Source organism: uncultured Bacteroides sp., from assembly GCF_958445495.1.
In the GTDB taxonomy this organism is placed as follows: Bacteria; Bacteroidota; Bacteroidia; order Bacteroidales; family Bacteroidaceae; genus Bacteroides.
Window position 1 is genome coordinate 57,672 of sequence record NZ_CAUCSQ010000015.1, and the last position, 41,963, is coordinate 99,634.

Sequence of the window (41,963 nt, forward strand, 5' to 3'; positions counted from 1 at the left end):
CCACGTTCAGCCAAGAGCTGGAGAAACGAATCGGAGTATATTTCTGTTCTCCCGTACGCTCGTCGGCAGACTTAATGCCGAATCCGCCTAAACCGGACGCTTGCGTGAGGTTGGACCCCAATACGCTTTTAGCCCCCACAAACCAGTTTTTACAAGTATATTTTACGTGCGCTTCGTAAGAGAGCGTGGTGATGCGTTCGTCCACCTTGTATTTGTTGCCGTTGCTTCCGACGGCTTCCGTCCGTGGCTTTAACGACAATAATTCGATTCCCGCCCCGGCAAGCAGACCTCCGTTTTTATAGTCGGCTCCGATGTAAATCTCCGGCAAGCAGCTTTTCTTTATGTATTCCTGGCTCTTTTTGCTCTTGGCGGGATTGTCCGGGTCAATGCCTTGGGACAGATATTGGGATTGCCATACGGCAGCACCTGTCAACTGGAAATTCTTGTTTGCGTAACGGTAACGAATCTGCGGCGCGCGGCTGAACGGCTGGAAGGGAGCGCCTACGGACAGGTTGAGAATCTGTGGCGAGACATCCCCGAATAACGGATGCCAGGTCTGGCCGAGCAGGAGGGCGGACTTCCCCCAATCCAGATTCATGTAAGCATGGCGGAGACGGATAACCGAATAGGAAGTCCCCGTACCGCGGAAATCGACTTCTACCTTGGCGGATGTTTTGGCCGTTCCCAACTTGGGACCGGCGACGTCTACCCCCAGGCGTGAATAAAGCGTGTAGAAATTACTGTTGGGAGTAGCATTCAGGTCATTCCCGTTTTCGTCGCGGACCTTGTCTTTCGGATACATATAGAACAGCCCGTCTACCGTTTCTTCATTCGCCCGGCTGTTGTAATAGAGGTCCGTGCGAATCTGGCCGTAAAACTTGAATTTGAAGTCCTTGTCTTGTGAGAAACCGCCTGCCGCCATTGTCAGGCAGAGAGAAAGTAAAATGTATTTTTTCATAATGTGCTTGTTTATAAACGGGCGCAAAATTACATAAAATAACTGGCAATCAGTTTATAATTCATCAAAAAAGGCATGGATTGCCCGGTTATATTTATCAAGGCTCGTACTTTTATGAATCGCTTTCAATGGTTTTTTGCCTGCATCCGGCATCAGGTATTCCCAGAAAACCTTCATCTTGTTGAGAAGTTGGGCGTCGCCTCCTTCCAGTTGAGCGGCATACCGCTCATAGACCGATGCGTGCATGGCGTACAGCTTTTCTTTTATCTCGTCGGGCGTCAGGCTGCGGTTCTCCTTGTATTCCGTGGCTAAAGCCGGATTTGCGAGCAACCCTCTGCCTATCATGACTCCCGCTACTGCCGGAAACAGCTTTTGAATCCGGCGGATGTCTTCCGGGCTGTCGATGTCGCCGTTGTAGATAAGCGGATGCCTGCAAAGGTGCAGGAAAGCGGCAAATCCTTCGAGGTCCGCCTTTCCTTTATATTGCTGTTTTCCCAGACGGGGATGCATGGTTATATGCCGCAAGGGAAAATCATTGATGACGGGCGCCAGTGCGAGGCATTCGTCCGGACGTTCCCAACCCAGTCTCATCTTTACCGAGAAGCTTATCCGGGGATATTTCAGGGTCAGCTCCAGCAGCGCTTTCACTTCTTCCGGGTAAGGAAGGAGGCCGGAGCCGTTATGGCGTTTGGCCAGCATAGGGAAGGGACACCCCAGATTGATGTCTGCTTCCGTGTATCCTTTCTCGATGAAAAGGGACAAAACCGCTTCCGCTTTCTCTGGTGTCGGGGCTATTAACTGGGGGATTAGGCGGGGAACGCGGTTTTCGGCAGGTTCGAGGCCGCGGATGTCTTTGCGGCGGAAGCCTTCCTTTTCCAGTCGGACGAAAGGCGTGTAATAAACATCTGCGCCACCGAAGCAAGCGGCGTGCGCATTCCGGTAAACTACTTCGGTATAGCCTTGTAACGGGGCGAAGTGGATAGGGAGGATTTCTTGCATTGCGTCATTTTTGTGCAAACTTACATATAATCGGTGATTTATGTACCGGTTGGATGCGGAAATCTGTTTCTTCCGGCAGGGAAAAGCCCGGAAAAATAAAAGAGAGGAACCTCCCGGTCCCTCCCTTTCAGGGGGTTAAATTGATTAAAGTCCAATTCTTATATACGTTTTTATTCCAGGTTAGAAAAACTGTGTAAAGTTCATTTGAGTGCATTCAGCCAGCCCGGTACATATCCCAGGCGGTTGCGTAACTGTGCTTCATAAAGGGAATACGGCTCTACGGGCGTCCCGTTGCTTTCGAGGCGTTTCATTTCCGATGAGTTGAATGCAAGGGACTCTCCGTGGAAACCTACCACGATGGGTGGCATGAATTTCCACCAATAGCCGTTGGCGTCCCACCAAGAGAAGCCGTTGCTGTCGATGTCGGGGTCGGTTTGTACACGGGTCGCGTGGAAATTCCAGATAGTCAGGTTCTCCATGTGATTGGGCATCTGTGCGGAATCTCCTCCTTGCCTCCAGTGCATGAATCCTCCGGTGCAGCGGTCAATCAGGGTAGCGCGGGGTTGTGTGGCATGCGACTCGAAACAGGAATCGTCTCCCCATCGTACATTCCATATCACGGCTCCCATGCTCTGTTTGGATACACCGCAAGCGTGGTACTGTCCTACGTTGGACTGGTATGTGCCCAGCGTCGCTTCTCCTTCTCCTTTTTTCAGCGTGTATCCGTCGCTGTTCTCCGTTACTTTTCCGATGAAAATGCGGGAAGACGCCTGCGAACGGATGGAGGCATGTCCGCGGTTGCCGCCGATTTGTATGTCGTATGCCGAGCAGTTCGCCGAGTTTGTGATGGACAAAGCTTCGCTGACGCTCTCGAAATTGACGCGCCGTATCCAGGAATTGGTAAGGCGTATGAAGTCTATCAGCTTGAAACCGCCGTCGTCTATATCAGACCCGTGGTGGATGAATTTCTCTTTCGCGTGTCCTTTGAAGGTGAGGTCTTCCACGCCGACATTTTCATAATGGGGGTATTTCGCTATTTTCCAGCCCCAGTCTTTGTTGACGGCGTGCATGATAGGTTCTTTGAAAGTAATCTTGTTGCCGCTTATTCTTTCAATCTGGTGGTACTCGTAAATCTGGATGCCTTTGGTTTTGATGTTGGGAGTTCCTCCTCCCTGTATGTTGATGTCTTGCCATTGATGCGGCGCCAGTTCTTCGTTAATGACATCATCGTTCGTATTCTCTAATATCAGGCATACCCAGTCGCCGTTTTTCAGGCCGCTGGCGGTAGCGGTGACGGTCTTGCTTCCTATCGGGGCGTCTTCGGTGACAGGACTGGCACCTTTTTCGGACCAACTGCTGTTATGTTTGAATTCCAGCATCACGGGAGATTTCCACATCTCCGTTTCCGGGTTCGGGGAGTTGTTGGCGACGGTCATTTCGAGTGTCGTCTTGTCCCTGCCGGCTCCTTTAATCACGATGTTGCCCATAGACATCCGGATTGTCTTGTCTTTGGATTCTTTGTCTTGCAGGATATAGTTGCCTTCGGGAAAGTAGATGATGGCTCTGGCATTCTCGTTGGTGTACCGGTCTGTCGCTCCTCCATCTTCCTGTGATATATTAATATCAGTGCCGGCAATTTCTGCCAGCACTTTCATAAACGCTTCCCGGTCAGACTGCCCGTCGTCGGGAATAGCTCCGTAATCCGTAACGTTGTAGACTTTGTATCCTTGCGCTTGCAAGGTTGCCGTTTCGGGCGGGGAGGCTTCCCCGCGCATGTATCCTGCATACGAAAAGTCGAGCAGGACATTTTTCTCATTGCCGCTGACGAACTCTTGCCAGGCCAGTGTGGCGTTTGCATCAATGGCGGTAGTCAGCAGCTTGACCGGAAGCTTGACTATCCGGCAGTAGCCTTCCTTCGAGAATATCTTGATGCAGAGCTGGTCTTCATACTCTTCTCCTCTCGCGTTGTTCTTGGGAGCGGTTACGGTGAGTTTCGTTTCTTCCAGCTTGATGCCCCATGTCTGATTTTCGATGATTGCAGTTTCCACGTTGGCTTGTTCCACAATGAATTCCTGTGTCTGTCCGAGTCCGAATGTTACTGTTCCGGTGTGCTGGATGTTCAGGTAGAAGTCCTGGCCGTAGATGGCGACTGTCACTTGGCTGCCGTCGGCGCGGATGGTAAACGTGATTTGTCCTGTCGCTTCGTCTATGGTTACGTTGCTGAACACGGAACTGGCACTGGCTACCGCTTGTGTGCCGTCGGCAATCTGGTTATTGCCCAGCTTTTCCCATGTGGCGCCGTTGTCTGTGGAAACCAGCCAGAATCCGTTTGCATCGACTTTCATTTTCGGGCTTACGCCTTCTGCCCCGGTTTCGGGTATGGCGCTTACAGGTTCGTCATTGACGAGCAGCTCCGTGGTTACTCCGTTGATTGTATAGGCCCAGTTGCCCGCTGCGTTGACGCTGAATAACGGCATGTTGTCCATATTGACCTCGCCGCTGTATATGTTCACGGTTTCCCCGTTGCTCAATTCTATCGTGTAGTTCCCTAATTCGTCTTGGGTATAGCCTACCACCAGAATCTTTCCGCTTACCATCTGCTGGTAATTGCTGATGTCCGTGTTCATCTGTTCTATGCTTGCCTCCAGGTTGGCAACCCGTTCTTTCAGGTTGTCGATGTCGGAACGCAAGTCATCCCGTTCGTCGCACGAATAGAGTGCGACGAGGAGGACTGTACATATTAATGATATTACTTTTTTCATATTTCAATCCGTGGTATTAGTTGATGGATGCTCCGTATTCGGCATATTCCGCATTGGGAATGAAGATGCCGTTTTCAAGGTCAAAGGTTCCGCCGTCGAAGGGGTCGGTTTCTGTCAGTTCTATCTGGGTATTCTTGTATCCCTCTGGAACCGTACCGTTGAAGTGGCTGTATGTTACTTCTTGGGAGTTATCTGTTACATAATTAATCAGCATGTCAAAAGTAAGCATACCGGGAGCTGCTCCTTGAGTATTTATCAGAGTACCTGTACGCTTTGTCTCACTATTGTGCCAGAACAACAGATTTGTGAATGAAACTTCTCCCGTTACCTTGCTGCGAACCAGAGATTGGGAGTTGGCTACAAAATTGATGAATGTATTGTGGCTGATTTCCGCTTTTCCTGAGTAGATACCGCATTCTTCAGTAGAACCCATGAAGAGGATAGTACCGTTTATGAGGTAATTCTTGTTAGTCGTGTAAAATACATTGTTGTTGATTACAATGGATGCGGATAAATCTTTGTTTTGAAGATTGAAAATACGGGTTGCTTTCCAATCAGCGGTTACGGGGAATGCAAAAGTATTATTAGTTAATGAAATGTTGTTTATTGCATTGTCATCTCCATTGTGGGCGTTCAGGAAATTACTGCCTTCTGTAATATTTATCTTACAGTTTTCCAGTATCAGGTTTTGCATATTGATGCCGGTGCTTGCTATTTGCATGAATGGCTTAGCAGTTGTTGTAAACTCAATGTTTTTAGCGATGAAATTCGCATTTGTTTCTGTTATATTAAAGAACGCTTGATTATTTTTTACGGAAATCTTTGCAGAAGGAGAGTCTGCGATTAGAATGAGTTTATTGAACCCTTTCTTTGCTATTGTTATTTTTGCATCGGATTGAATGAAGTATATGCCATCGGTCGAGATTTCAGAATCCTGACTTATCAATACTGATTCGCCAAATGTAGATTTGTCAATGGAAATGTTTCCGATTTCTATATTTTCTCCGGCTTCATAAAGTGCGTAATAGCTTTCAATGATTTGTATCGCTTTTACCTGAATCTTATCCACTGCCCAATTCGCTCCTTTATTTACCTGTACGGTCACATCACTGCTGTTGTCTGCTGTGGCGCGTGTGTTTGCAGCCACTGCGCTTGCCGGAGCCGTGATGGTCAGTGTGGCTTCATTCTGTCCGTTGGCTTCGCTTATGGTAGCTACCCATCCTGCCGGAGCGGTCACCATTACGTTGTCGCCTTTAACTTTGACGGTTGTAGAAACGGTTTGGCCGTAACCTATTTCCCAATATCCGTTATTCATGCCTTCTGCAGGTTCGATGATTTCACACAACAGGTCTTTTACGATAGGGATGGATATTGCTTCGTCCTGCCCTTTGAGCTTAACGACGAAAAATTCCCCGCTTTCATCGATTCCTGCGGACTCGAAGAACGAGTCTGAACTGCTTTCTCCGGAGCCGTCGCTTATGGCAGATACTTTATTGCCGTCTTCATCGAGGACAAATTCCCAGGTGTTTTCGTTGTCATAGCTCACTTGCCAGTAACCGCCTTCGTCTGCAATCCGGAACTTGGGAGTTGTACCGTCGTTTCCGGGAGTTCCTACCGCCTGGACAGGCATGCCGTTTTGCATGAGTACCTCACCGTTTACTACCCATTGTCCTTCATCATTCACCGTAATCTCCGGATATTTCACCTTTCCTTCAGAGCCTTGGGTCAGCGTTATGGTCTCTCCGTCACTCAGTTTCAGGGTGTATCCGTTGGTTGTCGTAGTCACTTCCGTAATGGTCTGTCCTCCTTCAAGCAGTCGCTTGATGGCTGTCATATTGTCGTTCAGCAGGCTAACCTGCGCTTCCAAAGATTCTACACGGCCTTTCAGGTCGTCAACGTCATTTCTCAGGTCGTCTGTATCACATGCTGCCAGTGTGAACAGTACAGATACGGTTAACAGGAATGATTTAAAGTAATTCATAGATATATGTATATTAATTGTTTACTATTGTTTTTTATTCTCTTATTCTACCACATTCACTACGAAATGATAGGTCGTGGTGGATGAATGGTCGATGTTGGCGTTCCGTGCCAGGAATGTCGCATTGTAAATGCCCACCTTTTCGTAGGTGTACGTATATGAATCCAGACTCTGGGTGATGTCTTTTATCTTCGTTCCCTGGTCCGGTTCGCAAGAGTTTATCTTGAACGGGTTGGATACCAGCCAACTGTATTTCAGCGGATTGCCCTCCGGAGATGAATGCAGGTAGAACGATTCGGTATTGATGGTTTCCAGGTTCCAGATTCCGGAGATGCTGCCGCTGGCGGTTCCGTATTCGCGGTCTGATGTCATTTCTGTCTGGTCGGACAGGTTACACCTGTTTTTCATGTTCACCGGAGTAAAGCCGAAGGAACTTGCACCGAATGTCAGGGATGTGCCGCTGTGCAACTCATTGGTGAAATGCATCTGCGTGAAGTACAGACGCGGCTGGACGGCTGTATTGGCAATGCTTTTGTAACGTATGGCGACCGTTATCTCTTTGCCGATGTATTGGGTCATGTCAAAAGTATAAGTTTGCGTAGTGCTTGTCTTGGTCGGGAATTTATAACCCAGCTCGTCATTGGGAACCAATGCTTGCCAGGCTCCGTCATTCTCATATTGTTCGACAAGCAGGGAGTCTGCCACGAAGTCGTTTTTCTGTAGTCCGGGGAAGTCGTCGGACATGTAGATTCGGCTCTCTACCATTGAGGCCGAACCGTATTCGTAATACAGCGAGATGTCGAGCTTTGACGATTTAATCTGTGACGGGTCAATCAACTGGCGTTCCCTGTATTGGTATTTGCAGCCTTCTTCGCCGCTGAAGAAGGTCAGGAAGTCGGGGTCGCCGGTAAGGTTGAACGTGACGGGAGTTCCTTTCTTTACGGTAATGATATGTCCGTCGAAACTGACATTTTCATTGGTATCTATATTCACGCCCAATGTGACGTCTTCGTCCAGTTCGTTGCTGCAAGCCCCCAGGAAGAGGCTTGCCGCACAGGCGATGATGATTTTATATGTTTTCATGATTCGTTGAGTTTTTGTAGTGAATACTTGGTTACCAGCCCGGATTGTTTTGCGTGATGGCTTTGTTGGTGCTCATCTCTTCGTCCGGGATAGGGAAGTAGTTGTAAGTAGACGACACTTGGAAGTAAGTGTAAACGTTGCTCGGGCCTTGCGTCCAGTTTTCGCCGGATTGGGCAAGGGGAACCAGTTCCTGCATGTTCTTCACGAATTCCCCCCAGCGGATAAGGTCGAAACGACGGGTGTACTCGAAACAGAGTTCCATGGCGCGCTCGTCTTTTACCGCCTGGCGGAAGACTTCCTGCGACTGGCCTTCGGGAAGGTCGTCCAGTCCGGCACGTTTCCTCACTTCGTTGATGCAGTCGTATGCCAGGGTGGTAGGCCCGTTGTTCGCTTCGTTTTCCGCTTCTGCAATCATTAGCAGTACGTCGGCATAACGGAGTATGGGGAAGTTGATGGAAGTGAAGTTCTTGTCTTTCTTGTCGGCTTCGTATTCACGGCGGTATTTGCCGCATTCACGTGCCACGTTTTTCGTGGTTCTTACCTGGTTGTCTCCTTCACCGTACTGGTAGGACTTTTCACCGTATTGCGTCATTATCTCGGCGAGTTTGCCCTCTTCGTAGAACTCACGGCCGGTCACGCCGGTGTTCTTTCCGCCTTCTTCCGTATATTTGAAGGGGGCGATGCTCCAGTTGAAACGGTTGATGTCGTTGTTGTTGACGTAAAGGTTATACAGCTTGGGAGTGCAGTAGATGAAGGCATAGGCATAGCCGGGGTCGCTCTTTCCTATTACGTTGCTTTGTGAGGACAGGTCCGGACCGGACAGGCCGATGATGTTGCCGATACGTCCTTCCGCTTGTGTGTCGGAAGTATTGTTGCCTGCAAACTCGACTTCCCAGATGCTTTCGTTGGCGGTCGTGTTATATTGGTTGGAACATAAGTCGATGAAGAAGTCCCAGTAGTTGGGGGCTAACGTATGGTTGGCGGCTTTTACTTTCTGTGCGTAGAAGCTTGCTTTCTCGAAGTAATCTTTCGTTTCAGCCTGTGTGGCTGTGCGTTCTTCCCGGTAATGTTCGCCGGCACGGAACAGGTAGACGCGCGCCAGTATTCCCCAGGCGGTGGATTGTGAGATACGTCCCGGTTTGTAGGACAGCTCGGCCGCCGATTTCAATCCGGTCTCCGCCGCGTCTGCCATTTCGGAGATGATGAAATCATAGATTTGCTGTTTGTCCGTGCGGGGAAGGTTCTGGTTGGATACGGATTGCGTGGAAGTGGTCTTGAAAGGTACGTCTCCCCAGCATTCTACAAGGTTGAAATAGTAGAACGCACGCAGGAAGCGCGCTTCTGCAATGTATTGCTCTTTCTCGCCGGCGGAGAAATCGCTTTCGTTCACCTTGTCTATGTTTTCCAAAAACATGTTGGCACGGTTGATGCCGGAATAGAGGAGATACCAGAAAGCGGACACTGCGGCGTCACTGCTTGTCGCATTGTTGCAAATCAGTCCGGTAGAAGCGGGGCCGCGGCCGCTGCCTCCGTAGTGGGACAAGTCGTCGCCGGCTACGAGGTACATGTAGTCGCCTCCGTAGAAGGTAGGCTGTGCGAGGATGGCGTAGATACCGGTCAGGAAAGAAGAAGCTTCTTCGGGAGTGTTGAAGTAGTTCTCCGGAGTTAACTTGGTCGGTTCCTTGTCCAGGAAATCGCAGGATGCGGTGAGAAGGCATGCCAGCAATGTTATGACGGATATTCTTATTGTTTTCATGAGTTCATTTTACAATTTAAATTTAACTGTCCACTAATCAAAATCCCAGGTTGATACCGAAACTGACGGCATAGGCTCTCGGATAGGAAGAATAGTCCAGTCCCGGAGTCATGGCGCTGTTGCGTATGGATACTTCCGGGTCATAACCGGAATAGCCTGTCCATGTATAGATGTTCTGGGCGGCCACGTAAACGCGGGCTTTGTCTATTTTCCACTTCTTTGTCAGCTTGTTCGGGAAGGTGTAGCCCAGAGTTATGTTCTTCAGGCGGAGATAGGAGCCGTCCTCGATGATGCGTGATGAAATGACGCGGTTGGATGAGGAGTTGGTGGCGGCGGGAATGTCGCTTGTCGGATTGTCCGCTGTCCACCGGTTTGCATAACTGGCGAACTGGTTCAACTCGCGTGAACGGTTGTTGGAGCTTTCAAAGAACAGGCGGTTGGCATTCATGATGTCGTTGCCGTATGACCACTGGAAGAAGATGCTCAGGTCTATTCCTTTGTATGAGAAGTCATTGGTGAATCCTCCCGTGTGAATCGGAAGGCCGCGTCCGATGATGGTGCGGTCGTTCGAGTCTATGACTCCGTCGCCGTTCAGGTCGGCGTATTTGGGCATACCCGGCTGTGTGTTGTTCTCGGTGGAGAAGTGCGGGACATTGGATTTCAAGGTGTACGAGTTGCCGGACTGGTTGAAATCGTCGTATTTGTAAGTCCCTTCGTAGACGTAACCGTACATCATACCCATCGGGAGCCCCACTTTGGCGATGTAGCTCGGCTGGCTGTTATAGTTCTGGTCGAACTGTACGGCCACGGTGCGCGCCGTCTGGTTTTCGGACAATGCCAATACTTTGTTCTTGTTGAACGCGATGTTGAAGTTGGTCGACCAACTGAAATTCCGGGTTTTGATATTGACTGTGTTGATGCTTAATTCCAAACCGTCGTTTCTTACTTTACCGATGTTCTCGGTTCCGTATTTGTAGCCGGAAGAGGGAACCAGTGAGGCGTTCAGCAACAGGTCGCGCGTTGTTTTCCGGTAGATATCCATCGTTACTCCTATGCGGTCGTTGAAGAAGCTGAGGTCGAGCCCGACATTCCATTGTTCGGTGGTTTCCCATTTCAAATCTTTGTTGGCAGTGGAGGTCGGAACCGTACCGGTAGTGATGATGTTGTCGAACGGGTACACTCCGCTTGGAATCGAGTTGGAAGAGGTGTATGAGCCGACTCTGGATTTCAACACCTCAAGCAGGGCGTAGTAGTCGTATTCGCCTACGCGGTTGTTACCGGTGAGTCCCCAACTGGCACGCAGTTTTCCGTTGGAAAGGATGTCTTTGAGAGGGCTCATGAAGTCTTCTTCCGTGAATGTCCATGCCAGAGAAGCCGACGGGAAGTATCCGTAACGGTGCTCTTTGCTGAATTTTGAGGAACCGTCGGCACGGAAAGAAGCCGTTGCGTAGTATTTGGATTTATAGTTGTAGTTGAATCTTCCCAGGTAGGAAAGCATCGCCCACGATGATTTCTCGGATGATGTGGCTCCGGCTTCTCCTTCGCTCATTCCCGCCATGCCGAGTGATTCGTTGGGGATGTGGGTGGTACGGAAAGAGTAGTATTCGTAGTCGGAATTCTGGAAAGTAATACCTGCCAGCGCATTGATGAAATGTTTCTTTTTGAAGTTGGTCTGGTATGTGACGGTATTTTCGTTCAGCCAGGTCAGACGGTCGTAGCGAATCACCTGCGCGTTTACTTTGTCCGTTGATGTCGGGCCTCCGTAACGGGTGTTGGAGTTATTGAACTGGTCTTGCTTGCGGGAGTCGTAAGTGTATCCGGCGGAAACTTTCACTTTTAACCCTTTCAGTATCTCGTATTCGGCGAAACCGTTCATCTGGAGGTTGTTGGTATAGTTTTTCCGGTATTCGTTGAGCTGTGACTTGTACGGGTTGAAACGGTAGTCGTTGCTGGAATCTACCGCGTTGTCCGTGGAGCTGTCTTTCAGGTAAGAGAGCGGCGTGTCGGGCGAGGTTACGGGACGGTATCCCCAAATGCTGTAGAAGAGGTTGTTCATACCGCTATAGGAATTCTCCGAGGGAGTGCTTCCGGTCTGGATAGCCCGTGAGTAGTTGGTTGTCAGGCTCATGTTCAGCTTGCCGCGGCGAACGACGGTGTTCATACGTCCTTGCATACGTTTGTATCCTGTTTCTATCAGGGTTCCGTTCTGGTCGAAATAGGAGAGTGAGGCGTTGTAACGCACTCCTTCGGTTCCTCCTGTCAGGCGTACGGTGTGGTTTTGTTGCCAGGCGGTGCGGAAAATCATGTCTTGCCAGTTGTATTGTTCGATGTCGCGGTAATCGTCCAGTGTCCATTGTTTGCCTTCGTAGTTCATCAGGTATGACCTGGCGGCTACGTCGGGATACATTTCATTCTGCAGTTTGACGAACTCATAGGCGTCCATCATCGGAATCGTGCGCGTAACGTGCTGCACTCCGAAGCTTCCGTCATAGGAGAGCTGCGCGCGTCCCACTTTTCCTTTCTTCGTGGTTACGATTACTACTCCGTTGGCACCGCGGGCGCCGTATATCGCCGTGGCGGACGCATCTTTCAGGACGTCGATGGATTCGATGTCCGAAGGGTTCAGCGTGTTGGACACGGAAGCGTCTTCTACCGGGAATCCGTCAATGACGTAGAGCGGGGAGTTTTCCTGGGTCAGTGAGTTGTTACCGCGAATCACGATATTCATCGTACCGCCCGGCATGCCTTCTCCGGACGTCACGTTCACACCTGCGATGCGGCCTCCCAAGGCTTGGTCGAATGAAGCGACCGGTGCGGTCAGGATGTCGTTCATGTTCGCTTTGGCGACGGCTCCGGTCAAATCCCGTTTCTTCACTTCCTGGTAACCCACCACAACGACTTCGTCCAGTGTCTTTGTATCTTCTTTCAGTGTGATTACCATCGGTTTCTGGGTGTTTACTTTTTGTTCGACGGTGGTATAGCCGATGAAGGAGATTACCAATATCGCATTCTTGTCGGATACGTTTAACGTGAATTTCCCGTCAAGATCGGTGATGGTTCCTTGAGAGGTACCCTTTACCTGAACGCTGGCTCCGGGAACACCTTCTCCTAAATTATCTTTCACCGTACCTTTTACAACTACTTGCGCAAGTACGAATGAAATAGAAAACAGAATCATTCCGAGTGAGGAGAGAATTCTTTTTCTAGTCTGATTGGATAGATGTTTTTTCATATATTAAAAATTAAGTGATTTTATTGAATCTACGTTTGCAAAGATATGCGGATTGATTTTTTCAATATGGATATTATTATTCATGATAGGTGTAAAATCATACAATTTATACTTCTCGACGGTTTATCTCTTTTTTACGGATTCCAGCAATTCGGACAATGCTTTGACGATTTCCGGATGTTGCTTCGCTACATTTGTTTTCTCGGAGGGGTCGGACGACAGGTCGTAGAGCTGGGGTTCTTTGTCGTTGCCAAGTTCTATTTTCGTCCAGACTTCGAGAGCGGGACCGTCGCTGGGCTCTATGTATTTCCATTTGCCTTGTATGATGGCGAGCGTGTTGTTCAGGTTTTGCTGGACAACGTATTCCCGGTCTGCATTGCTCTTGCCCGTCAGGACGTTCAGGCGTTCCTGGCTGTCGGGGGCGGCTCCTTGGCGAAGGGGCTGGTTCAGCAATGAAGCGAGCGACGCATATACGTCGATTTGCGAGAAGAGTGCCTGTTGTTTGCTGGGTTTCACCTGTGCAGGCCAGCGGACAATGAACGGGATGCGTGTGCCGGCTTCGTATGCGCTGTATTTTCCTCCCCGGTAGATGCCCATCGGGGTATGTCCGTTGAGAAGTTCGTAGGCGCGGTCTTGGTAACCGTCGTCAATGACGGGGCCGTTGTCGCTGGTGAAGATGAGGATTGTATTGTCGGCTATGTTGAGGCTGTCCAGGGTATGCATGATTTCGCCGATTGTCCAGTCCAGTTGAAGGATGACGTCACCGCGCGTGCCGAGGCCGCTTTTTCCTTCAAAGCGGGGGTGGGGGATACGTGGCACGTGTACGTCCTGGGTTCCCATATACAGGAAGAAGGGTTCTTCTTTGTGGGAAGCGATGAAGTTTTTCGCCTTGTCGGTGATGATGTCGGCAATGTCTTCGTCTTTCCAAAGGGCGGATTTGCCTCCGGTCATCCAGCCGATGCGGGGGATTCCGTTGATGATGGTATTGTTATGGCCTTGGCTGGGTTTGAGTTTCACGAGTTCCGGATTTTCTTCTCCCGTGGGCCAGTCGCCGACTTTATGTTCGTAGCTGACGGTGATGGGGTCATTCGGGTCGAGACCGACTACGCGGCCGTTTTCAACAAATACGCACGGCACGCGGTCTACCGTTGCCGGGATGATGAATTCATAGTCGAAACCGATGCTTTGTGCGTTGGGGGTAATTTGTTTATTGAAATCTGTTCCGCCTTTCGGTCCGAGTCCCAAATGCCATTTGCCGACAGCGCCGGTGGCGTATCCCGCATCTTTCAGCATATCCGCCATCGTGACGCAAGTCGTGTCGATAATAAGTTCCGAGTTGCCGGGAGCGATGCCCGTATTTTCTTGCCGCCAGGGATACATGCCTGTCAGGAGCCCGAAACGGGAGGGGGTGCTGGTAGCGGAAGTTGCATAGGCATTGGTAAATTGTACTCCCTGTCCCGCCAGCCGGTCGATATTCGGTGTGCTCACCTTGGTCGCTCCGTAGCAGCTTAAATCACCTATGCCGAGATCGTCGGCGAATATATAAATAATGTTAGGTTTTTGCCCGTTTTGTTCCTTGTTCTTTTGGGAAGCATTGTTGCAGCCTGACAATACGGCAATACCGGGCAATAATGTTAGCAGACGCGATAAGTTTCTCATGATGTTGATTTTTTAGGGATGAATTACAGATGCAAAGATAAACGGTCGGAAGGAAAGAAAGTGAGCAGTAATGTACAAGTGAATTACAAAATAGTACACTTGAAAGGTTGTTTTTTCTTTTCCGGAAAGGACGCGGGAAGGCTTTGGCTCGTAAAAAAAAGGCCGATTTGCATCGTGCCGTTGTGCCGGTAGGGGCTTGGTTTCCTGTTGGAGGCGAGTGCTTCCGGGTGGAAGCCGGCAGTCGGATATTTGCTGGCGGATTTCGGAACTCTGATGGGGATTGGAGTCTTTTTAAGAATGAATCTCTTTGCTTGGGGGCTTGTTCCGGACAATTTATGATTGTAATGAAGCGGATGGTAAGGATGAGCGGGCATGGAATTATGGCGGTATCCGGCATTGTGGATTGTGGCATTGTGGATTACAGCATTGTGAATTGCAACAGTGTGAATTGTAACAGTGTGGATGCGAAAGAACCATATCGTCACTCGAAAACAGAGTTTGATATGGTTCTCTTGATTATTGTTAGGGGGGCAACCGGATTTCTGACCGGAAATGGCACTTCTCTGGAGGTGGCGCTTTCCTGAAAGGGGAGTCTGATGCCTCCTTTGAGGCGTTTACTTGCCGTTTTTACAGCCCCGGCGTAAATGGGGTTGCCTCATCTCCTTTCTTTTTTCTTTCATATTTCAACGAGAGGGCAGGGCGCGTCACGAAGTTCTTGTTTGATAGCTTCTGCAACGGCACGGCTTCCCGTTAATCCGTTTCTTCTTTTTCTTCTTCGTCTTCTCTTTCTTCCCCTTTGCGATAGGCCAACGGGCTGACATGATAAATCTCTTTGAAGCATTTACTGAAATAACGTGAGGAGGAGAATCCGATTCGGTCGGAAATCTCCGTGATATTCAGTTCGGGATTGTTACGCAACATGACAGCGCCTTTCTTCAGGCGGATGCTCAGGATGAAGTCGTTGGGGGTCTGTCCCGTCACGGCTTTCAGTTTGGTGAATAGGTTGGTGCGTGCCATTCCCATTTCGCGGGCGAAGATGTTGACGTTGAAGTCCGTATCGTCCAGATGGCGTTCGATGATAGCCATCGCACGGTCCAGCATTTCTTTGTCCATCGGGTTGGTTGCCAGCATTTGGGCGAAAGCCTGCGGTTGCTTGCTGAACTTTTCCTGCAGCAGCCTGCGTGAATTTACCAGGTTGTTGCAGCGGGAAATCAGTAGGTTCGTATTGAACGGCTTGGTGATGTAATCGTCCGCACCGATTTTCAGCCCTTCGATGTTGTGTTCTACGGCGGTCCGTGCGGTTAACAGTACGACCGGGATGTGGCAGGTGTTGAAGTCTGTTTTTATCTGTTTGCACAATTCCGTGCCGGACATGCGCGGCATGACGACATCGCTTAATATGATGCTAGGCATTTCTCTCTGTACCATTTCCAACGCTTCCACGCCGTCTGAGGCGGTATAGACCTGATAGAATGTCTCGAAGATGCCGACCAGCATTTGCTTGATGGATTCATTGTCTTCCACTATCAGCATCTTGGCGTCTTCAATCCGTTTGTCGTCTTTTTCTTTCCATTCCGCTTCGGGGAGTATCTCTACCGAAGGAACGAAAGGTTCTGCTTGCTGGACGGTGGTTTCCGTATCGTCTTTAGCTATCTGTTCTTCGGTGAAGTGTTGTTTGTCCAGCTTGAGGTTGATAATGAAGCTGCTTCCTTTTCCCGGTTCGCTTTCCACGCGGATTGTGCCGTGATGGAGTTCGACGATGCCTTTAGTCAAGGCCAGGCCGATGCCTGTACCGGCTCCGGTGTTCAGCGAGTTGAGTTGCTCGGTTTGATAGAAACGGTCGAATATCTTATCTATTTCGGCAGCGGCGATGCCCGAACCGGTGTCTTTTATTTCAATGACGGCATGGTCTTTCTCTTCGGATACATTGATGGAAATCGTATCTTCGGCTTTCGTATGTTTAAGTGCGTTGGATAGCAGGTTGTTTACTACTTTCTGCATCTGTTTCTGGTCGTACCATACTTCGATGTCGTCTTTCTGTTTATTGAATTTGAAGTTGATTTGCTTGCTGCTGGCGTATTCCAGGAAGAGCAGGTAGTTTTCATACAGGAAGTTCACCAGGTTGTGTTTGTTCACTTTTATTTTCATGTGGCCTTGTTCCTGTTTCCGGAAGTCGAGCAGTTCCGTAATCAGTTCTCGTAGCTGGAGGCTGTTTTTGTAGATTCCCAACACCTTATTATATATGTTGGGTGTGAAGGTCTGCACTTGCAGCAGGGTTTCCACTTGTCCGACGATAAGTGTCAGCGGTGTACGGAATTCATGCGAGATGTTGGTGAAGAAGCGCAGTTTCGACTGGTTCAGGGCTTCCAGGTCTTCGATGTGTTTCTTTTCGTACTTCAACGATTCGCGAAGTTTGATTCTTGAATTGTAGTTTTGTATGAGATACCATAACAGGCTGATAGTCACGATTGTGTAAATCAGATAGGCCCACCAGGTCTCATACCAGGAGGGAAGTACGATAATCTGGAGCCGCGATTCTTTTATCCCGTCCCGCAATGATTTGATTACCAGGGTATATTTCCCCGGATTCAGGTTTGTATAGGTGATGAGCGTCTGTTTGCGGTAGGTGTGGTTCCATTCGTTGGAGAATCCTTCCAGCCGGTATATTATCTCGTCTCTGTTGGCGGGAATGAAGTTGGAAGTGGCATATTCTACGCTGAACATGGACTGGTCGGCTTTCAGGTGAATCTCCTGCGTGTGGCAGATAGACTGTTCCAATATGCCCGTCTCGTCTCCCGGAGTTACTTCTTTGCCGTTGACTAGCAGGCGGGAAAGGATGATGTCGTATGATTTGGGGGTGAAATGCAGTTTCTTTTCCCAGAAAGAAATCATACCTTGGATGCCTCCGAGAAATACTTCTCCGTCATGGGTCACGAACAGGGAATTCTCATTGACGGCGGTCAGCGGGAAACCGTTTTCCGTGCCGTAATTATAAAATTTCCTGTTCGGGTAGTCGAATTGTGAGAATCCCTGGTTGGTGATTAGCAGCAGGTGGCCTTTTTGTATGGAGGATTCGAAGACTTCGTAGATGCAATCGCTGGACAGCCCGTCTTTCTGTACGTCGAAATTCTCGAAGTCGTCACTTTCCTGGCGATAGCGGTCGAGTCCGCTGCCGGAGGTCGAGAACCACAGGTTGCCGCTGCTGTCTTGCATGATGCTGTTGATGTTATTGTTACTGATACTGTTCGGAACGGCGGGACTGTACGAGTACTTTGTCAGTTTACCGGTATCGAAACGGTAGGAGTAGACTCCTTCCCCGGTGGCGGCAATCCATAGTGTGCCGTTTTTGTCAAAACAAAGGCTGGCTACCATGGTGATGTCTCTGCCTTCTTTGGTCTCTTTGAAGAGTTGTTTGCAAACGCCTGTCTCCGGATTGAAGAGACAGACTCCGTTTTGTGTGGCGATGATTAGTTTGTCCTCATACGGCACGATGTCCCGTACGATGTCTGAAGGCAGTGTCGCCGGGTCTCCCGCCTTCATCCGGTAGACCGTGAACCGGTTGGTGCGCAGGTCGAGTTTGTTGAGTCCTCCCAGGTGTGTGCCTATCCACATGATTTCATTGTCCCGGTCGTAATAAATTGCTTTTACGTTGTTGTGGGAAATGCTGTTCTTTCCTTCTTCATGGCGATACCACCGGTAGGTGTTGTTCTTCCGGTCATACACGTTCACGCCGCCGCCTTCGGTACAAATCCATAAGTTCCCGTTCTTGTCTTCCGTCATTCTTCCCACAATCGGGCTGCTTAGCCCTTCTTTTTCCGTGTTTCCCACCTTATACCGGGTATAGATTTCGTATTCGGGGTTGAAGTAATTGACTCCTCCGAAATAGGTTCCCAACCAGAGTGTGCCTTGCTTGTCTTTTACGATGCACCAGATAGAGGAGTGGGTGAGTCCGTCGGGTTTGTTGTCGTCGGCTGTATAAAGATAGAATTTTCCTGTACTTTTTTCGTAGCGGTTCAGTCCGTGGAATGTTCCTATCCACAGATTCCCGACGTTGTCTTCGCTGCAACTCCTGACGAAGTCGGAGCAGAGGCTGTTCGGATTCAGGGGGTCATGCCGGAAGTTCTCAATGCTGCCGTCTGTTTTTATGTGATAGAGCCCTTCTTCCCAGCTTCCTATCCATAACTCTCCGGAGGCGTCTTCATAAACGCTGGTGATGTTGCCTTTAGTGATAGGCTGCGACAGCTTCTTATCTTCGGACAGGCAGTAAGCGCCATTGTTGGTGGTTCCTATCCAAAGATTTTTGTTTTTGTCCAGGTGGATGCAGGACAGGGTGATGTCTTTGCCGGCAAGGTGGTAGAAAAGGTCGAAGTTTCCTGTTTTTTCATTGTACACGAACACTTCTTCTCTTTTGCCTATATATAGTTTTTCATTGTAATGGATAGCATCCACATTGCCTTGCAGCAGGGTTTTGAATTTCTGTGTCGTCAGGTCGAATTCCGCAATTCCGTCAGTGCAGAGCAGATATACTTTCCCGTTCCCGTTTCCCGTGATGCGCAGCACTGTATTGCTGAACAAACTGTTGGGGTCATTCTTTTTGAGCTTGAAACTCTTGATGTCGTTACCGTTATACCGGTTTAGCCCTTCGCGTGTACCAATCCATATAATTCCCCGTTCGTCGATATACAGGCTATTGACGGAAAATTGGGAAAGGCCATCATCAGTGGTTAAATGGCTGAATGTGATGTTTTGTCCTTGGGTACGGACAGTGGTGATGCTTAAAAAAAGCAGAAATAAAAGGATTACTTTTCTCACTAATTCGTATTTTTAAGGTATTACTATGGGCAAATATATTGTTTTTATTTCATTTCTGTGAATCTTATTAGAAGAAAGTAACTATATTTGTATCGTCCAAACGATAGATATATGAAAGTAAAGAAAATTAGTGCGGCTAACGTGGAGGCTTGTTCGCTTCCTAAACTATTCGATGAAGAAAAAATCGATTTCCAGCCCATTCAATGTGTCAACTGGGCTGAGTACCCCTACAAACCCAGAGTTAACTTTCGCATTGCTCACACGACGGATTCCATTTTATTGCATTTTAAAGTTAAGGAGGCGAGTGTGCGTGCCAGGTATGGAACGGATAACGATTCCGTGTGGACTGATTCCTGTGTGGAATTCTTTTCCGTACCGGCAGGGGACGGGGTGTATTATAATATAGAGTGCAACTGCATCGGGACAATCCTGATAGGGGCCGGACCTGCCAGGAACGGCCGGGAACATGCGCCGGAAGAAGTGACGGCTCTTGTACAACGCTGGTCCAGCCTGGGTGATACGCCGTTTGAAGAACGTGTGGAGGAAACGGATTGGGAGATTGCCCTGATTATTCCTTATTCCGTGTTCTTTAAACATCAGATTGAATCGCTCGACGGAAAAGAAGTAAAAGCTAACTTCTATAAGTGCGGTGACGAGTTGCAGACTCCTCATTTTCTCTCATGGAATCCGATAGAAATTGAGAAACCGGATTTTCATCGGCCTGATTTCTTTGGTACATTGGAATTTGAATAGGATAAAAGGACGCAATAAATAAAGCACAGGAGTCTCTTGTAATGTAAAAAGAGGGGTTCAAGGCGAACTTTGAAGGTAGAACATTTTTTAATTTTTTTTTTGGCTAATGAATCCCCTTGTCATAACCCTGATTTATCATAAAAGAAGGGTTAAACAAGGGGATTGTTATGTTTTAGGGAATAGTGAACACTCTCTGAGGTATAAATAAAGCAGGGATGTAATCTTTGGAAATAAGGACCTTTTTCAACCGGACTCTTTTTAAGGTGAAGTCTTTCGTTTGTCTTTCACATGGTTATGATTTTGCTTTATTAAGATTTTACATTGTTATGAATCAGGAAGAAGATAAAGCGGATATTGCGCTTTTGTGTACAAGGGATATGGATATAAATAAAGCTGCCCCACAATTGAAAATGGGACAGCTTTTTTCAGTATTGAAAAGTAATCTTGTTTATTTTACAATTCCCCGTTCCGAGTTCTTTACGAAATTGACGATATTTTCGATTTCCTCGCTCATAGGAACCTGGTCGACAATTTTCTGTACGGCATCCTGCACGCTGAAATTACCTTGATAAATTAAGCGGTACGCATTGGCTATGTGACGGAGTATCCTTTCTGAAGTGTTGTGGTGCTGTGAAAGGACAACTGCGTTTACTCCGTGGTATGCTACGGGATTTCCCGACATAATCACGTATGGGGGGACATCCTTGGATATGCGGCATCCGCTCTGCACGAGGGTCCACCTGCCGATGTGGCAGTATTGATGCAACGTGACGTTACCGCTCAAAATCACGCAGTCGTCCAGTGTGCATTCGCCTGCAATGGTCGTACCGATACCTACCACACAGTTGTTATTGATTTGTACGTCGTGGCAAAGATGTACTTTATCCATCAGATAATTTCCATTGCCGATTCTGGTGGCGTTGCCACCGAAAGTCGCACGGCTGACTACCACATTTTCACGGATGTCATTGTTGTCTCCGATAATCAAGCTGCTTTCTTCTCCCGTATAGTGGAAATCTTGCGGTTCCGCTCCTAAAACGGCATTTTGATGTACCTTGTTACCTTTTCCCATTTTAGTACCTTGCAGGATACTGGCATAAGACATGATGATGCAGTCATCTCCGATTTCCACATTCTTTTCGATGTAGGCAAACGGCAAAACGGTTACGTTTTTACCTAGTTTTGCTCCGGGGTCTACATAAGCTAACGGACTAATCATAATAGTATATGTTTAAAGTTAATCTTCTCTTCCACCACCTAAGGCCTGGTAAAGGCTTACTACAGCCTGCATCTGGTCGAAGCAATCGGAAACCTGGGAGATTTGCGCGCTCAGATAAGACTGTTGCGCCGACAGTACTTCCAGATAGGTTGAGGTTCCTAAATCAAACAATTCTTTTGTATCTTCCGAAGCTTTTTTCGCAGATTCTACCTGCATTTGGCGGGACTCCACTTTTTCACTGGTTTTTTGGTACAGGCTTAACGCATTGCTGACTTCGCTGCCGGCGTTCAGCAGTGTCTGCTGGAATGACAATTTCGCAGCTTCTTCCTGGGCTTTTGCAGCCTGGAGGCGGGCAATGTTCTGTCCTCTGTAAAACAGCGGTTGGGTCAATGAACCGACAACCGAAGCTAATAACTTGCCTGGGTTGATGATTTGCGAACCTGCGCTGTTGGTCCATCCGGCAGAACCGCTTAACGTGATTTGCGGATAGAAGGCCGCACGTGCGGAATTGGTATTGTAATAACAGCTTGCCAACGACATCTCGGCTGCTCTTACATCCGGGCGGTTAGACAGCAGTTGCAAGGGGATTCCTGCCGAAAGCTCCGTAGGAAGGACTTGTGCTTCCAATACTCCGCGTTTGATGGCGTGGGGAGCTTCTCCCAGTAAGATGGACAATGCATTTTCTGTTTCACGGATGCTTTGTGCAATGTCCGGAATGGAGGCGAGTACTTGCGCATAAGCGGCTCTGCTCTGTTCTACGGCAGCCGAATTCGTGTTGTACATGGCAGCTTCTTTCATCGCTTCCATCGTTTCTACGTTACGTTTCAGGACATCGGCCGTTTGGCGGGTGATTTCCAACTGACGGTCAAGCATCAGCAACGTATAATACATGTTGGCAACGTTGGCGATAACCTGTGTCTGTACGGCTTGGCGGTATGCTTTTGCCTGTTTGAGGGTAACTTGTGCGTTCCGTTTGGAATTCAATAACTGGCCGAACAAGTCAACCTGCCAACTCGCCGTGACCGGCAGTGAGTAAGTTTTGGTAGCTGCGTTTTTGTCGAAGCTGCTGATTGTCCCTTGCGGGGATAAGCCTAATGACGGTGCATATGCCAGCCGTGCCGACATCAGTGAAGCTTGTGCCTCTTTGACTTTTAATGCGGCTGACTGCAAATCTGTATTTTGTTTCAGTCCCATTTCAATGAGAGACTGGAGCTGCGGGTCGGTGAAGACTTCTCTCCACGGCAGATTACCGAAGTTGGCGGTATCCGAAACCAATGTATCGTTGTCCGCTACCGGATCGCGATACAGTCCGGAAGCCGTGATGTCTTCGGGTCTGTCATACGACTTATAGATGTGGCAGCTGCTCAAAAGAGCAGTTGCGCACAACATATATAGAATCTGTTTCTTCATATCGAATTTCATTATTTAGCGTATTGTTCAATCTCTGTTACGGCATCTGTATTGTCAATGTCTTCCCATTCCATCGGTTTAACCTTTTCTTGCAGGTATTGGAAGATTACGAACAGGATAGGCACGATGAAAATCTGGCAAATCATACCGATTAACATACCACCGATAGAAGCTGTACCCAATGTACGGTTACCGTGGGCGCCTACACCGAAAGCGAACATCAACGGAAGCAGACCTACTACCATAGCCAGTGATGTCATCAAAATCGGACGGAGACGGGCGCCGGCACCCAATACGGCCGCCCAGGTGATACTCATACCCATCTTACGGCGGTCAAGGGCAAACTCTACAATCAAGATGGCGTTTTTCGCCAACAGACCCATCAACATAATCAATGCAATCTGCATATAGATATTGTTGGACATCGTACCCAGAATCATCTTCAACGCCGAGATATTGCCGATAGCGCTCACGCCGTTGACAAACAGGAAGCTGCCTAACAGACCGAACGGAACGGACAACAATACGGCAAGCGGAAGGATGTAACTTTCATACTGAGCACTCAACAATAAGTAAACGAATACGAAACAGAGCACAAAAATCAATCCTGTGGCGCTTCCGCTGCTTTGGGCCTCTTCACGTGCCATACCTCCTAATTCATACGTATAACCGGTAGGCAGGTTTTCCTGGGCAACTTCGGCAAGAGCGGCCAACGCCTGGCCGGATGTATAACCGCTGGCAGGAGCTACCATCACCTTCATGGAAGTGTAAAGGTTGAAACGGCTGATGATGTCCGGTCCATATACTTTCTCTACGGAAACGAACTGGGCAATCGGCGCCATCTCGCCTGCACTGTTGCGCACCTTGATATTTTTCAGAGATTCCAGGTTCTTGCGCGACAGCGGTTCGGACTGAATCATAACACGGTACATCTTACCGAAACGGTTGAAGTTGGATGCATACAAGCCTCCGTAGTATCCTTGCATAGTGGTGAGGATATCGCTCGGACTGATGCCTGCTTTCTTACAAGCCGCCGCGTCGATGTCAATCATGTATTGCGGGAAGTTCGGGTTGAAAGTCGTTTTCGCCGAGTTAATTTCCGGGCGGGCTTCCAATGCGGCCGTATAATTGTTGACAACATCGAAGAACTTGTTCAAGTCACCGCCGGTCTTGTCCTGCATGTTCACCTCGATATCCGTAGATGCCGAGTAACCCGGAATCATAGGAGGAGCGAAGAACAATACCTGCGCTTCCTTGATGATTTTTTGCGCACGCATATATAGAGAACCGACTACGACGTCTGAATTCTGTATCATGGAACGTTCGTCCCAGTCTTTCAGTTTGATGATGAAAGAACCGTAAGAAGGTCCTTGGCCGCCGATAAAGCTGAACCCGGAAATCATGGTGCGTGACGATACGGCGGGGTCGGCGGCAATCAGGCTGTCTACACGTGCCAGGATTTCTTCGGAGCGGTCCTGAGATGTACCCGGCGGCAATGTTACTGCTCCCATCAGAGTTCCGGTGTCTTCATTGGGCACCATACCCGTCGGAGTAGTATTCATAAAGAATATGAGCAGTACGATGGAGGCGATAACCAATCCCATGGACAGCCATTTCTTCTGGATAAAGAACAATACACGTTTTTTGTAACGTTTCAGAATCGATTCGTATGTATCGTTGAATCTGTTCTTGAACTTCTTGGTACTCATTCCGATTAGCGCCAGAATACTGAGAAGGATGAAGATGGCGGTAATTACCGGATTGATGCTGAACAGCCCGAAAATCATACCGAGAATGGCGATAATCGTGAAAGTAAGCGTCACACCCGGATGCAGCATCTTTCCGATAGCTTCGGTGTACCTGTTAATCATGGTGGTATGGGCTGCCGTATAGGCTACTTTCATACGTTCCTTCAAGGTAGAATCTTCCGTTCCGTCTTCTTTCTTATGCGGTTTCAGAAGAACGGCGCACAAAGCCGGACTCAATGTCAAGGCGTTCAATGCGGACAGACCGATAGCGATAGCCATCGTCATACCGAACTGACGGTAGAATGTTCCTGCCGTACCTCCCATGAAACTTACCGGAACGAACACGGCCATCATGACCAGTGTAATGGATACGATAGCGCCGCCCAATTCATTCATGGCGTCAATGGAAGCCAGACGGGCGGAAGTATAACCTTGGTCGAGCTTGGCATGCACACCCTCGACGACCACAATGGCGTCGTCCACCACAATGGCGATAGCCAGCACGAGCGCACATAAGGTCAGCAAGTTCAAACTGAATCCTACTAAAGACAGGATAAAGAAAGTACCGATAAGGGCTACCGGAATGGCGATGGTCGGAATCAACGTCGAACGTAAATCCTGCAGGAAGATATATACCACGATAAACACCAGGATGAATGCCTCAATCAATGTTTTCAACACTTCATGGATAGAAGCGAACAAGAAGTCATTGGCATTCATGGAGATGTTAAGTTTCAATCCGGTAGGCAGGCTCTGGGATGCCTCGTCCAGCAGTTTCTCAATATCGCTGATGGTCTGTGTCGCATTGGTTCCCGCCATCTGGTACACGATACAGGTTACAGCCTTATGGCCGTCTACCCGGTTCGTGAAGTTATATCCCAGACGGTCTAATTGAATCTCCGCAATGTCTTTCAGGCGGAGCACTTCGCCGTCGGGCAAAGACTTGATAACGATATTCTCAAATTCTTCCGGTTGTTGCAGACGTCCCTTGTAACGGATGGTGTATTGGAAAGTCTGGTTGCTGCGTTCACCGAATTGTCCGGGAGCAGCTTCCACGTTCTGTTCGGCCAACGCATTGGACACGTCGTTCGGAACTAGCTTGTACTGTGCCATGATGTCCGGTTTCAGCCAGATACGCATGGAGTAGTCCTGCCCCATCACGTTTGCGTCACCTACACCCTGTACACGTTGTACCTGGGGAATCAAGTTAATCTTGGCGTAGTTCTCGATAAATGCCTCGCTGTAAGTGTCGGTCTCGTCGTAAAGGGAGAATACTACCAGCATGGAGGTCTGGCGTTTCTGGGTAGTCACACCGACTTTGGTAACTTCGGCAGGCAACAGGCCTTGTGCCATAGAAACACGGTTCTGCACGTTGACGGCAGCCATATCCGGGTCTGTTCCTTGTTTGAAGTAGATAGATATATCGCCGGAACCTGTGTTGGATGCGGTAGAAGTCATGTACATCATATTTTCCACACCGTTGATTTGTTCCTCCAACGGAGCAATCACGGAGTTCAATACGGTCGATGCACTGGCGCCCGTATATGTAGCTCTTACCGATACGGTAGGAGGCGCGATGTCCGGATACTGTGTGATAGGCAGGGTTGCCAATCCGATAGCACCCAGGATGACTATCAAGATAGAAATAACGGTTGATAGTACCGGACGGTTAATAAATTTATCTAATTTCATACGATTATCTGATTATTAATTGAAAGCTGTAGCAAGATTGCCGTCACGTTGGTCTTTCAAATGCTGTTGATAGTTCGCTTCTTTCTGTGCAGGGGTGATTGGCTGGATTTTCTGGCCGTCTTTCAGGTTCTGTACGCCTTCAATGACAATCTTGTCTCCTGCGTTCAGGCCGGAAGTCACCAGGTAGTCCTTTCCGTTATCCAGATTGAAGATACTGATTTCCGTATATTTCACCGTGTTGTCCGGTTGCACTACGTAAACGAACTTTTTGTCTTGGATTTCCACAGTGGCAGACTGCGGGATGTTGATGACATTCTCCATATTATAAGGAATCAGCACGTTGGCAGTACCTCCGCTACGCAAGATGTGTTCCTTGTTGGGGAAAATGGCGCGTATGCTGACCGAACCGGTAGATTGGTCGATAACTCCGGTGATGGCATCCACCTTGCCTTCCGCATTATACATCGTTCCGTCAATCAGTTGCAATTTGATGGTCGGTATCTTGCCGATTTCTTCTTTAAGCGTGCTTCCGGATTTTGTCATCGCCAGCAGTTCCTTTTCCGTCATGGAGAAATATACATATACTTCGTCTATTTCCGATACAGTGGTCATCGGAGTCGTGATGGAAGGGCTGACAAGGGCGCCTATACGATAAGGAATATCGTTGATTACGCCGTCTGACGGGCTTTTGACTTGCGTGAACGACAAATTCTGGCGTGCGGTGGTTAGCTGTGCCTTCGCCTGCGCCAACTGTGCCTTCGCCTGCGCCAAAGAGTTTTCGGCCATTGCCAAATCGTAATCGCTGATAATTTGTTTCTTGTTCAATGCTTTCTTGTTGTCGTAAGTCATTTGTTGAGTGCTCACTGCTGCTTCCGCTGTGGCGACTGCTGCTTTGGCAGTGCGTTCCGCTGCTTCATATTGAGTCGGGTCAACAATGAACAATACCTGTCCTTTGCGGACAGAAGCACCTTCGTCCACGCATAGTTTGGTAATGAATCCGGAAACTTGCGGACGGATTTCTACATCTTGTTTACCTTTGATGGTAGCCGGATAAGCTGTCGTTAAATCTGCAGTTGTCTTTTGTAATTCCTGTACTGCATATTCCGGGGCTTTTCCCGTGTCATTACCCTTATTGCCGCAACTAGACAGAAGGGCTAAGCAAAATGCAAATAAAACAATTCTACTTTTCATACTTCTTATTTATCTGTTTTTTAAAATTGTGCGTTTGTCGCCAGTGTGCCATTCTCTTGTATCGAGGGGGATTTAAGGAATAAAAACCGGAAACTAATTGTGTAAAATCAGTTTCCGGCTGCAAAAGTACTTTAAATCCGGTATTTTTGTTCTCTGATACCGTGTTTTTTAACTATGTTTTTTACTTTATTTTGTGATATACAGGAGTCATAATAAAACTTAACTCATAATCCTGATACGGAAGCCTGTATTTTTCCAACGGAATAGCTCCCCAACTGTTAACGCATGCAAGTCCTGTCTGCGCCTTGTCGATGCAGAAGTTGGTGAAGTCTGCTTTTTCCACCTCCGTTGAGTGGCGTTGGTCTTTGCCGGCGCCGTCGTCCAATGACTCGATGGTATAATTCAGTGCGGAAGCGGAGAAAGGCGCGTCAGCTACGAATTGCAGCCCGTTGCCTCCGATATTCAGGAGTCTCCACCAACGGATGTCCGTTTTCGTTCCTGTTTCCTGCGGACGGATGTAAGGATAGAACTGCTCCTCTACCGTTTGGCGGTATCTGCCGATTTTGGCCGCATGATTACGGTCCGCATAGTTTTCTACCGGTCCGCGTCCGTAATATTCTACCTCATTGAATGTGACGGGCATGCGCATCTGCATCCCGAAGCGGAACATTTCGGATACTTTCCGGGTCTTGTCCGCTACCATCTTCTGGGTCACTTTTACTGCCCCCTCATTATTAATAGCATAAGTGAGGAACAGTTTTCCGCCCACTGCCTCCATGTCGTATTCGGCACGGACCACCGCCTGGCCGTTTTCAACCGCATGTTTCAGTGAAACCAGTTTCAGTCCCGGATTTTTCCATACCGCATATCTGTTCTGTAGTCCCGCACCGAAATCATTGTCGGTTGGCGCGCGCCAGAAGTTGGGAGCCAAGACGCTGCCGTCTTCCATCAGTTGCATGCCGTCCACATCGTAGCGGCAGAGATAACCGTCATGTTTGTTGAATTCGAGCGTGAAATCCTCACCGTCAACAATCAGGTAATTGTTGTCATTGTCCCGAATGGCAGGTGTGACGACTGCAATGTTGGAAGCTTGCCGGTTTTCCAGTTTCAGTTCCGGCGCTTTATAATCACGTACGCTTAACTGTTCGTAAGCGACAGTGCTCCCTGCCGACAAGAGGGTTTCAGCGTTTTTGAGCCTGTAGCTGACGTTCAGGAGCAATTCTTTGTTGGGACAGATGTTTTGAGTATTGAAAGGCAGCCGGATTTTTACCGTCTGCTGGGGTGCGGCTTTCAGCTCCGGTACGATGCCTGTCTGTACGGCTTCTCCGTCTGCCAGTAATTGCCATTCCAGATAATAGGCGGACAAGTCACGGAAGAAGTTCTCGTTATATACATTGATTTCCCCTTTGGAAAGGTCGGCGGGAGTAGTCCAGATGTTCTGGTAAAAATAACCTACTTCATAAGCGTGCGGGTTGGGCACACGGTCGGGGCTGATTAGCCCGTTGTCGCAGAAGTTGTTGTCTGATGCATCGTATTTGTTGAAATCGCCTCCGTAGCCGTAGATATCCACTCCGTCCTTGTTTTTCCAATGGCAGGACTGGTCGACGAAGTCCCAGATAAACCCTCCCTGGTATTTCGGATATTTGCGGATGATGTCCCAGTATTCTTTGAATCCTCCCTGCGAATTGCCCATGGCATGCGCATACTCGCATTGGATGAGCGGTTTGTCGATGTTGCCTTCACAATATTTGATACAGCCGTCGTATCCCAGATACATCGGGCAATAGATATCCGTGAATTCATTGGTTCCCGCCTGTTCATACTGTACGGCGCGCGACTTGTCCTCATTTTTAATCCAGGTATAGCATTTCTCGAAATTCGGTCCCATCCCGGCCTCGTTACCCAATGACCAGAAGATGATGGACGGATGGTTGTAACCGCGCTGCACGTTGCGTTGGTTGCGTTCCATGTGGGCCTTCGCATAACTTGGGTTCTTTGCCAGGGTTTTCTCTCCGTAACCCATACCGTGGGATTCGATGTTGGCTTCGGCTACCACGTATAACCCGTACCGGTCGCAAAGGTCGTACCAGCGGTTGTCGTCCGGATAATGGCAGGTGCGCACGGCGTTGATATTGAGTTCCTTCATTACTTTAATGTCTTGTAACATGCGCTCAAGGGAAACCACATAGCCGCCGTCCGGATCTATCTCGTGACGGTCGGCCCCTTTGAAGAGTACCGGTTGTCCGTTCACCAATATTTGTCCGCCTTTCAGTTCAATCTTGCGGAAACCTACTTTCACGGGAATGACTTCGGTGACAGTGTTCCCGTTTTTCAGGGTGGCGGTCAGCGTGTAAAGATTGGGCGTTTCGGCAGTCCATTTGGCAGGATTGGAAACGGAAAGGGTTGTGTTTAGCTTGCCCGAACCTTTCAGGTCTGCGGTAGCTACGCTATTGCCCTGCGCATCTGTCAGCTCCAGAACAACCGTACCGCTTCCTTTCAGGTCGACAGCGATGTCCAACGTACCGTTTTCATACCGGCTGTCCAAATCGGGGGTCACACGGATATCCCGGATATATTTCTTGTCCCGTGTATAGAGATAACAGTCACGCCCTACGCCGGAATAACGGAAAAAGTCCTGGTCTTCCAGGTAACTGCCGTCACACCAGCGGAACACTTGGAAAGCGATGACGTTCTTTCCCGGTTTCAGATACTTCGTCAGGTTGAATTCCGCTTCCAGCTTGCTGTCCTCACTGTAGCCTACGTAACGCCCGTTCACCCAGAGGTACATGTTGGAGGTTACCGAGCCGAAGTGGGCAAGAATCTCCTTGCCTTTCCAATCGGCGGGAAGGGTGATTTCTTTCCGGTAGGAGCCTACATGGTTGTTCTCCACGGGGACGTGCGGGGGATTGTTCTTGAACTGGTTTCTCCAGGCGTATCCCACATTTACGTAAATGGGGTCACCGTAACCGTTTAGTTCCCATACGCCGGGCACTTTGATGTCGTCCCATCCCTTATCGTTAAAATCTGTCCGGTAGAAGTCTGTCGGGCGGGCGTCGGCGTCCCTTACCCAGTTGAATTTCCACAGGCCGTTCAGAGTCATGAAATTCTCGGAATCTTCTTTGATGCCGGCTTTGGCTTCTTCAGCCGATGCATAGGCAAAATAATTGGTGTGCATGGACGAGCGGTTTACGGAATTCACTTCCGGGTCTTGCCACTCGTTGAAATTTTGTGCTTGCGCGGCAGTTGTTAATCCTAATGCAGCCAGGCAGCAAGATAGTAGTAGTTGTTTCTTCATGGGTTTTTATTTTAGGTTTGAATTTCGGGAGTCAAAGATAGGGAATATTTTGATTAGTGAGGGAGAATCATGTGTTTAATGAATATATCTGTCCTTTGATTTTAAATTATTTTTGAACAATCAAGTGAAGCCTGGTAATTTATTCTGCATAATTGAATCTTTTGTAAGAAAATGTAGTACACTTAATCTTAAATATTTTTGAGTATACAGAAAAACAATAGAAGTGATAAATTGCTTTTAATTGTCCGGCAATACTCTAATGATTTTGCATGATATACTCTGTTGTAATGGCTTGTGTTTCATTGTTGTGTACAATTTTGTATTTTATTAGTACAATAATTGTATGTTTAATATTGTTGCAATCGTTTAATTTGCGGCAATTGTTTTAAAAAACTGTTTTTTTAACTTTAAATTTTATTATTATGAATAAACTGACGAGACTAAAAAGATGCAAAAGGTGTATCAGTACATTAATGCTTATGTGTTGTTCGCTATGGATGTGGGGACAGAATACAGTTACAGGAGTTGTATTGGATGAAACCAATCTCGAAGTAATTGGTGCAAATGTAAAAGAAAAGGGAACTTCTAACGGTGCTATTACTGATGTTAATGGTACTTTTCGCTTAAGGGTGAATAATCTTCAAAAAGCTGTTCTGCAAATTTCATTCATGGGATATGAGTCTCAAGAAGTGTCATTGAATGGACGTAACCATCTTAAAATTGTTTTAAAAGAGACTGCAAACGAACTGCAGGAGGTTACCGTTGTAGCTTATGGAACGCAAAAGAAAGAAACTTTAACAGGGGCAATTTCCGCAGTAGGTAATGATGCATTGGTGCGCTCCCCTAATGCGAGTGTAGCTAATACGCTGGCAGGGCAGATAACAGGACTTTCGTCCGTACAGACCAGCGGGCAACCGGGACAGGAAGACCCTAAAGTGTTTATTCGTGGGGTCGGCTCTTTGACGGAAAGCGCTTCTTCTCCTTTGATTTTAGTGGATGGGGTGGAACGCTCTTTTTATCAGATGGATCCTAATGAGATAGAGAGTGTGACAGTTTTGAAGGATGCGTCTGCTACCGCAGTGTTTGGGGTACGTGGAGCAAATGGTGTAATTCTAGTGACTACGCGCCGTGGAAAAGAAGGAAAGGCGAAAATATCGGTAAACTCTTCTGTCGGCATTCAAATGCCTACCCGCATGCTTGAGATGGCAGACAGCTATACATATGCTATGTTAAGAAACGAGATTATTAAGAATGATAATCCCAATGCTACCGAAAATGACATGGTATTTAATAACTATGCATTAGAGCGGTTCAGGCTGAATGATGAACCCATTGTGTATCCGAGTATTGACTGGAGAAAATATCTGTTGAATAAAACCTCTGTACAAACGCAGCATAATTTGAATATTTCCGGAGGGACGAAAGACATACGTTATTTTATATCTTTAGGTTTTTTATATCAGAACGGTCTGTTGAAACAGTTCAAGGGAGTCGGATATGATAATAATTATAAGTATAAGAGATACAATTATCGGGCAAATCTGGATTTTGATGTAACTAAGACTACTATGTTGAAAATCGGTATTGGCGGTATTGTCGGCAACCGTAATGAACCGATGATTAATGATGCGACCAATTCCATCTGGACTTTGATTAATCAGACTACCCCTTTCAGCAGCCCGGGTGTGATAGATGGAAAACTCATAGTCACCCCTGAAGAGCGTTTTGATAATAAAATAAATTTAGGTAACAGCGCTTTGCCCAAATGTTACGGAACGGGCTATTCTACTGCTATCAATAATACAATGAATCTGGATCTTCTGCTAAACCAGAAACTGGATTTTATTACAAAAGGCTTGTCGGTTGAAATAAAGGGGGCCTATAATACGACCTATGGCTTTACTAAAAAACGCAAAGGACAAGTTGAGCAATTTATGCCTTTTTATCAATCTTCTCTAGAGGATCCGTCATTAGGCTATGACTCACCGGATTTCAATAAAAATATCGTTTATAAAATAAAAGGAGAAAACAAAAGTTTGCAATACGACGAAAGTTCTTCTCGGGCAAGAGACTGGTATCTGGAAGCTAGTTTGAGATATAACCGTAAATTCGGTTCTCATAATGTCGGAGGGCTGTTTTTATACAATCAGAGTAAAAAATATTATCCGGCTCAATGGGTGGGAGTACCGTCAGCTTATATCGGTTTTGTCGGACGTTTAACCTATGATTATAAGTCCCGGTATATGGCGGAGATTAATTTTGGCTATAATGGCTCTGAGAATTTTGCTCCAGGTAAGAGATTTGGAGCGTTTCCCGCAGGTTCTGTCGGTTATATCTTGTCAGAAGAGGCATTTATGAAACATCAAAAAATTGTCGATTACTTGAAATTACGTGCATCGGTTGGTTTGGTGGGAAATGACAACCTTGGAAATAATCGTTTCTTGTTTCTTCCGGACTCTTATGACGTGAATTTGAGCGGAGTCGATGCTTGGAATAACAATAAGTATGGATTTAATTTCGGCTATAATAGCAAGGCTCTGATTCTAGGAGCATTAGAAAAACGTCTGGGTAATCCAAACGTGACTTGGGAGACGGCTTTGAAACAGAATTATGGATTGGATGTTCATTTTTTGAAAAGTCGTCTGAAAATTTCTTTGGATTATTTTCTTGAGGAACGTAAAGACATTCTCATTAACCGTAAAACAATACCTTTGTTAACGGGGTTGACCTCTTCCGTTTTACCTGCCGTAAATATGGGAAAAGTAAAAAATCATGGATATGAGGTAGAAGTGAAATGGAATGATAGGATTGGCCAAGTTCAATATAATGTTCAGGCAAATGTTTCTTATTCAAAAAATAAAATAATTTTCCAAGATGAGGTAGAACCCAATGAACCTTATATGTGGCGGACCGGAAATCCGGTAGGAACCCTCTTTGGATATGTAGCCGACGGTTTTTATACAGATACGGATTTCGGAGAGAATGGCAAACTTATAGCCAGCCTGCCAGATCCGGGTGTGACGGTGAAACCGGGTGACGTGAAATACCGAGACCTGAACGGTGATGAAAAAATTACTTCAGATGACCAGACAATCATTGGACATCCTACCCGTCCTGCTTATACATTTGGATTAAACTACGGCATTAATTACAAAGGCTTTTTCCTGACAATGAATTGGACAGGCGCTGCTCAACGTTCGTTGTTGTTGGATGGAGCTTTTAGAGAACCTTTTGGGAACGGCAAGATACGTGGACTAATGCAATTTCATGCAGATACCCGATGGACACCGGAAACCGCAAGTACGGCTACCACTCCCCGGTTTACGGAAACAAATGCTGTTTATAACATGCGTTCATCCTCCCTATGGGTACGGGACGGATCTTATCTGAAACTTAAGAATGTAACGATAGGGTATAATTTTACAGATAAAAAAGTGCTGAAGAAATTAGGTATCCAGCAGTTGGGTATCAAACTAACAGGTTATAACCTGTTGACTTTTGACAAATTTGATATTATGGACCCAGAGTGTAATCCGAATAATGCGGATTCTTATCCTATTATCAAAATATACAATTTAGGTATTAATCTCACTTTCTAATAGTAATGGCAATGAAGAATTATAAAAAATATATAGGCTGCCTTTCTCTTGTTGTGTGGATGCTGACGGGATGTGAAGACCTTAAGTTCGGAGATAAATTTCTGGATAAGCCGATAAGTAACGAACAGAATATAGATTCGGTTTTTAATAAGAAAGTATATGCAGAGCAGGCATTGGCGGAAGCTTATCATTCTTTACCGGATTACCTGCCGATGCAAGGACGTCTGGGATATGGTGTTTTGGAGATGCTTACCGATCTTGGTGATTGGACGAAAAAGGGAGCGCCTAAGTTCTATACGGGAACGATAGATGGAACAAATACCTATTTGGAGCATCTTCCTTATCGGTTGGATGTTGACAAACGAACCATCGGAGTAGGACCGATATATGGTATCCGGAGAGCCTATATTTATATTGAAAATGTAGATAGAGTAACGGATATGAGTGCGGAAGAAAAGGCGATAGGAAAAGCAGAGGCCCAAGTAATAATCGCTTATCATTATTTGCAGATGTTGCGTTATTATGGAGGTATGCCTTGGATAGACCATGCTTATACGGCGGAAGATGCGATGAAATTCCCTCGCATGACAGTTGAAGAAACGATACAGAAGATAGTCGGATTGTTGGATGCTGCTGCTACCGTATTGCCTTGGCAGGTAAATGCGGATAATGACGGGCGGATGACGGCAGCTTCGGCATTGGCTTTAAAGTCCAGAGTACTTCAATTTGCAGCCAGTCCTTTATTTAATTCCGATAAACCTTATATGGAAGGCGATGCCTCTTCTCAATACTTGACATGGTATGGAAACTATTCGGCAGACAGATGGCAGAAAGCATTGGATGCAGGATTGGAGTTTATGAGGGCCAATAAACAGAACTCGGATGCATATCAGCTAGTGAATACAGGCAATCCTCGTGAAGATTTCGCGGCAGGCTATTTCAACCGGTATAATGGCGAGGTACTGATTTCTTCCCGAAGATTTACCACCTATGCTACAGGGAAACTTCCTTTTGCCCAAATACGTTATGGAGTAGCTTCTCCTACGTTGACGTATGTAGATATGTTCCAGATGCAAACGGGAGAAGAATTCGATTGGAACAATCCGGACCATCAGAAATTTCCATTTTTTGATAAAGAAGGAAAGCCCAGAAGAGATATCCGCTTGTATGAAACGGTAGCTGTCAATGGAGATAAATTTAAGGGAGCTCAAAAGGTCCAGATTTATGAAGGCACTAAGCAATCACCTTATAAAGATGGTAGGATGAGCTATAATGGCTTTGCTATGAGAAAATTCATACGGAATTTTAACGATGAAGTGAATGGAAAATTTTATTCATGTCCGTTAATCCGTCTTCCCGAAATATATTTGAATATGGCAGAAGCAATGAATGAGCTGAATAAGGCGGAAGTTCGTGATGAATTTGGGAATACTGCTTATGACTATTTGAATAAAACGAGAATACGTGCTGGTATGCCTCCGATTTTGGCGTCAAATGTTCCGGCAGGTAAGCCGTTGCGTGAGGCTATATTACGTGAAAGGGCCGTAGAGTTTGGTTATGAAGAAGTACGATATTTCGATTTGATACGTTGGAAACGTACGGATATATTTACAGGTCAACGTTCACGTCTGATAATTAAACAGGATGAGAATGAACCGAGTGGATTTTCTTATACCATCTCTTATACGATGGCAGAGATACGTGAGTATGCGAAACCTGAAAAGTGGGATGATAAATATTATTTGTTACCCTTACCTGTAGATGAGATAAACAAGAAATACGGGTTAATCCAGAATCCGGGTTGGTAACAATCGAATTGTTGAATAAAAAGAAAATGATTATGAATAAATTACTTTATATAATAGCTTTCTCGTTGGCATTTGCCACTACGGGAATCGCCCAAAATGATGAAAGGCAAGATAAGGAAGTCGATTTGGGAATCCAGACAACGACGGAATTGCGGAAAACACAGGCTGTTTCTGTTGTCTATTCGGATGAATTGGACAAAAATGCGACTACCAGTCCCTATAACGCCCTATATGGACTATTGCCGGGATTGAGTGTAATGCAAAATACAAGCTGGGGGACAGAAAAATCCCGTTTGAATGTACGGGGGCGAGGTTCTTTGAATGGAGATACCCCTCTGTTTGTCGTAGACGGTTTCGCCCGGCCGATTGAATATATCAACCTTTCTGAAATCGAGTCGATATCTGTACTGAAAGATGGTGCTGCTACCGCCCTTTGGGGAGGTAGAGGAGCTAATGGAGTCGTATTGATAACCACTAAGCGGGGTATGTATAATAAGAAAGACATAAAAGTAGACTATAAATTTGGATTGGGATTACCGGTCAATCAGCCAGAATTCGCAGATGCTTATACTTATGCGAAAGCCCGTAATGAAGCGTTGAGATATGATGGTTTGCAGCCGGATATGGATGAGGCTTCATTTTTGCCGGGAATAAATAGTGACCTTTATCCGAATGTCGATTGGCAAAAAGAAGCTTTGCGCAATCACACGACCAGCCATCAGTTAGATATCACTTTTCGTGGCGGCGGCAAACGGCTTCGTTATTTCAGTGTCTTGAATTATAAGAACGATATGGGATTGTTGAATGATAAATATACCGATTATACAGACCGTTATAACTCTCAGATGAAAAAATATTCCCTCAATCTTCGCATGAATCTGGATGTAGACATAACAGATGCTACAAAGCTGAAGTTGAATATGCTCGGTATGTTACGGGAAAGTAAGCGTCCCACAACGTCGGAAGCCACCTTATTTGAACAAATATTCAATACTCCTTCCGCCGTATTTCCAGTACAGACCCAGAATGGATTTTGGGGAAGTAATAATGTGTTGAAAACGAATCCTATAGCAAATTTGGCAGATGTCGGCTATTATAAACTGAATCAGCGTATGTTACAAGCGGATTTACGGTTAACGCAAGACCTGTCTGTGTTGGCCCGCGGCTTGAGTGCAGAATTGGCTGTCGCTTATGATAATAGCGCGACTTATCAGGAAACAGCCAAGAAAAGCTTTCTATATCAGACAGTAGAGAAAGGTGAAAATGGGCAACCGGTTTATGTAAATTATGGAGATCCCAATGATGAGTTGGCTATTAGCAACAAAGGGCTGGCTAATCAATATATACATGCCAATTTTGAAGCAAAAGTCAATTATCATCGGATTTGGGATAAACACGATTTTGTGGTCAGTACGATGTTTCGTCAGGAGTCGATGACATTGACAGGAGCCAACAACAGCCGATATCGTCAATACATTATCGGAACTGCAGGATATAATTTTGATAACCGTTACTTGTTGGATATCGTAGCCAATTGTTTCGGTAGCAGTGTATTGGGAAAGAATGACAAATATCGTGCATATCCAGCTGTCTCCGCAGCTTGGATACTTTCCAATGAGAATTTCATGAAAAAAAAATCTATAATAAACTATTTGAAACTTCGCGCTTCTTATGGGCGTTCCGGTTATGACATCTATGACTATGACATGGATAAACAATATTGGACGGGCAGTGGAGCCTATTATTTCCAGGACGGAAACACTTCTGCCGGCAGTAGTTTAAAAGAGGGGGTGTTGGCGATGAAACGTTTGGATTTGGAAGTCGCTGATAAATATAATATCGGATTGGATATGAGTTTGTTCGATGGACTGGCCTTTTCCGTGGATGGCTTTTATGACAGACGTACGAATATTTTGGTAGACGGAAGCGGGATGATATCCTCAGCGATAGGAATCACCATTCCTAAGATGAATGCAGGAAAAGTAGAGACAAAAGGAGCTGAATTGTCCGCCATATGGAAGAAAGCACACAAGGATTTTAACTACTATGCCGGAATCAATTTCTCTTATGCCAGAAGTAAAGTCATAGAAAATGGAGAAGGCTACCAGCCGTATGACTATTTGTCTCAAAAAGGTTATCCGATTGGGCAATGCTTTGGTTGGGAAGCTATCGGTTATTTCGAAGATGAAGCGGATATAAAAAGCAGTCCCGTTCAAAAGTTCTCGGAAGTTCGTCCAGGAGACATTAAGTATAGAGACTTAAATGGCGACAAAGTAATTGACAATAATGATCAAAAAGCAATCGGATATTCAACCGCCATGCCAGAAATATATTATGGCATTAGTTTGGGATTTGAATATAAAGGTTTCGGTATTGACGCTTTGTTTCAGGGAGTAGGTCATTATAGCGTGATGTTAAATACCTCAAGCGTGTATTGGCCGTTAAGAAATAATACCAACATTTCCACTTGGTATCTAAACGACAAAATTCGCTGGACAGAAGCCACGAAAGAAGTCGCCAATGTTCCCCGTTTGACAACATTGGATAATGCCAATAATTTTAGGAACAGTACGCAATGGCTGGAAAATGGAAGTTATTTCAAACTCCGTAATCTGAACATCTATTACAATTTCCCCTCTTCATGGGCTAAAAAGGTAAAAATGGAAAAGATTCAAGTATATGCAAGAGCCAATAATCTTTTCTCTTTAGACCATGTAAAATATATGAATTGTGAAGATTTGAATATCAATTATCCGGATATGACTTCTATTTATTTCGGTTTGAATATTAATTTCTAAACTATCAGATAACAATGAAAAAATATATCATATTATGTGCAAGCTTATTACTGTCAGTGTCAGGTTGCAGCTTGCTCGAATTGGATGAATCTACAGGTCTGAATCAGGAAGAAGCTTATTCCTATTTTAATAATGTCAAAGGTCTGGCTACTTATGTATACAGCCAACTTCCCGGAGACCTCGGAGTGTTTGACGGAGCTTTGAGAGAATCGGCGACAGACAATTCCGTCTATATCTGGAGTGACAACAGCGTGCATGATTTTTATAACAACGCATGGAGCCCTAATAATACAGTGGATGATATGTGGTCTAAATGCTATGGAGCCATTCGTTCGGTCAATTCGTTTCTGGAAAACTATTCACAAGAGAGATTGGAACGCTTTCGTTGGAATGATACTTATGAGGAAGATATTTCCAAAGCAACGATGTATCGTGAAGAGTTGCGTGTGCTACGGGCGTTCTTTTTGTTCGAGTTGGCTAAGCGGTATGGTGATATTCCATTACTGACACGTACTTACACCCTGGATGAAATCAACGGAGTGAAGAAGACTTCTTTTAGCGAAGTGATAAAATACATCTGTAATGAATGCGATGATGCAGCTAAAACGTTGCCGGTCAGCCAACAAGACTTTTGGGCCGAGACAGGGCGTGTAACCAAAGGTACGGCATTGGCCCTGAAATCGCGTGCCCTTCTTTATGCGGCAAGTCCGCTACATAATCCCGGTCAGGATTTGGAGAAATGGAAGTATGCTGCTGATGCGGCCTATTCTGTTATCAAAGAGAATTGGTATAGCTTGCCGAAAACGAATGAAGATCCTTTATACGCCAAGAATGGAGGAAATGACGTCTTAAAATCGCCGCAACTGATTTTCGAACGTAGAAATGGAGACAGTTTTGATTTTGAAATGAACAACCTGCCTATCAGTTATGAAAAAGGAAAGACAGGTAATGTACCTACCCAGAACCTGGTAGATGCTTTTCAATTGATTGACGGGACAGACTTTGACTGGGAACAGATGAAACCCGGACAAAATCCGTATGAGAACAGAGATCCGAGATTTTATAAAACAATACTCTGTAATGGAGATACATGGATGAACTCTACCATTCAGTCTTACGAAGGAGGCAAAGACGGAGCCGGAACAGCCGGAGCGACTACAACAGGTTATTATTTAAAGAAATACATGAATGAGACAGTCTCTCTTACTCCTTCCAGCGAGAAAAAGAAACCCCATCATTTTATAATATTCCGTTATGCGGAAATACTTCTGAACTATGCAGAAGCTATGAGTACCTGGAAAAATGCAGATTATACCGATAGTGAACATCCGTTGTCGGCACGTGCGGCGTTGAATCAGGTACGTGCGGCAGCAGATATGCCCGATATCACGACAGACGGTGATGCTTTCGCCGAAAGTCTCCGGCGTGAAAGGCGAGTGGAGCTTGCCTTTGAAGACCATTGGTTTTGGGATATCCGTCGTTGGAAAATCGGTGATAAGACTCGGAATATTTATGGTATCAGGATTACAATTGAAAACGGAACACCCTCTTATAAAAGAGAACTGCTCGAAATACGTAATTGGGAAGATAAGATGTATTTATATCCGATTCCGCAAACAGAGTACTATAAAAATCCGAATTTAGGACAGAATGCAGGTTGGTAAAATAAGATGAAACTGTAGCGGAATCTGATAATCTTCTCATTCCGCTACACAGCTCTTTTGGAAAAGGTAAAAACCTGTTTTTAGTCTGGATAAGAAAATTTTGATTAAACCCTTTCTGTTATTTGGTTTGCCTCCCTCAAGGCATTCATCATGCAACTGTTTTCTTAAAAAATATAAGCAGCGATATCTTCCTGTAAACAGGATAGAATCAAGTCGGCGATACTTCAGATAATAACAAATTAGGATTCGTGGGAAAAAAGACAGAAAGTCTATCGGATTTGTTTATTCCCCGAAATTCCTCCCTTCGTTTTTTAATAAATTAGCTAGAAAGTATAGTATTTATTGAATAAGAACGCTTATTTTTGCAACATGTTGCAATTTGAAAATCCAAAGATAAAACAAATCGTTCGCAGGGCGTTTCCGGTACTGATGCTGGTTGCCGTGCTATATTCTTGTGCCAGTATCGGGCGTCCGGACGGAGGGCCTTATGACGAGACGCCTCCCCGTTTTATCAGCAGTACCCCTGTGGCGGGTGCGTTGAATAATCAGAGGACTAAAGTCTCCCTCTTGTTTGATGAATTTATAAAGTTGGAGAAAGCGACGGAAAAAGTCGTGGTTTCTCCTCCCCAGATACAACAGCCCGAAATCAAAGCTTCCGGAAAAAGGATACAGGTCAACCTGCTTGATTCGTTAAAGCCGAATACCACTTATACGATTGATTTCTCGGATGCCATTGTCGATAACAATGAAGGCAATCCGCTGGGTAACTTTGCGTTCACCTTTTCTACCGGTGCGCAGATAGATACGATGGAGATTTCGGGCACTGTCCTCGATGCTTCCAACCTGGAACCGATTAAGGGGATTTTGGTCGGGCTTCATACCAACCTGAATGATTCGGCTTTTACGAAGTTGCCTTTTGAACGGGTGGCGCGTACCGACAGCCGCGGGCGTTTTACCATTCGCGGTGTAGCTCCCGGTACATATCGCATCTACGGGCTGATGGATGCTGACCAGAACTTTACTTTTAACCAGAAGAGCGAAGTAATCGCTTTTCATGATTCGCTGATTGTTCCTCGTATGGAAGAGCGTACCCGCATGGACACTGCCTGGGTAGACTCATTGACATACGATACGATTGTTGAAAGGAAATACATGCACTATCTGCCGGATGATATTATCCTCCGTGCTTTTAAGGAGTTTAACTACTCGCAATACCTGATTAAGTCCGAACGGCTCATTCCTTGGAAATTTTCTTTTTATTTTGCCGGGGAAGCGGATACTCTGCCGGTCCTGAAAGGTTTGAATTTTGATGAAAGAGAAGCTTTCGTCATCGAGAAGAACCAGCGGAACGATACCATCCATTATTGGGTGAAAGACTCTCTGCTTTTTCAGCAGGATACGCTCGCGATAAGCCTCACTTATCTGTACACGGATACATTGAATCAACTGGTTCCCCGTACGGATACGCTGAACCTGGTTTCAAAGCAGAAGTACAAGAAAGACGAGCCGGAGAAAGAAAAGAAGAAGAAAAAAAAGAAAAACAG

21 protein-coding genes (1 of these 21 only partly in view) are annotated in these 41,963 nt (G+C 46.5%); 7 read left to right on the plus strand and 14 right to left on the minus strand.

The features are described from left to right. The 8 genes from Q5076_RS07220 to Q5076_RS07255 all read right to left on the minus strand — a co-directional run. On the minus strand, window positions 1-985 hold the 5' portion of the coding sequence (locus Q5076_RS07220) for a DcaP family trimeric outer membrane transporter (RefSeq protein ID WP_303012045.1). It extends 299 nt beyond the left edge of the window; 985 of the gene's 1,284 nt are visible here — the first part of the coding sequence; it begins with the start codon at window positions 983-985; the stop codon falls past the left edge of the window. Between the two features lie 27 nt (window positions 986-1,012). Continuing rightward, window positions 1,013-1,957 carry a tRNA-dihydrouridine synthase family protein gene (locus Q5076_RS07225; RefSeq protein ID WP_303012047.1) on the minus strand — a complete coding sequence of 315 codons (945 nt, stop codon included), beginning with the start codon at window positions 1,955-1,957 and terminating at the stop codon, window positions 1,013-1,015. Between the two features lie 200 nt (window positions 1,958-2,157). Beyond that, window positions 2,158-4,719, minus strand: coding sequence for a DUF4955 domain-containing protein (locus Q5076_RS07230; protein ID WP_303012049.1), 2,562 nt, complete (start codon window positions 4,717-4,719; stop codon window positions 2,158-2,160). A gap of 16 nt (window positions 4,720-4,735) precedes the next feature. Beyond that, window positions 4,736-6,700: a PL29 family lyase N-terminal domain-containing protein gene (locus Q5076_RS07235; protein WP_303012050.1), complete on the minus strand. Its 1,965-nt coding sequence runs from the start codon at window positions 6,698-6,700 to the stop codon at window positions 4,736-4,738. Between the two features lie 42 nt (window positions 6,701-6,742). Next, entirely contained in the window at window positions 6,743-7,783 is a 1,041-nt protein-coding gene (locus Q5076_RS07240) for a DUF5017 domain-containing protein (protein WP_303012052.1), read from the minus strand. Window positions 7,784-7,814: 31 nt separating this feature from the next. Continuing rightward, complete coding sequence (locus Q5076_RS07245; protein WP_303012053.1) at window positions 7,815-9,539, minus strand: RagB/SusD family nutrient uptake outer membrane protein; 1,725 nt, start codon at window positions 9,537-9,539, stop codon at window positions 7,815-7,817. A gap of 37 nt (window positions 9,540-9,576) precedes the next feature. Next, window positions 9,577-12,771, minus strand: a complete 3,195-nt coding sequence (locus Q5076_RS07250; protein ID WP_303012055.1) for a TonB-dependent receptor — start codon at window positions 12,769-12,771, stop codon at window positions 9,577-9,579. Between the two features lie 123 nt (window positions 12,772-12,894). Continuing rightward, entirely contained in the window at window positions 12,895-14,430 is a 1,536-nt protein-coding gene (locus Q5076_RS07255) for a sulfatase-like hydrolase/transferase (protein ID WP_303012057.1), read from the minus strand. Between the two features lie 143 nt (window positions 14,431-14,573). Here Q5076_RS07255 and Q5076_RS07260 point away from each other — a divergent pair, with 143 nt between their 5' ends. Next, window positions 14,574-15,014: a hypothetical protein gene (locus Q5076_RS07260; protein WP_303012058.1), complete on the plus strand. Its 441-nt coding sequence runs from the start codon at window positions 14,574-14,576 to the stop codon at window positions 15,012-15,014. A 166-nt stretch (window positions 15,015-15,180) separates the two neighbouring features. On the opposite strand, the gene Q5076_RS07265 is transcribed toward Q5076_RS07260, so the two are convergent. After that, window positions 15,181-19,242, minus strand: coding sequence for a two-component regulator propeller domain-containing protein (locus tag Q5076_RS07265; protein WP_303012059.1), 4,062 nt, complete (start codon window positions 19,240-19,242; stop codon window positions 15,181-15,183). 111 nt (window positions 19,243-19,353) lie between these two features. Here Q5076_RS07265 and Q5076_RS07270 point away from each other — a divergent pair, with 111 nt between their 5' ends. Then, window positions 19,354-19,995 (plus strand): carbohydrate-binding family 9-like protein, encoded by a 642-nt coding sequence (locus Q5076_RS07270; protein ID WP_303012061.1) that lies wholly within the window; start codon window positions 19,354-19,356, stop codon window positions 19,993-19,995. A 448-nt stretch (window positions 19,996-20,443) separates the two neighbouring features. Here the strand turns inward: Q5076_RS07270 and lpxA are convergent, their stop codons facing one another. The 5 genes from lpxA to Q5076_RS07295 all read right to left on the minus strand — a co-directional run bounded on the left by lpxA (window position 20,444) and on the right by Q5076_RS07295 (window position 30,550). After that, window positions 20,444-21,214: an acyl-ACP--UDP-N-acetylglucosamine O-acyltransferase gene (gene lpxA / locus Q5076_RS07275; protein ID WP_303012062.1), complete on the minus strand. Its 771-nt coding sequence runs from the start codon at window positions 21,212-21,214 to the stop codon at window positions 20,444-20,446. Window positions 21,215-21,232: 18 nt separating this feature from the next. Beyond that, the gene (locus Q5076_RS07280; protein ID WP_303012063.1) at window positions 21,233-22,624 is read right to left on the minus strand and encodes an efflux transporter outer membrane subunit; all 1,392 of its coding nucleotides are present in this window, start codon (window positions 22,622-22,624) and stop codon (window positions 21,233-21,235) included. Window positions 22,625-22,635: 11 nt separating this feature from the next. Beyond that, window positions 22,636-26,064 carry an efflux RND transporter permease subunit gene (locus Q5076_RS07285; RefSeq protein ID WP_303012064.1) on the minus strand — a complete coding sequence of 1,143 codons (3,429 nt, stop codon included), beginning with the start codon at window positions 26,062-26,064 and terminating at the stop codon, window positions 22,636-22,638. Between the two features lie 15 nt (window positions 26,065-26,079). Beyond that, window positions 26,080-27,255: an efflux RND transporter periplasmic adaptor subunit gene (locus Q5076_RS07290; protein ID WP_303012065.1), complete on the minus strand. Its 1,176-nt coding sequence runs from the start codon at window positions 27,253-27,255 to the stop codon at window positions 26,080-26,082. Window positions 27,256-27,436: 181 nt separating this feature from the next. Next, window positions 27,437-30,550 carry a glycoside hydrolase family 2 TIM barrel-domain containing protein gene (locus Q5076_RS07295; protein WP_303012066.1) on the minus strand — a complete coding sequence of 1,038 codons (3,114 nt, stop codon included), beginning with the start codon at window positions 30,548-30,550 and terminating at the stop codon, window positions 27,437-27,439. Between the two features lie 473 nt (window positions 30,551-31,023). On the opposite strand from Q5076_RS07295, the gene Q5076_RS07300 reads away from it, so the two are divergent. The 5 genes from Q5076_RS07300 to Q5076_RS07320 form a co-directional block, all read left to right on the plus strand. Then, window positions 31,024-34,149 carry a TonB-dependent receptor gene (locus tag Q5076_RS07300; RefSeq protein ID WP_303012079.1) on the plus strand — a complete coding sequence of 1,042 codons (3,126 nt, stop codon included), beginning with the start codon at window positions 31,024-31,026 and terminating at the stop codon, window positions 34,147-34,149. An 11-nt stretch (window positions 34,150-34,160) separates the two neighbouring features. Continuing rightward, the gene (locus Q5076_RS07305) at window positions 34,161-35,957 is read left to right on the plus strand and encodes a RagB/SusD family nutrient uptake outer membrane protein (protein WP_303012067.1); all 1,797 of its coding nucleotides are present in this window, start codon (window positions 34,161-34,163) and stop codon (window positions 35,955-35,957) included. Window positions 35,958-35,983: 26 nt separating this feature from the next. Further along, window positions 35,984-38,755 carry a SusC/RagA family TonB-linked outer membrane protein gene (locus Q5076_RS07310; protein WP_303012069.1) on the plus strand — a complete coding sequence of 924 codons (2,772 nt, stop codon included), beginning with the start codon at window positions 35,984-35,986 and terminating at the stop codon, window positions 38,753-38,755. A 14-nt stretch (window positions 38,756-38,769) separates the two neighbouring features. Next, a complete protein-coding gene (locus tag Q5076_RS07315; protein ID WP_303012071.1) occupies window positions 38,770-40,419 on the plus strand; it encodes a RagB/SusD family nutrient uptake outer membrane protein in 1,650 nt (549 codons plus the stop codon). A gap of 369 nt (window positions 40,420-40,788) precedes the next feature. Continuing rightward, window positions 40,789-41,963, plus strand: a 1,175-nt coding sequence (locus Q5076_RS07320) for an Ig-like domain-containing protein (RefSeq protein WP_303012073.1), incomplete at its 3' end; no start/stop codon positions are given.

Coding starts and splice junctions, on each gene's coding strand:
- Q5076_RS07225 (WP_303012047.1), bottom strand. CDS start 1,957: ATGCAAGAAATCCTCCCTATCCACTTCGCCCCGTTACAAGGCTATACC.
- Q5076_RS07230 (WP_303012049.1), bottom strand. CDS start 4,719: ATGAAAAAAGTAATATCATTAATATGTACAGTCCTCCTCGTCGCACTC.
- Q5076_RS07235 (WP_303012050.1), bottom strand. CDS start 6,700: ATGAATTACTTTAAATCATTCCTGTTAACCGTATCTGTACTGTTCACA.
- Q5076_RS07240 (WP_303012052.1), bottom strand. CDS start 7,783: ATGAAAACATATAAAATCATCATCGCCTGTGCGGCAAGCCTCTTCCTG.
- Q5076_RS07245 (WP_303012053.1), bottom strand. CDS start 9,539: ATGAAAACAATAAGAATATCCGTCATAACATTGCTGGCATGCCTTCTC.
- Q5076_RS07250 (WP_303012055.1), bottom strand. CDS start 12,771: ATGAAAAAACATCTATCCAATCAGACTAGAAAAAGAATTCTCTCCTCA.
- Q5076_RS07255 (WP_303012057.1), bottom strand. CDS start 14,430: ATGAGAAACTTATCGCGTCTGCTAACATTATTGCCCGGTATTGCCGTA.
- Q5076_RS07270 (WP_303012061.1), top strand. CDS start 19,354: ATGAAAGTAAAGAAAATTAGTGCGGCTAACGTGGAGGCTTGTTCGCTT.
- lpxA (WP_303012062.1), bottom strand. CDS start 21,214: ATGATTAGTCCGTTAGCTTATGTAGACCCCGGAGCAAAACTAGGTAAA.
- Q5076_RS07280 (WP_303012063.1), bottom strand. CDS start 22,624: ATGAAGAAACAGATTCTATATATGTTGTGCGCAACTGCTCTTTTGAGC.
- Q5076_RS07285 (WP_303012064.1), bottom strand. CDS start 26,064: ATGAAATTAGATAAATTTATTAACCGTCCGGTACTATCAACCGTTATT.
- Q5076_RS07290 (WP_303012065.1), bottom strand. CDS start 27,255: ATGAAAAGTAGAATTGTTTTATTTGCATTTTGCTTAGCCCTTCTGTCT.
- Q5076_RS07295 (WP_303012066.1), bottom strand. CDS start 30,550: ATGAAGAAACAACTACTACTATCTTGCTGCCTGGCTGCATTAGGATTA.
- Q5076_RS07300 (WP_303012079.1), top strand. CDS start 31,024: ATGCTTATGTGTTGTTCGCTATGGATGTGGGGACAGAATACAGTTACA.
- Q5076_RS07305 (WP_303012067.1), top strand. CDS start 34,161: ATGAAGAATTATAAAAAATATATAGGCTGCCTTTCTCTTGTTGTGTGG.
- Q5076_RS07310 (WP_303012069.1), top strand. CDS start 35,984: ATGATTATGAATAAATTACTTTATATAATAGCTTTCTCGTTGGCATTT.
- Q5076_RS07315 (WP_303012071.1), top strand. CDS start 38,770: ATGAAAAAATATATCATATTATGTGCAAGCTTATTACTGTCAGTGTCA.